This is a genomic window from Stenotrophomonas veracruzanensis (assembly GCF_032911525.1).
GTDB lineage: Bacteria > Pseudomonadota > Gammaproteobacteria > Xanthomonadales > Xanthomonadaceae > Stenotrophomonas > Stenotrophomonas africana.
In genome coordinates this window covers 1-57671 of the sequence record NZ_JAWJTI010000024.1, presented here as the reverse complement: position 1 = coordinate 57671, position 57671 = coordinate 1, and the positions used below count along the sequence as shown (strand labels likewise).

The 57671-nt window shown below is 66.2% G+C and carries 51 protein-coding genes and 1 tRNA gene (1 of these 52 running past the window's edge); 14 read left to right on the top strand and 38 right to left on the bottom strand.

What is annotated here, in order from left to right:
• Nucleotides 1–589 carry the 5' portion of a LysR family transcriptional regulator gene (locus tag R1H25_RS14465; RefSeq protein WP_317223920.1) on the bottom strand. The gene continues 332 nt to the left of window position 1, outside the view, so the window shows 589 of its 921 coding nt (coding positions 1–589); it begins with the start codon at nt 587–589; its stop codon lies beyond the left edge, outside the window.
• A 140-nt stretch (nt 590–729) separates the two neighbouring features.
• On the opposite strand from R1H25_RS14465, the gene R1H25_RS14460 reads away from it, so the two are divergent.
• Nucleotides 730–1431, top strand: coding sequence for a pirin family protein (locus R1H25_RS14460; protein ID WP_049434728.1), 702 nt, complete (start codon nt 730–732; stop codon nt 1429–1431).
• A 115-nt stretch (nt 1432–1546) separates the two neighbouring features.
• Here the strand turns inward: R1H25_RS14460 and R1H25_RS14455 are convergent, their stop codons facing one another.
• Nucleotides 1547–3751, bottom strand: coding sequence for a TonB-dependent siderophore receptor (locus R1H25_RS14455; RefSeq protein ID WP_317223919.1), 2205 nt, complete (start codon nt 3749–3751; stop codon nt 1547–1549).
• Nucleotides 3752–3884: 133 nt separating this feature from the next.
• A complete protein-coding gene (locus R1H25_RS14450) occupies nt 3885–4580 on the bottom strand; it encodes an alpha/beta hydrolase (RefSeq protein ID WP_049449601.1) in 696 nt (231 codons plus the stop codon).
• A gap of 184 nt (nt 4581–4764) precedes the next feature.
• On the opposite strand from R1H25_RS14450, the gene R1H25_RS14445 reads away from it, so the two are divergent.
• A complete protein-coding gene (locus tag R1H25_RS14445) occupies nt 4765–5904 on the top strand; it encodes an MFS transporter (protein ID WP_099485100.1) in 1140 nt (379 codons plus the stop codon).
• 80 nt (nt 5905–5984) lie between these two features.
• On the opposite strand, the gene R1H25_RS14440 is transcribed toward R1H25_RS14445, so the two are convergent.
• Entirely contained in the window at nt 5985–7103 is a 1119-nt protein-coding gene (locus R1H25_RS14440; RefSeq protein ID WP_057501253.1) for an alpha/beta fold hydrolase, read from the bottom strand.
• A 183-nt stretch (nt 7104–7286) separates the two neighbouring features.
• Between R1H25_RS14440 and R1H25_RS14435 the strand changes: the two genes are divergently transcribed.
• From R1H25_RS14435 to R1H25_RS14420, 4 genes are all read left to right on the top strand, one after another.
• Nucleotides 7287–8633, top strand: a complete 1347-nt coding sequence (locus R1H25_RS14435; RefSeq protein ID WP_317223922.1) for a cytochrome c — start codon at nt 7287–7289, stop codon at nt 8631–8633.
• Nucleotides 8630–9556 (top strand): c-type cytochrome, encoded by a 927-nt coding sequence (locus R1H25_RS14430; RefSeq protein WP_317223918.1) that lies wholly within the window; start codon nt 8630–8632, stop codon nt 9554–9556. Before R1H25_RS14435 ends, R1H25_RS14430 begins: the two co-directional genes overlap by 4 nt.
• 119 nt (nt 9557–9675) lie before the next feature.
• Nucleotides 9676–12054: a TonB-dependent receptor domain-containing protein gene (locus R1H25_RS14425; RefSeq protein ID WP_317223917.1), complete on the top strand. Its 2379-nt coding sequence runs from the start codon at nt 9676–9678 to the stop codon at nt 12052–12054.
• An 8-nt stretch (nt 12055–12062) separates the two neighbouring features.
• Nucleotides 12063–14171, top strand: a complete 2109-nt coding sequence (locus tag R1H25_RS14420) for a phosphocholine-specific phospholipase C (protein WP_317223916.1) — start codon at nt 12063–12065, stop codon at nt 14169–14171.
• A 114-nt stretch (nt 14172–14285) separates the two neighbouring features.
• On the opposite strand, the gene R1H25_RS14415 is transcribed toward R1H25_RS14420, so the two are convergent.
• The 4 genes from R1H25_RS14415 to R1H25_RS14400 form a co-directional block, all read right to left on the bottom strand.
• Nucleotides 14286–15881, bottom strand: coding sequence for an alkaline phosphatase D family protein (locus R1H25_RS14415; RefSeq protein ID WP_317223915.1), 1596 nt, complete (start codon nt 15879–15881; stop codon nt 14286–14288).
• 10 nt (nt 15882–15891) lie between these two features.
• Entirely contained in the window at nt 15892–18825 is a 2934-nt protein-coding gene (locus R1H25_RS14410) for a TonB-dependent receptor (RefSeq protein ID WP_317223914.1), read from the bottom strand.
• Between the two features lie 141 nt (nt 18826–18966).
• Nucleotides 18967–19989, bottom strand: coding sequence for a FecR domain-containing protein (locus R1H25_RS14405; RefSeq protein WP_317223913.1), 1023 nt, complete (start codon nt 19987–19989; stop codon nt 18967–18969).
• Entirely contained in the window at nt 19986–20501 is a 516-nt protein-coding gene (locus R1H25_RS14400; protein WP_317223912.1) for a sigma-70 family RNA polymerase sigma factor, read from the bottom strand. Before R1H25_RS14400 ends, R1H25_RS14405 begins: the two co-directional genes overlap by 4 nt.
• Before the next feature lie 91 nt (nt 20502–20592).
• On the opposite strand from R1H25_RS14400, the gene R1H25_RS14395 reads away from it, so the two are divergent.
• Together R1H25_RS14395 and aceE are read left to right on the top strand one after the other, a co-directional pair.
• A complete protein-coding gene (locus R1H25_RS14395; RefSeq protein WP_317223911.1) occupies nt 20593–20739 on the top strand; it encodes a hypothetical protein in 147 nt (48 codons plus the stop codon).
• A 245-nt stretch (nt 20740–20984) separates the two neighbouring features.
• A complete protein-coding gene (gene aceE, locus R1H25_RS14390; protein ID WP_317223910.1) occupies nt 20985–23657 on the top strand; it encodes a pyruvate dehydrogenase (acetyl-transferring), homodimeric type in 2673 nt (890 codons plus the stop codon).
• Nucleotides 23658–23714: 57 nt separating this feature from the next.
• Here the strand turns inward: aceE and R1H25_RS14385 are convergent, their stop codons facing one another.
• Nucleotides 23715–24197 (bottom strand): LuxR family transcriptional regulator, encoded by a 483-nt coding sequence (locus R1H25_RS14385; protein WP_317223909.1) that lies wholly within the window; start codon nt 24195–24197, stop codon nt 23715–23717.
• A gap of 220 nt (nt 24198–24417) precedes the next feature.
• On the opposite strand from R1H25_RS14385, the gene R1H25_RS14380 reads away from it, so the two are divergent.
• Both R1H25_RS14380 and R1H25_RS14375 read left to right on the top strand, forming a co-directional pair.
• Nucleotides 24418–26748, top strand: coding sequence for a TonB-dependent receptor domain-containing protein (locus R1H25_RS14380; protein ID WP_317223908.1), 2331 nt, complete (start codon nt 24418–24420; stop codon nt 26746–26748).
• A gap of 121 nt (nt 26749–26869) precedes the next feature.
• On the top strand, nt 26870–27331 hold the full coding sequence (locus tag R1H25_RS14375; protein WP_317223907.1) for a DUF4189 domain-containing protein: 462 nt from the start codon (nt 26870–26872) through the stop codon (nt 27329–27331).
• 74 nt (nt 27332–27405) lie between these two features.
• Here R1H25_RS14375 and R1H25_RS14370 read toward each other — a convergent pair.
• The 15 genes from R1H25_RS14370 to rlmE all read right to left on the bottom strand — a co-directional run bounded on the left by R1H25_RS14370 (nt 27406) and on the right by rlmE (nt 42756).
• Nucleotides 27406–27498, bottom strand: a tRNA-Ser gene (locus R1H25_RS14370).
• A gap of 78 nt (nt 27499–27576) precedes the next feature.
• Nucleotides 27577–27780: a carbon storage regulator CsrA gene (csrA, locus tag R1H25_RS14365; protein ID WP_004152909.1), complete on the bottom strand. Its 204-nt coding sequence runs from the start codon at nt 27778–27780 to the stop codon at nt 27577–27579.
• Nucleotides 27781–27927: 147 nt separating this feature from the next.
• Complete coding sequence (gene alaS / locus R1H25_RS14360; RefSeq protein WP_317223906.1) at nt 27928–30576, bottom strand: alanine--tRNA ligase; 2649 nt, start codon at nt 30574–30576, stop codon at nt 27928–27930.
• 109 nt (nt 30577–30685) lie between these two features.
• Nucleotides 30686–31177: a recombination regulator RecX gene (gene recX, locus R1H25_RS14355; RefSeq protein ID WP_317223905.1), complete on the bottom strand. Its 492-nt coding sequence runs from the start codon at nt 31175–31177 to the stop codon at nt 30686–30688.
• A gap of 110 nt (nt 31178–31287) precedes the next feature.
• Complete coding sequence (recA, locus tag R1H25_RS14350; RefSeq protein ID WP_049449560.1) at nt 31288–32325, bottom strand: recombinase RecA; 1038 nt, start codon at nt 32323–32325, stop codon at nt 31288–31290.
• Between the two features lie 204 nt (nt 32326–32529).
• Nucleotides 32530–33165, bottom strand: a complete 636-nt coding sequence (gene lexA / locus R1H25_RS14345; RefSeq protein ID WP_005412936.1) for a transcriptional repressor LexA — start codon at nt 33163–33165, stop codon at nt 32530–32532.
• Between the two features lie 214 nt (nt 33166–33379).
• Nucleotides 33380–35062, bottom strand: a complete 1683-nt coding sequence (gene ubiB, locus R1H25_RS14340) for a 2-polyprenylphenol 6-hydroxylase (RefSeq protein ID WP_317223921.1) — start codon at nt 35060–35062, stop codon at nt 33380–33382.
• A gap of 34 nt (nt 35063–35096) precedes the next feature.
• The gene (locus tag R1H25_RS14335) at nt 35097–35591 is read right to left on the bottom strand and encodes a CinA family protein (protein ID WP_010484249.1); all 495 of its coding nucleotides are present in this window, start codon (nt 35589–35591) and stop codon (nt 35097–35099) included.
• A 122-nt stretch (nt 35592–35713) separates the two neighbouring features.
• Nucleotides 35714–37024 (bottom strand): ribosome rescue GTPase HflX, encoded by a 1311-nt coding sequence (gene hflX / locus R1H25_RS14330; RefSeq protein WP_100442734.1) that lies wholly within the window; start codon nt 37022–37024, stop codon nt 35714–35716.
• A 14-nt stretch (nt 37025–37038) separates the two neighbouring features.
• Nucleotides 37039–37314: an RNA chaperone Hfq gene (hfq, locus tag R1H25_RS14325; RefSeq protein WP_004152891.1), complete on the bottom strand. Its 276-nt coding sequence runs from the start codon at nt 37312–37314 to the stop codon at nt 37039–37041.
• A 96-nt stretch (nt 37315–37410) separates the two neighbouring features.
• Nucleotides 37411–38364 carry a tRNA (adenosine(37)-N6)-dimethylallyltransferase MiaA gene (miaA, locus tag R1H25_RS14320; protein WP_154348829.1) on the bottom strand — a complete coding sequence of 318 codons (954 nt, stop codon included), beginning with the start codon at nt 38362–38364 and terminating at the stop codon, nt 37411–37413.
• On the bottom strand, nt 38364–39260 hold the full coding sequence (folP, locus tag R1H25_RS14315; RefSeq protein ID WP_049449556.1) for a dihydropteroate synthase: 897 nt from the start codon (nt 39258–39260) through the stop codon (nt 38364–38366). The genes miaA and folP overlap by 1 nt, the downstream gene beginning before the upstream one ends.
• Nucleotides 39261–39831: 571 nt before the next feature.
• Nucleotides 39832–40017: a hypothetical protein gene (locus R1H25_RS14310; protein ID WP_005409016.1), complete on the bottom strand. Its 186-nt coding sequence runs from the start codon at nt 40015–40017 to the stop codon at nt 39832–39834.
• Between the two features lie 102 nt (nt 40018–40119).
• Complete coding sequence (gene ftsH, locus R1H25_RS14305) at nt 40120–42054, bottom strand: ATP-dependent zinc metalloprotease FtsH (protein WP_010485966.1); 1935 nt, start codon at nt 42052–42054, stop codon at nt 40120–40122.
• A gap of 69 nt (nt 42055–42123) precedes the next feature.
• Nucleotides 42124–42756, bottom strand: a complete 633-nt coding sequence (rlmE, locus tag R1H25_RS14300; protein WP_005409014.1) for a 23S rRNA (uridine(2552)-2'-O)-methyltransferase RlmE — start codon at nt 42754–42756, stop codon at nt 42124–42126.
• Nucleotides 42757–42821: 65 nt separating this feature from the next.
• Between rlmE and yhbY the strand changes: the two genes are divergently transcribed.
• Both yhbY and R1H25_RS14290 read left to right on the top strand, forming a co-directional pair.
• Nucleotides 42822–43127 carry a ribosome assembly RNA-binding protein YhbY gene (yhbY, locus tag R1H25_RS14295; RefSeq protein WP_004152868.1) on the top strand — a complete coding sequence of 102 codons (306 nt, stop codon included), beginning with the start codon at nt 42822–42824 and terminating at the stop codon, nt 43125–43127.
• A 12-nt stretch (nt 43128–43139) separates the two neighbouring features.
• Nucleotides 43140–43514: an Mth938-like domain-containing protein gene (locus R1H25_RS14290; protein ID WP_005412930.1), complete on the top strand. Its 375-nt coding sequence runs from the start codon at nt 43140–43142 to the stop codon at nt 43512–43514.
• A 470-nt stretch (nt 43515–43984) separates the two neighbouring features.
• Here the strand turns inward: R1H25_RS14290 and R1H25_RS14285 are convergent, their stop codons facing one another.
• From R1H25_RS14285 to surE, 4 genes are read right to left on the bottom strand one after another with little or no spacing between them, the layout of a single operon-like run.
• A complete protein-coding gene (locus tag R1H25_RS14285) occupies nt 43985–44770 on the bottom strand; it encodes a peptidoglycan DD-metalloendopeptidase family protein (protein WP_317223904.1) in 786 nt (261 codons plus the stop codon).
• On the bottom strand, nt 44767–45381 hold the full coding sequence (locus R1H25_RS14280; RefSeq protein WP_005409010.1) for a YqaA family protein: 615 nt from the start codon (nt 45379–45381) through the stop codon (nt 44767–44769). The genes R1H25_RS14285 and R1H25_RS14280 overlap by 4 nt, the downstream gene beginning before the upstream one ends.
• A gap of 18 nt (nt 45382–45399) precedes the next feature.
• Nucleotides 45400–46077 (bottom strand): protein-L-isoaspartate(D-aspartate) O-methyltransferase, encoded by a 678-nt coding sequence (locus tag R1H25_RS14275; protein WP_010485977.1) that lies wholly within the window; start codon nt 46075–46077, stop codon nt 45400–45402.
• The gene (surE, locus tag R1H25_RS14270) at nt 46074–46853 is read right to left on the bottom strand and encodes a 5'/3'-nucleotidase SurE (protein WP_010485979.1); all 780 of its coding nucleotides are present in this window, start codon (nt 46851–46853) and stop codon (nt 46074–46076) included. The genes R1H25_RS14275 and surE overlap by 4 nt, the downstream gene beginning before the upstream one ends.
• A gap of 209 nt (nt 46854–47062) precedes the next feature.
• Between surE and R1H25_RS14265 the strand changes: the two genes are divergently transcribed.
• Nucleotides 47063–47602: a Smr/MutS family protein gene (locus tag R1H25_RS14265; RefSeq protein WP_088025603.1), complete on the top strand. Its 540-nt coding sequence runs from the start codon at nt 47063–47065 to the stop codon at nt 47600–47602.
• 69 nt (nt 47603–47671) lie between these two features.
• Here R1H25_RS14265 and truD read toward each other — a convergent pair whose 3' ends face one another.
• The 10 genes from truD to R1H25_RS14215 all read right to left on the bottom strand — a co-directional run bounded on the left by truD (nt 47672) and on the right by R1H25_RS14215 (nt 55565).
• On the bottom strand, nt 47672–48703 hold the full coding sequence (gene truD / locus R1H25_RS14260; protein WP_317223903.1) for a tRNA pseudouridine(13) synthase TruD: 1032 nt from the start codon (nt 48701–48703) through the stop codon (nt 47672–47674).
• On the bottom strand, nt 48700–49197 hold the full coding sequence (gene ispF, locus R1H25_RS14255) for a 2-C-methyl-D-erythritol 2,4-cyclodiphosphate synthase (RefSeq protein ID WP_005409005.1): 498 nt from the start codon (nt 49195–49197) through the stop codon (nt 48700–48702). The genes truD and ispF overlap by 4 nt, the downstream gene beginning before the upstream one ends.
• Nucleotides 49198–49231: 34 nt before the next feature.
• Nucleotides 49232–49930, bottom strand: a complete 699-nt coding sequence (gene ispD, locus R1H25_RS14250) for a 2-C-methyl-D-erythritol 4-phosphate cytidylyltransferase (protein WP_057499492.1) — start codon at nt 49928–49930, stop codon at nt 49232–49234.
• Nucleotides 49927–50280: a cell division protein FtsB gene (ftsB, locus tag R1H25_RS14245; RefSeq protein WP_049447762.1), complete on the bottom strand. Its 354-nt coding sequence runs from the start codon at nt 50278–50280 to the stop codon at nt 49927–49929. The genes ispD and ftsB overlap by 4 nt, the downstream gene beginning before the upstream one ends.
• A gap of 4 nt (nt 50281–50284) precedes the next feature.
• Nucleotides 50285–51577 carry a phosphopyruvate hydratase gene (eno, locus tag R1H25_RS14240; protein ID WP_053442798.1) on the bottom strand — a complete coding sequence of 431 codons (1293 nt, stop codon included), beginning with the start codon at nt 51575–51577 and terminating at the stop codon, nt 50285–50287.
• Between the two features lie 96 nt (nt 51578–51673).
• On the bottom strand, nt 51674–52003 hold the full coding sequence (locus tag R1H25_RS14235) for a hypothetical protein (protein ID WP_049447765.1): 330 nt from the start codon (nt 52001–52003) through the stop codon (nt 51674–51676).
• Nucleotides 52003–52350: a hypothetical protein gene (locus tag R1H25_RS14230; RefSeq protein ID WP_317223902.1), complete on the bottom strand. Its 348-nt coding sequence runs from the start codon at nt 52348–52350 to the stop codon at nt 52003–52005. Before R1H25_RS14230 ends, R1H25_RS14235 begins: the two co-directional genes overlap by 1 nt.
• Nucleotides 52347–53177 (bottom strand): 3-deoxy-8-phosphooctulonate synthase, encoded by an 831-nt coding sequence (kdsA, locus tag R1H25_RS14225; RefSeq protein WP_014036736.1) that lies wholly within the window; start codon nt 53175–53177, stop codon nt 52347–52349. Before kdsA ends, R1H25_RS14230 begins: the two co-directional genes overlap by 4 nt.
• Nucleotides 53178–53266: 89 nt before the next feature.
• Nucleotides 53267–54931, bottom strand: coding sequence for a CTP synthase (locus R1H25_RS14220; protein WP_014036735.1), 1665 nt, complete (start codon nt 54929–54931; stop codon nt 53267–53269).
• A gap of 400 nt (nt 54932–55331) precedes the next feature.
• Entirely contained in the window at nt 55332–55565 is a 234-nt protein-coding gene (locus R1H25_RS14215; RefSeq protein WP_014036734.1) for a hypothetical protein, read from the bottom strand.
• Nucleotides 55566–55737: 172 nt separating this feature from the next.
• Between R1H25_RS14215 and parE the strand changes: the two genes are divergently transcribed.
• The gene (parE, locus tag R1H25_RS14210) at nt 55738–57627 is read left to right on the top strand and encodes a DNA topoisomerase IV subunit B (protein WP_049447768.1); all 1890 of its coding nucleotides are present in this window, start codon (nt 55738–55740) and stop codon (nt 57625–57627) included.
• The last annotated feature ends 44 nt before the right edge of the window (nt 57628–57671 follow it).

The following is a 57671-nucleotide window of genomic DNA, read 5'->3' as shown; positions in this document are numbered from 1 at the left end:
CGCAGTGCTCGACCAGCTGCTCGCGACCCAGCACACCCGGCACTGCGGCCAACGGATGATGGGGTGCGACCGCGAATACGAACTCCACTGAGCCCAGCGGCTCGACCACGTAACCGCCGCCACTGGGCCCCTCGCCCGGCGCGCCGACCAGCAGGTCGGCACGGCGGTCCAGCAGGGCCTCCCAGGTGCCGGACAGGGCCTCCCCGATCAGCCGCAGCCGGGTCGGCGCCTCGGCCTCACGAAACGCGGCGATGTCCGGGCCGAGCAGCCAGGTCGGGAACACCGAGTCCACCGCCAGCGTCAGTTCGGTCTCCCAGCCCGACGCCACCCGGCGCACCCGCAGCTCCAGCTCGCGGGCGGCGCGCAGCAGGTGCCGTCCCTCGTCCAGCAGCGCGCGACCGGCCTCGGTCGGTTCGGCGCGCGGGCCGACCCGGTCGAACAGCTGAACGCCCAGGTCCTCCTCCAGCTTGGCCACGGTGTAGGAGATGGTCGAGGGCACCTTGTGCAGGGCCTTGCCGGCGCCGGCGAACGAGCCGCGGCGGTCGATGGCATCCAGGATCTGCAGGGCATCGAGGCTGAGTTTGAGCATTCGAATTTTTCGATGATGGCTGTCAAAACTATCCGTTTTTCAAACCCCGGGCGCAAGCGGATACTTCTCTCCAACGGGGAAACACAGCGGCTACCGGCCCACCCCGCCCCATCGAAACCATCGAACAAGGAGATTCCATCATGCTGCAGATCCGCAAGAGCGCTACCCGTGGCCTGGCCGAGCATGGCTGGCTGTCCTCGCGCCATACCTTCTCCTTCGCCAACTACTACGACCCGCGCTACGTCAGCTTCGGCCCGCTGCGGGTGATCAACGAAGACAAGGTGATCGGCGGCCAAGGCTTCGGTACCCACAGCCACAGCAACATGGAAATCATTTCCTACGTGCTGGGCGGCGCGCTGGAGCACAAGGACTCGATGGGCACCGGTTCGGTGCTGCGCTACGGCGACGTGCAGCGCATGAGCGCCGGCAGTGGCGTCAGCCACAGCGAGTTCAACCACTCGGCCGACGAGACCGTGCACTTCCTGCAGATCTGGATCTTCCCGGACACCGAGAACATCACGCCGTCGTACGAGGAGACCCATTTCGCGCCGGAGACCAAGCGCGGCCAGCTGCGCCTGATCGCCTCGCCGGACGGTGCCGACGGTTCGCTGCGCATCCACCAGGATGCCCGCATCTTCGCCACCATCCTCGATGGCGGCCAGAAGCTGCACCATGCGCTTGGCAACGGTCGTGGCGCCTATGTGCAGGTGGCGCGTGGCCAGCTGCAGGTCAACGGCATCACCCTGGAAGCCGGTGATGCGCTGCAGGTCAGCGACGAAGCGCAGTTGACCCTGGAAAACGGCAACGACGCTGAAGTGCTGGTGTTCGACCTGCCGCTGTAACGACAACGCCCGCGATGCTGCAGAGCATCGCGGGCGCTTTTCTGTAGAGCCGAGCCCATGCTCGGCTGCGGTGCGACAGCCAGCCGAGCGTGGGCTCGGCTCTACAGGACCAGCGTCAGAACCTGTAGTTCAAGGTGAGTCGTACATTGCGCGGCTCACCCCAGGTGTAGGTGCTGTACCAGTTGAAGATCGTGTAGTAACGCTTGTCGAGCAGGTTGTTGACGTTGACCGTGGCCGACAGGCGATCGTTGAACTGGTAGCGCGCCATCGCATCGAGCAACCAGTAAGGCTGCGTGCGATGCAGCACCTTGGCCTGCGTGGCCGGATTGGTGATCTCGCCGAAGGTCGAATCCTGCCAGCGCGCGCCACCACCCAGCGTCAGCGCCTGCCAGGCACCGCGCAGACGATAGCGGGTGTGCAGGCTGAACTGGTTCTCCGGTTCCAGCGTGGTCACCTTGGTCCCCGCCTGGCGGGCGATCTTGTGGGAGAACCCACCCTGCACCTGCCAGCCCTCGGCCAGCTGACCCGACATTTCAAGCTCGTAACCCTTGGTGCGCACGCCCATCAAGGCGCGGTAGGCGATGTCACCGGACGGCGTGCGACCACTGGTGGCTTGGGCGAAGTTGTCCTGATCAAGCTGGAACAGCGCCGCACTGGCATTGAGGCGTCCATCGAAGAACTCGGCCTTCAGCCCCATCTCGTAGCTGCGGCCTTCCAGCGGATCCAGTGCCTTGCCCTGCTCGTCACGCTCGCCCTGCGGCTTGAAGATGGTGCTGTAGCTGGCGTACACCGAGTAGTGCTCACCGAGGTCGTAGACCACGCCGGCATACGGCACATAGACGCCGGTCTCGCGTGTATCCGGCGAGCGGTAGCTGGCCAGGCGGCTGCCGACGATCAGCTTCAACGGATCGGCCACGTCGAAACGGCCGACCACGTACAGCCCGTTCTCACGGGTCACTTCATTGTTGTCATAGGTGCGCTGCCACTGCGGTTCGGCAATGTCGCCATTCCAGCTGCGGTAGTCCGGCACGGTATCCGGGAAACCCGCCTGAGGGCCGTAGCCGGTATTGGTCCAGCGCTTGCGCGAGGCACTGCCACCCACCACCAGCTCATGCTCGCGGCCGAACAGGCCGAAATGCCCACTCACATAGAAGTCGGCGGCATTGCTGACGGTCTTGCCGACGTACTTGCCGAGCCACAGGCTGACGCCCTCGCCGGTCAACGGATCCGGATTGCCGGCGGCGGCACCGGCCAGTGCGGCGTCATAGCCGTTGACCTGATGGTTGAGCTGCAGCTTGGCAATCCAATCGTTGGCGAACGTGTGCTCCAACGTGGCGAAACCGGTACGCACGTACTGGCGCCAGCCGGCCCATTGCGCACCATTGTTGAACGAGCGCGGCATGCGGTTGAAGTTGCCGGCGCTGTCCAGCAGCGGAATACCGCCCCACGTGGAGCCCTTCGGGTCGCTGTCCATCACGTCGCCACCGATCGACAACAGCGTGCGCTCGCCCAGATCGGCTTCCAGCACGGCATAGCCGACCTTGCTGGTGCGCTGGTAGTTGTCCAGGTTGGAGTGCTTGTCTTCCCAGGCCCCCACGGCACGGCCACGCAGGCGGCCATCGGCAGTCAGCGGACCACCGACATCGAGCTCGGCGCGGTAGTCGTCCCAGCGGCCGACACCCAGTGAGGCGCTGCCCGCGAAGTCCTTGCCCGGCTTCTTGCGCACCAGGTTGATGGTCGCACCCGGATCGCCCATGCCGGTCAACAGGCCGGTCGCGCCCTTGAGCACCTCGATGCGGTCGTAGATGGCGGTATCGCTGAGCGTGTTACCGGCGGAGTACGCCGAATTGCGCGACATCGGAATGCCGTCGTACTGGAAGTTCTGGATCGCGAAACCACGCGCGTAGTACTCGGTGCGTTCGCTGTCGTAGGTGACGATGCTGATGCCGGGGGTCACCCGCATCACGTCGTCGATGCCGTGCAGGCCGAAGTCATCCATCTGTGCGCGGGTGATCACGCTGATGGTCTGCGGGGTCTGCCGTGGCGTCAGCACCAAGCGGGTCGCGGTGGCAATGGTGCCGGGCGTATAGGCGCCGCTGCCCTCGGTGATGGTACCGAGCAGGTTGGCGGTGACCTGTACCGTCTGCAGGGTCTGCGATGCAGGCGCCTGGGAATCCTTGCCTGGATCCGTACTGGACTGCGCAGCAGCAATACTGCTGCTGGCCAGTGCAGCGATCAGCAGGCCCTGCGCGAGCGCCTGCGGCAACGCGCGGCGACGCGGCAAGGGAAACGGAGCATGGGCAACAGGCACGGACAGCACGGCAGGACCTCCACGATAGGGTGGGATCCTCTGGCGGCGGCTGGAGGGAAGAGAGGGACGCGGCCGGATAGCCGCAAGCGCAGGAGTGTACTCCCCTGCGCCCCGGCTGTCGTGCAACGCGCTGCCGCAGCTATCAGCCGCCGATGGCGGCGCACGCCTCCAGGATCAGCGCCGTCACTTCCTTCGGCTGCGAGGCCAATGAGGCATGGCTGGCATCCAGCTCCAGCAGGCGCTTGGGCTGCATCCTTGCGGCCATGGCCTTCTGGTTTTCCGGCGCGATCATGCGGTCGTGGCGGGACAGCTGGTACCAGCTCGGCGTGTGCTTCCACGCCGGATCGCTGACCGCATCACCGAAGGTACTGGCCAGCGGCGCCTTCTGGGTCACCGCCATCACCCGGCCCTCGTCCTCGCTCAGATCCTGGCAGAAGCTCTCATGGAACTTGTCCGCACGCAGCCACAGGTAGCCATCGCTGTCCGGTGCCAGGTTCGGCGCCGCCTCCGGCAGGTGCTGCTGGGTGATGCCACCGGGACTCTCGCCGGCATCAGGCGCGAACGCGGCGATGTAGACCAGGCCCTTCACGTTGGGCTCGTTGCCGGCCTGGCTGATCACAGCGCCGCCATAGGAGTGGCCGACCAGCAGTACCGGCCCGTCGATCTGCCGGATCATTTTCCGGGTTCGCCCTGCGTCGTCGGCCAGCGACGTCAGCGGCAGCTCCACCGCCTGCACACGGTCGTGGCCGTTGCGATGCAGTTCCAGGATCACCTTGGCCCAGTGTGCGGCCCCGCCCCAGAATCCATGGACGAGGAGGATGGTCGGTGTCGTGCTCATGTACGGATCTCCGGCAGCGGCCGGCGGGATGCCGACCGTGCAGCCACTGTCCGTGGGCCACGTTAATCGCCAGTGACGCGATCGGGTCACTGCAATCGTATGCGTCGCCCGATGTCACGCATGGCACTTGCCGAGTCGACCTGCAAACGTTTCCATAAACGTCCCCTGGAGCTTCGCACCGCGCATGACGCCTTCATCCCCACGTGCCCAGCAGCACGCCACCCGCGCCGCCTTCTTCATTCCCGGATTCGCCACCGCCGCGTGGGCGCCGATGGTGCCCTACGCCAAGGCCAAGGCCGGGCTGTCCGACGCCAGCCTCGGCGCCGTGCTGCTGTGCCTCGGGCTCGGCTCGCTGCTGGCGATGCCGTTGGCGGGTGCGCTGACCGGGCGACTGGGCTGCCGCCGGGTGATGGTGATCACCTGCGCGATGATGCTGTGCGCCCTGCCCCTGCTGGTGCTGGCGCCTTCGCCGGTGGCACTGGGCGCGGCACTGTTCGTGTTCGGCGCCGGCGTCGGTGCGCTGGATTGTGCGATGAACATGCAGGCGGTGGCGGTCGAGCGCGACGCCGGGCGCGCGATGATGTCCGGCTTCCATGCCTTCTACAGCATCGGGGGCTTCGTCGGCGCCGGCTGCATGACCGGCCTGCTGATCCTGGGTACACCGCTGTGGCTGGCCGCGCTGGTTTCGGTGGCGGCGCTGCTGCTGGTCGCAGTGCTGTCGGCGCCGCACTGGCGTCCGCAACGGATCCTGCACGAAGGACCGTTGCTGGCACTGCCGCACGGCGTCGTGCTGTTCATCGGCGTGCTGGCCTTCGTGGTGTTCCTTGCCGAGGGCTCGATGCTGGACTGGAGCGCGGTGTTCCTGGCCGAAGTGCGGCAGGTGCCGCGTGACCAGGCCGGCGCCGGCTTCGCGCTGTTCACCCTGGCGATGACCGCGATGCGCCTGTTCGGCGACGGCATCGTCGAGCGCCTCGGCCGCACCCGCACCCTGGTCTTCGGCGGCATCACCGCCGCAGCCGGTTTCACGTTGGCCACGCTGGTACCGTCGTTCCCGGTGGCGCTGGCGGGCTATGTGCTGGTCGGGCTGGGCTGCGCCAATATCGTGCCGGCACTGTTCTCGATGGCGGGCCAGCAGCGGGTGATGCCGGAGAGCATCGCCATCACCGCAGTGACCACGCTGGGTTACGCCGGCATTCTCGCCGGCCCCGCAGCGATCGGTGCGCTGGCACACGGCACCAGCCTCGGCTTCGCCTTCCTGTGCGTAGCCGCGCTGCTGCTGGGCGTCGCGGCGTCTGCCCGCTCGCTGGCACGACGGGTGGCCTGACAGAAAAAGGGGACGGAGGGGATTAAGTCGTTTATGGCCCAGGTGTGCGGGAAACGACTTAATCCCCTCCGTCCCTTTTCTCAGCTGCGCGTCAGCCACTCGGCCTGGGCCGGCAGCTGCGGTGCGGGGCACACGCTCTGCGGGTGGTGCTCGTCGCGCGCCATCCAGTCATCGACCACGCCGGCCAGCAGGTCCAGCCGCAGCGGCAGGGTGATGTGGTCCTCGCCGCGCATCTCGATGTAGTGCGCGCGCGGGTTGGCCTGGGCCAGTTCGCGCCCTTGGCTGACCGGAATGTGCTGGTCGCCCTGCCCGTGCAGCAGCAGCACGCAGGCGCGGGTATCGGCCAGCGCGCGCGCTACATCCACGCGGTCCAGATCGACGTCGATGCGGCGGCTGGCGGCGGCGATCACCTGGTTGATGTCCTGGCCGCCATAGCGCCAACGCGCGTACGACGCCACCGCCTGCGCCTTCAGGCCTTCCGGCTGCAGTCCCATCAGGTGCGGGATCATCGTGCGGATCGCTACGCCGGCATTGGCGAACGATTCCATCGCCACCACGCCTTCCACCTGGTCACCGAGCTTGTCGGCGGTGAACACCGCCGTGGCTGCACCATAGGACACGCCAAACAGGTACAGCGGGCCGGTCACTTCACCACGTGCACGCAGCTCGCCGATCACATCGACCACGTCATCCGATTCATAGGTGCCATAGCCCGACGGCCCGGTACCGGACTGTCCATGGTTGCGTAGGTCGAGCGTGACCACGCGGTAGCCGGATTCGGCCAGCTGCAGCGACCATGGCAGCATCGAATCACCGTTCATCATCCAGCCGTGCAGCAGCACCACGGTGCCGCGCGGTGCCTGCGCGCGGAACGGCTGCGGTACTGCCAGGCTCAGGCCGGTATCCAGCGGCAGGCCGTTCTCGTGGCGCTGCGGCAGGTAGTGGTAACGCGCGCCGTAATCGCCAGGATCGAACACACGCCAGAAGATCGGCACGCCATCGCGGCCGGGCGCAAAACCGTGGCGGTTGGGCAGCTCAGCGATGGCCGCAGCAATGCGCGGGCGATCGAGCAGGGTCGATACGCCACCCGGCGCGATCAGCCGATCGGCGAGCGAGGTGGACGAGGCATTGATCGAGGACGAGCATGCAGCCAGCCACAGGCCGGCGCACGCCAGCAACAACAGCAGCAGGCGCTTCATGGGCAATCAGGGAAAAGGTGCGACAGCGTGGCAGGTTAGCGACGCGGGCGTGGGCCATCTATCGCGCGCGGATGACGGCTTGATGACAACGCAGGAACGATTCAGCTTGGTGTGAACGCTGTATCCGTTCAGTCATTGATCCGGATCAATGAACGCGCGCGCGGCATTGCCCACAGTGCCGCCATGCGCACCTCGTTCAAGCTCGCCATTGCCCTGGCCGCCACGCTGGCCGCCGCCTACGGCATCGCCCGCACCACGCCCTACTGGTTCGCACCACGACAGACGGCGCAGGTCGACATCCACGATCCGGCGCTGATCGCGCAGGGGCAATACCTGTCGCGCGCCGCCGACTGCGCGGCCTGCCACACCGCGCCGGGCGGCAGGCCGTTCGCCGGTGGCCTCGGCATGCAGACGCCGATGGGCGCGATCTACTCGACCAACATCACGCCCGATCCGGACACCGGCATTGGTGCCTATGACTACGCCGATTTCGAACGCGCGGTGCGCCGCGGCATCCGCCACGACGGCCAGCCGCTGTATCCGGCCATGCCGTACGCCTCGTACGTGATCGCCAGCGATGCCGAGATCAAGGCGCTGTATGCCTATTTCATGGGCTCGGTGCAGCCGGTGAAGCAAAGCAACGCCGACAGCACGATTCCATGGCCGGCCAACATGCGCTGGCCCCTGGCCTGGTGGCAGCTGCTGTTCGCACGCCCGCGCACGTTCAACCCGGATCCGTCGCTGGATGCCGGCCAGCAGCGCGGCGCCGAACTGGTGGAAGGCCTGGCCCACTGCGGCGCCTGCCACACGCCACGCGGGCTGGCCTTCCAGGAAAAGGCGATGGCCGACGATGGCGGTCGCCAATTTCTGTCCGGCTCGGTACTGGAAGGCTGGTACGCGAAGAACCTGCGCAACGAATCGACCGGCCTGGCCAGCTGGAGCGAGGGTGAGATCGTCGATTTCCTGCGCACTGGCCGCACCGATCGCTCTGCGGCCTTCGGTGGCATGGCCGACGTGGTCGAGCACAGCACGCAGTACCTGTCCGACGCCGATCTGCTGGCCATGGCCCGTTACCTGAAACAGCTGCCGGCCCGCGAAGGACGTAGCGCACAGTGGTCCCCCGGTACCGACACCACCACCGCCGCACTGCGCAGCGGCGACTACCGTGTTGCCGGTTCGCTGGCCTATGCCGAGCACTGCCAGGCCTGCCACCGCGCCGACGGGCGCGGGATGCCCCGCGTCTATCCGGCGCTGGCCGGCAACTCGATCGTGTTCGCCGATGACCCCAGCTCGCTGGTGCAGGTAACCCTGATCGGTGGCCGCACGCCGCATACCCCGCACGACCGGATGGCCTTCACCATGCCCGGCTTCGAACAGCTGCCGAACGCGCAGCTGGCGCAGATCCTGACTTTCATCCGCAGCAGCTGGGGCAACCAGGCCAGCGCCGTGAGCGAGGTCGACGTGGCGCGCATGCGCCGGGTGGTGCGCGACAAGCCAGTGCACTACGTTCCGCAGGAGGCCGCACGATGAAGCGTTCGCGCACGCGTTCCCGCCTGCTGATCGGCAGTGCGATCACCCTCGTGCTGTTGGCCGGCGCCGGTACCCTCGCCTACCGCCATCTCCATCCGGACCTGGATGCCGCCGTGGCCAGCACAATCGATATGCTCGATGCGCAGGGCACGGTGGTCGGCTACTACCATGCGCCGAGTGCCGAGGAGATCGCCGGGCTCGGCAATGCCGAATCGGTAATGCTCGGCCGCCGCATCCTCAACGAGACCGCACGGTTGCTGCCGGACAATGTCGGCAACGATCTGAACTGCAACTCGTGCCACATGGCCGAGGGCAAGCGGCCTTTCGGCAATCACTACTTCAATACCGGCGGCGGCGCCTATCCGCGCTACATGCCGCGTCCGGGCAAGGTGATCGGGCTGACCGAGCGCATCAATGGTTGCCTGCAGCGTTCGATGAACGGCAAGCCGCTGCCGAAGGACTCGCCGCAGATGCGCGCCATGCTCGATTACATGGCGTGGTTGAGCAGTCCTGTGCCAGAGGGGGCAAAGGTGGCCGCCCCCAGTGAGGGGCCCATCGACAGCACGCTGACCCCGGACCCGGTCCGCGGCCAGGCGCTGTACGCCGTGCAGTGCGCCGCGTGCCATGGCGACAATGGCGAAGGACGGCGCGACGCCAGCGGTGACATCGCCTTCCCGCCGCTGTGGGGCGACCACAGCTTCAACATCGGCGCCGGCATGGCGCGGCTGTACAAGGCCGCCGGCTTCGTCAAGCACAACATGCCACCGGCGGTGACCCGCGAGCCGCCACTGGGCCAGCAGGTGATGCGCGACCAGGACGCGGTGGACATCGCCGGCTATTTCATCAACCAGCCGCGGCCGGACTTCGCCAACAAGGGCAAGGACTGGCCACGCGACCCGAAACCCAAGGACGCGCGGTACTGACAGCAGGCGGCCGGGGGCACCGGCCGTCACACAACACGGTTCCTGCATCTCTACGTCATGCCGATGTCATTGGCGCTGCCGACACTCCGGGGCTTCCCTCCTCTGAAGGTCCGGTCTCGATGCGAACGTCTGCGCGCTTTCCCCGTGTCTCGCTGCTTGCCCTGCTGATCGCCCCCGCACTGGACGCCCTGGCCGAAGCACCGCAGGGCGATGCCGCTGAAGCGCGCAGCAGTGAAGCCCGCACCCTCGACCAGGTGCAGGTGATCGGCCAGGCCACCAGCTACGCCAAGACCTCGGTGCGCGCGGAAACACTGAACCGCCAGACGGTGATGAGCAGCGTCAACGACGCGCTCAACGAGGTACCTGGCGTGGTGGTCAGCGAGGCCGATGCCACCGGCTCGTCGGTGTGGGGCACGCAGATCAGCATGCGCGGTTTCGTCACCAACCGCGACACCCAGCAGATCGGCACCACCATCGACGGCCTGCCCAATGGCGGCTCAGGTTACGGCGGCGGCTCGCTGGCCAACCGCTACATCGACACCCTCGACCTGGAAACGGTGGAAGTCAGCCAGGGCACCGCTGATATCTCCTCGCGCTCGAACGAGGCCCTCGGCGGCACTCTGAACTTCCTCACCAGCGATCCGCTGCAGGACAGCCGCCTGCGCTTCGTGGTCGGCGCCGGTGACAACGAGGCGCGCAAGTACTACGTGCGCTACGACACCGGCCTGCTCGGCGGCCACACCCGTGCCTGGGTCAGCGCCTCGTCGGCGCGCGTGCATGACTGGATCGATGGCAGCGGCAAGACCAGCAACGACCACATCGCCGGCAAGTTCATCACCGAACTGGACCGCTGGACGCTGACCGGCTACCTGTCCTACAACGATGCCGACGAGCCGGAATACACCAGCGTCTCACCGAAGGGCTTCGCCACCAATCCGGATCGTGACAACCTGGTGGGGACCCTCACCGGCATTCCCTATCTGGACCAGAACTACCGCTCCGGCTCGCGTGCACTGCGCGAGAACACCTTCGGGTACCTGCGCGCGGCCTTCGACGGCGGCAACGGCTTCAAGGCCTCGGTGGCCGCCTACGGGCACCGCATGCAAGGTCGTGGCGACTGGCTGCCCCCCTACCTGGCGCAGGTCAGCGATGAGGGTGCGGGCCGCCCCGAATCGGAATATCTTGGTGGCAAGACCGTATACGGCGGCAGCAACCGTGGCCAGATCTTCTTCGTCAATCCCGATGGCAGCGCCGCGCAGCGCCTGGCCAGCTGCACCCCGCGCCTGGGCTTCACCGCCGAGTACGATCCGAACTGCTACGCGGGCAACGTGCTGGGCGCGCAGTCCTACCGCCACACCCACTACGACAACGACCGCATGGGCGTGACCGCCGACGTCGAGTGGCGCCAGACCTTCGGCGCAGTCGACAACACGATCCGCGGCGGCCTGTGGGTGGAGAAGCTGGACCGCTCGGCGCGCCGCGACTGGCACCGCCTGCTCAACGTCGGCCAGGACATCGCCTTCGACCACCAGCCTTACTGGGTGCAGTTCGAGGACAAGTACAAGGTTGACGAGCAGATGTATTACGTCGAGGACGTGGCCCGCTTCGGGCCGTTCAGCGCGCGCCTGGGCGTGAAGCAGTTCTTCGTCGACCAGTCGCGCCGCCGCGTGATCGGTGCCAGCGAGCACGTCAAATCCGATTCCAGGTCCGATCCACTGCTCTCCACCGGCTTCACCTGGGCGCCGGGCGTGGAAGGCATGGAGCTGTTCGCGGGCTTCTCGCAGAACTTCGCCGCCATTCCCTCCGGCGTGCTTGGCGAGACTGATCCGCAACGCTTCCGCAACGTCGAGCCGGAGACCGCCGACAACATCGAAGTGGGCATGCGCATCAGCCGCTGGCCGCTGACCGCCTCGGTGACCCTTTACAACATCAAGTTCGACAACCGCATCGTCTACCTGCCTGCAGGTTTCGTCAGTGGCATCGACTATCTCGGCGAGACCGACGGCGTCTACGAGAATTTCGGCGGTGTGGAAAGCAACGGCCTGGAAGCCGCGTTCGGCTACGGCTGGGACAACGGCTGGCGCCTCAACGCCGCCTATACCTACAACCGCTCCAAGTACCTGGGCAGTGGCGATGCCGCGCGCGATACCCAGCTGGGCATCGTCGATGGCGCCAAGGTGATCGGCCAGCCCGAACAGACCCTGGTGCTGTCGGCCGACTGGCAGGGCGAGAACTGGAATTTCGGCCTGTCCGGCCGTTACCTGGGCACGCGTTATCTCGACGCCGCCAACGTCAACAAGCTGCCCTCGGCCACCGTGTTCAACGCCAACATCGGCTTCGACCTGCAGGGCCTGTCGCCGCGCCTGAAGGGCATGGGCGCCAACCTGGTGGTGAGCAACCTCACCGACAAGCGGTATCTTGCAGGGGTGGACGGCCGCGACAACGCCTTCATCGGCGCCCCGCGCACCGTCGGCATCTCCTTCCGCGTGGACCTGTGAGTGAGCCCGTGACCGATATCGGCCGACGCCGGTTGTTGCAGGCAGGCGTTGCCGCCGGCCTTTCACCGCTGCTGCCCAGCATCGCCCGGGCCGCAGCGATCGCCCCTGCGGCGCAGACGCGCAGTCTGGAAGACCTGCAGCACATCGTGGTGTTCATGCAGGAGAACCGCTCGTTCGACCACTACTTCGGCACGCTGCCGGGGGTACGTGGTTTCGGCGACCGCTTCGTGGCCCCGGCGCCGGCGCTGCAGGCCGGTGGCCGCACCCGCAGTCTGTGGCTGCAGCCTGATGCCAGCGGCACGCGCGCGATCGCACCGTTCCCGCTGGATACCGCCGCGCACTTCGGCTACATGCGCGTGGAAGGCACGCCGCACACCTGGCCCGACGCGCAGCGTGCCTGGGACCACGGCCGCATGGGGCACTGGCCGAAGGCCAAGCAGAACCACTCGATGGGCTACTTCCAGCGCAGCGACCTGCCCTTCCAGTTCGCCCTGGCCGATGCCTTCACGATCTGCGACGCCTACCACTGCGCGATGCAGGCAGGCACCAACCCGAACCGGGTGTTCCTGTGGACCGGCCACAACGATGCACAGGCCCGCGCCGGCGGCCCGGTGATCGCCAATTCGCATGACAACTTCCCCGAACACGGCGGGCATCCGGCGTCGTACCGCTGGACCAGCCATGTCGAGCGCCTGCAGAAGGCCGGCGTGTCCTGGCAGATCTACCAGGACATGGCCGACAACTTCACCGACAACCCGCTGGCCGGCTTCGAGGCGTTCCGTCGGGCGTACAGCGCTGCACCCGGGCATGATCCGCAGCTGCGCGCACGCGGTGTCAGCACGCGTGTCCTGGCACAGCTGCGCCAGGACGTACTCGACGGGCGCCTGCCGCAGGTCAGCTTCATCATCGCCGACGCGGCCGGCAGCGAGCACCCCGGGCCCTCCAGCCCGGCGCAGGGCGCGGCCTATACCGCGCGCGTGCTGGATGCGCTGACTGCCGATCCGGAAGTCTGGAGCCGCACCGCGCTGTTGCTGATGTTCGACGAGAACGACGGCTTCTTCGACCACATGCCTCCGCCGGCTCCTCCTTCACCAGTGGGCACTGGCTGGGCGGGTGCGTCTTCGGTCAGTACCGAAGGCGAGTACCACCGCTATCCTGCGCCGGGTGATGAGAAGTACGACCTCGCCGAACTGCGCGGCCGCCCGTATGGACTCGGCCCGCGCGTGCCGCTGTATGTGATCTCGCCGTGGAGCCGGGGTGGCTGGGTCGATTCGCAGGTGTACGACCACACCTCGGTCATGCGGCTGATCGAACGACGCTTTGGCGTGGCCGCACCGGACATCTCGCCGTGGCGCCGCGCGGTCTGCGGTGACCTGACGGGTGCCTTCGACTTCGCCCAGCGCGATACCCGCCCGTTCGTCCGCAGCCTGCCCGATGTGAGCGCGGTGGCCGCACGTGCCGCTGCCTTGCCAGGGCGTACCGTGCCGGCGCTGCCGGAGGGGCTGAAACCAGCAAAGCAGGAAATCGGCGTACGCCCGGCGCGCGCCCTGCCCTATCGACCACAGGCATCGATCGCTGCGGTGGACGCCTCGGGTGTGGATCTGGCGCTGGCCTGCGAAGGTGCAGCGGCGGTGCTGCATGTCTACGACCGGCTGCGGCTGGATGCGGTGCCACGCCGCTACACGCTGCTGCCGGGCATACCGCTGCGCGAGCGCTGGCCGCTCGATGCGCAGGGCCGCTATGACCTGTGGCTGCTGGGCCCAAACGGCTTCCACCGCCACTTCCAGGGGGCGGCCAAGGATCCTGCCCTGCAGGCTTCAATCGATCGCGCGGATGGCCAATTGCGGCTGCACCTGCGCAACCTGGATGACAGCGCACAGCAGGTGCGTGTGCAGGCGGGCGCCTATGCCGGCCACATGCCCGAGCAGACGGTGGCCCTGCCGGCGCGCTCGGAGACCACGTTGGCGTGGGACGCAACGCCCACCGCAGGCTGGTACGACCTGCACATCGGTGCGGGCGACAGTACCCTGCGCCTGGCCGGCCGCGCCGAGGATGGGCGCCCCGGCACCAGTGACCCGGCGATGGGCAGCGAGCCATTGCGGTTCGAACACGATTGAGCAACCCGGCCGTTGTAGAGTCGCGCCATGCTCGACTGCTTTTCAATCGTGCTTCGATCATTGATCGGAAAAAGCAGTCGAGCATGGCTCGACTCTACAAGGGGGCTGGCCTGATCAGGCCTCCTGCAGCCCCGGCCGGCCGTGTTCCACCGCATAGCGCTTCCAGCTCTGCACCGCGCCATTCGGCTGCATCACGGTGTCCATCGTCTTCATGTCGCCGATCCACGCGTCGCGGGTGACATCGCACAGCACGTAGCCACGCTTGTCGGTGGTCGCCTTCAGATAGGGGCTGTGCGCAAGCTGGTTCCTGGCATACGCGTCCACACCCTGGCCATCGGCGCCGGAGGTGATCGACGTGGCGAGGAACTCGCTGGAGACCACGCCCGAGTCACGGTAGTCCTGCACCAGATCGCTGGCATAGTGCCGATGCGCGTCGCCGCAGGCGGTCACCACGTTGCCGAAGCCCACCTTCTGGATGTGGTCAAGCAGGCGCCGGCGGCTGTCCAGGTAGCCCGACCACTGGTCATCGGACGACTGCACCACGCCGTCCTTCTCGCGCATGTAGTTGCCCAGCGCCACCTGGTGGGCGATGGTGTGCCAGCGCGGTGCGGCATCGGCCAGGCCGTCGAACAGCCAGCGCTCCTGCTTCGCCCCCACGATGCTGCGCTCCGGCGATTCCACCTCCTCACGCAGCGCCATGTTCACCTGCTTGCTGCGGTATTGGCGGGTATCGAGCAGGTGCAGATCCATCAGCGTGCCGTAGCGTGCGCGCCGGTACATCTGCATGTGGCCATTGCGAGGGAATGCCGAACGGCGCAGTGGCATGTTCTCGTAGTAGGCCTGGAACGCCTGTGCGCGGCGCAGCAGGAACACTTCGGTGGGAGTATCGTCCTGGTCTTCGGCACCAGCCCAGTTGTTGTCCACCTCATGGTCATCGAAGGTGACGAACCAGGGTGCCGACGCATGCGCGGCCTGCAGGTCGGCATCGCTCTTGTACTGGGCGTAGCGGCGGCGGTAATCGTCCAGCGTGTAGGTCTGCGGCCCGACATGATTCCGCAGGTTGGTGAACGGCTGGCCGTTCATCTTCCGCAGGCCCGGCTGGCTTTCGCCTTCGTAGATGTAATCACCGTAGTGGAAGACGAAATCCAGCGGCTCCTCGGCAATACGCCGCCACGCGGTGTAGTGGCCTTCTTCGTAGTGCTGGCAACCGGCCACCGCAAAACGCACGCGATCCACCACGGCCGTGGCTGCGGGCAGCGTGCGGGTGCAACCGACCGCACTGGCGTGGCCGCCGATGGTGAAGCGGTACCAGTAGGGCCGTCCAGGCGCCAACCCGTCCAGCTCCACGTGCACAGCGTGCCCAAGCTCGGGATGCGCCATTGCCGAGCCCTGGCGTACCACCTTGCGCATGCCATCGTCTGCTGCCAGTTGCCATTCGACCACCATCGGCCGGGTCGGCATGCCGCCGCCGAACACCAGTGGCTCAGTTGCCAGCCGTGTCCACAGCACCATGCCATCGGCCGAGGGATCACCCGAGGCCACGCCCAGGGTGAAGGGTGTGCTGGCGAAGCGCGGCTTGGCCAGCAGGTTGCGCGGGTTCAGCGCGGTGGCATCGGCCTGCGCGGCCAGCGCGTGTGCGGTGCCCATCCAGGCGCCGGCGGCAGAGAGGCCGGCCAGGGCCAGGAATCGCCTGCGATTGATCGTATCCACGGCTGTGCCCTCAGTTGTAGATGATGTGGAAGTAGAAGAAGCGGCCGTAGTCGTCGATCTCGGTACGGAAGCGCCCGTTCGGGCCGGTGCTGTAGGTCGGCTGGGTGTTGAACAGGTTCTTGGCCTCGTACTTCAGCGTCACGTGCCTGCTGACCTTGTGGCTGAAGCCCATGTTGAAGGTCATGTAAGGGTCGTAGTACGAATCCAGCCACCGGGTGTCGCCGAAGTCGACCAGCATGCGGCTGCGGTAGGTGCCGGACAGGCGCAGCTGCGCGCTCTTCCACGGCATGCGCCAGATCACCGAACCGTTGAGCGACCAGTCCGGCTGGTACAGCAGCCGGTCCAGGCGGCGCTCGGTGCCATCACTGATGCGGTAGTTGGTCTGGCCTTCCAGCCGCGTGGCGTTGAAGTACATGTCGAAACGCTGGCGGCCCCACTGCAGGTTGCGGTTGGCCACCGCGAACTCGACACCGCGCAGCGTGGACTCATCGGTGTTCATCGGCTGAGTCACCCGGTAGCGGGTATCACCCACGTTCTCGAAGGTGGTCAGGGTGTAGATGTCGTCCTTGATCACCTTGTCGAACAGCGCCACCGAGACCAGGCCGTTGTTGCCGTTGAAATACAGGTCCCACGCCAGGTCGATGTTGGTGGAACGGCGCGGCTGCAGGTTGGCATTGCCCTGCTTGATGCTGCAGAAGCCCCTGCCCTCCTCGTCATCGCCGCAACTGGTGCTGGTGGCCTGGGCGATGTTGCTCGGCGTCGGCCGGCCCAGCGTTCGGCTGGCGGAGAAGCGCAGGCGCTGGTTCTCGGTGAGCTTGAAGGTTGCATTCAAGGAGGGCAGCAGATTGTTGTAGCCACCGCTCGTGTTGCGGAAGGCGGAGGTATAGGTAGTGCCGCCATCATCGCTGAACGGGCTGTAGGCATCGAAGCGGGTGTGGTCGTAACGCAGGCCGCCGATCAGCAGCAGCCGGTCCCAGGCGTAGTGCGCGGATACATAGGCATTGGTGATGTCCTCCACGTACTTGTAGTCACTGGTGACGTTGGCATTCGGATACGCCGCATTGTTGTTGCCCAGTTTTGGCAGCAGTTCCTCGTTCCACTTGCGGTTGTCGATCAGCGGAAAGCCCGGCACGCTGCCCAGCAGCGTCGAACCCGGGTACAGGTAATCGTTGAGCGTGGCACTGCTCTTGAAATAGTCGAAGTCGATGTCCTGCCAGATCTTCAGATGGCGGTACTCGGCACCGGCGGCCAGGCCGAAACCTCTCGCATCGGCATCGATGTTGTAGCTGAAGTCGGCGCGCAGGTTGTCGATGCTCTCCTTGGCATCGCGCGGGGAGACGTAGGCCTGCGCCGGATTGAGCTTGAATGCGGAACTGGTCAGCAGGCTGGAATCGGAAACGGCCACCGCGTTGGGGAAGCCGTGGCTGTCATTCTCGTAATCGACGAACAGATTGCTTGGGTAGGCGCGCACCCCCCAGTAAACCTGGTTGTTGTGGAAGGTCTCTTCGGTATGGCCACCGCGCAGGGTCAGCTGCGATCGATCACCGATATCCCAGTTGAAGCTGGCGATGGCACCGCGGTTGTTGCGGTCCCAACGGTCGTGCCGGTTCTTGATGTAGATGCTGTTGATCTGGGTGGTGCCGCTGTCTTCGGTCTGGTTGCGGATCGGAAACTTGGCGTTGCCGTACAGATCGGTCTTGTTCATCGTCGAGTTCTCGTAGAACCGGTACGAGTACAGCAGCAGCGATGCGTAGAACGGATCATCCGAGGGCTTCCACTCAAGCTTGGCGGAGCCACCGAAGTTGGTGATGAAGTTGGTATAGGTGCCGGTGCTGAAGTTGCCAGGCGCACGCAACCCGTTCCAGCCCTTGGCCTCGTCCGGACCCGTGGTACCGTCGGTGAGGTATTTGCCAGCGTCGTTGTAGTAGTAGTTCGACTCCACCCAGCGCTTGACGCTGTTGCGCGAACGCTGCTCATAGCGTGCCACTGCAACGATGCCGAACGACTGGTCGACGCCGAACTGGTTGGAGAACACCATCTTGGCGCTCTTGCCGAAGTGGCCCAGGGTCTCGTGGTTGCCGCCAGCGCTGCGCTCGACGTTGGTCTCGGCAGTGGAATAGATGCCTGCCACATCGGCAAACACGTACTTGCCGGACCGATCGAAGGCGCTGCGGCTGATGATGTCGATCACGCCGCCGATCGCATCCGGGGCCTGCTCGGCACTGAAACTCTTGTAGATGTCGGTACGGGTGCCGATGTCGCTGGGAATCAGCTGCAGGTTGTTCATGCGCTCGCCGGAGCCACTGCCTCCCACGCTGGCAATCGCGATGCCATCGATGGTGGTGTAGTTGAGGTTGGCCTGTACGCCGCGCACGGTCACGTAACGTGGCTCACCGGCATCCTCCACCGCACTCAGGCCTGGCGCGGCCATCAGGCTTTCGGCCAGGGTCTCGTCGCCGTAGCTGTCCATCTCGTCATACACCACCGAATCCTTGATCACCGGCGACGACTTCTTCTGGTCGATGACCTCATGTGCGGCAATCACCTTCACCGTGTCCAGGGTCGGCGCCACCATCGCCTCGGCCTCGCGCGGCTTCGGCGGGGCCGGCTTCGGCGCGTTGCGTACGGGTGCCGGATCGATTGCGATGACATTGCCATCCACCACGGTGTAGCCAAGGCCGGTACCGGCCAGCAGTGCATCCAGCGCCTGCTTGACGGTGGCACCGCGCGGCACCGCACCGGCCATGCGGGCATTACCGCCGGCCGAGTACAGGAACTGCACCCCGGAACTGCGCGACAACTGCTCCAGCGCACGCGCCAACGGCTGCGCCTCGATCGGCGCCGAAACGCGGGCCTCGAGACCATCGGTAGTGGCCGCAGCCGCCGACGGCACGCTGCAGGGAGACAGGGCGAGGATGATCGACAGGTAGAGCGTGTTGCGCATCACGGGTCCTTGGAAGAGAGAAGGCAGCGGGTGCCGCTGCGCGGATCGGCAGCGGCTTCTCCCAAGTAAGAGCCCGCATCCACCGAAGTGGAGAACGCGGATTCGATGAATTTTTTCTGACAGTCCACGACCACACGGGCCTCAGCGGCTGCCAACCCGCACGGTGTCGCCTTCGCGCCTCACCACGAAGCGCGGGTCGCGTTCGAGGAAGGCCTGCAGCGCACCGATGCGATGCGCATCGAGGCTGCCCGACAACCGTGCCGATGCCGCACCTTCGTCCAGCACGCGCACCTGCACCTGGTTGTGCCGGTTGAAGGCAGCGGCCACCTCGTCCAGCCGCTCATCCAGGAAGGACACTTTGCGCCGCTGCCAGTCCAGCAGCATCGACAACGGTACATCCAGCGACTCCACCGCATGGCTGCGCGCGTCGACCTGCACCACCCGGCCTTCGCCCAGTTGCGCAAGGCGCCGGGCGTCCGCGCCCTGGCTCCATACCTCCACCTCGCCGGAAACCACGCCGATGCGCGTGCCCTGCAACCGTCGGGACACATCGAACACCGTGCCGATATCGCGGATCTGCAAGCCGTTCACCTGCACCTCGAACGGCCGTCGGTCACCGGCGATATCGAACGTGGCCTCACCCTGCAGCAACTCCACCTTGCGGCTGAACCAGCCCATGCTTACGCGCAGGCGGCTGTTCGCGTTCAGCCGCACCTGGGTCTGGTCGGACAGCACCAGGTCGCGAAGTTCACCATGATCGGCGCTGTACAGCTGCCCGGTAGGCATCAGCTGCGGAACCAGGCCTACGCCGAGCAGGGTGATACAGGCTGCGGCGGCCATCACCCACCAGCGTGCACGAACGCGACGAGGCACAACACACGGCGGCGCGTGCGCGCTACCGAACAGCGGCACCACCTTGGCGGCCGCCTGCCGTGGCGGTACCAGCGCCTCTTCAGGCAACGGTGATTGCAGCGCCTCACCCACCTGCCGGTGCAACGCAAGGGCGTGCATGTAGGCGCGCACGTGCTCCGGCGAGCGCTTCATCCAGTCCAGGAACGCAACCCGCTCGGCCTCGCCCAGTGTTCCGTCGCGATTGCGCAGGAACCAGTCCATGGCCTCGCAGGCGATCGTGTCGTCGGCCACGGGCGATGAGGTCCGGTTCATGTGAGCTCCCTGGCGCCCAGCGCGTTCCTGCAGGCCTCCAGCCCCTTGCCGATGTGCTTGCGCACCATATGCACCGACACCTGCAGCTGCTGACTGATGGCCGGGCAATCCAGCCCGTCGCGGTAGTGCAGCTCCATCACCCGACGCGTGGTCGCCGGCAGTCGTGCAATGGTGCTGCGGATATCGTTCCAGCGCTGCGCACGCTCGAATTCGCCTTCGATGTCTTCTTCGCTTTTCAGCACTTCGGCCAGCAGGTCGACGTCTTCCAGCGGCGGCAGCGACGACCGCGCGCGCGCATGCTCGCGCGCCAGGTTGGCCGCCACGGTGAACAGGTAGGCTTCCGGGTTCTCGACCGCATCGGCATCTTCGCCGGTGCTGCGCAGCAGGCGCAGGTAGACCTCCTGCGCCAGGTCTTCGGCATCCTCGCTGGCCGAACCGCGACGCAGGAAGAAGCCACGCAGCAGCCGGCGCCGCAGCGCGTAGCTCTTCTCCCAGATCCTCACGCTGTTCACGGCCGGCCAACCACCCCGAGGCTGGAAAGCCCCGCAGGGTGACCGCCATCGATGACAGTGGCGTTTCAACGACCGGCAGGCAGCCGCTGGAGTGCAGCCCCTGCAATGTTCCGGCGGCCGTGGTGTACCGGAACCCGCCCAACGCCTGGCGCGCTGGCTGCCCATCGTCGCCTGGTGCCTGCTGGGCGTCGGCGTGGCGATCATCCCGGTGTTCCTGCCGGGGCTGTCCCCGGCCTGATCAGCGGCCGCACCCAGCGCATCGGCCCATGATACGGCGCGCGGCACCAACCCTTGCTTGCCAGAGACCCAAGCCCCGCCCGCCTACCGAAGCCTGGGGGGCAGGCCTACGCTTGTCTTCTCGGTGGCCGCCACGGTCGCCCTTCGCGTCACGGCCCCCGCCGTTGCGACCCCGCTCCAGTGCTGTGCGCCCTGCCGGTGTTGTCGCCCAGGCAGACGTCCGACCGGCGCCCTCTGGAGAAAGCCATGAACCAAGCCCTGATCCCCTTCGATACCGACCCGCTGGAAACGCGGGAGTGGCGTGAATCGCTGAAGGCGGTGATGCAGGCCGGCGGCCGGCCGCGCGCGCACTACCTGATCGACCAGCTGAGCGATCTGGACGCCCAGCAGCACGGCGACCTGCATACCCGTGCCTGGACCGCCTACGTCAACACCATCCCGCCCGAGCGCCAGCCGGCCTACCCGGGTGACCTGGCCATCGAGCGCCGCCTGAACGCGATGATCCGCTGGAACGCGATGGTGATGGTGCTGCGTGCCGGCAAGCATTCCAACGTCGGCGGCCACATCGCCACCTACCAGTCTGCGGCGGTGCTGTACGACGTGGGCTTCGATCACTTCTTCCGTGGCCGCACCGACACCTTCGACGGCGACATGATCTACATCCAGGGCCACTCCGCGCCGGGCATCTACGGCCGCGCATACGTGGAAGGCCGCATCGATCCGGCACGGATGGACAACTTCCGCCGAGAAGCCGGCCGCGAAGGCCTGTCCTCGTATCCACACCCGCGCCTGATGCCGGAGTTCTGGCAGTTCCCCACCGTGTCGATGGGGCTGGGTCCGCTGACCGCCGCCTACCAGGCGCGCTACATGCGTTACCTGGAATACCGCGGCCTGAAACAACACCAGGGCCGCAAGGTCTGGGCCTTCCTCGGCGACGGCGAGATGGACCAGCCCGAATCGCTGGCGGCAATTTCCCTGGCCGGCCGCGAGCGGCTGGACAACATCGTGTTCGTGGTCAACTGCAACCTGCAGCGCCTCGATGGACCGGTACGCGGCAACGCCAAGGTCATCCAGGAACTGGAAGGCACCTTCCGCGCGGCCGGCTGGAACGTGATCAAGCTGATCTGGGGCAGTGGCTGGGACGACCTGTTGGCCCGCGACCACAGCGGCCTGCTGCGCCAGCGCATGATGGAATGCGTGGATGGCGACTACCAGACCTTCAAGTCGCAGAGCGGCGCCTACGTGCGCGAACACTTCTTCGGCCGTTACCCCGAGCTGCTGGCGCTGGTCGCGCACATGAGCGACGACGACATCTGGGCGCTGGCACGTGGTGGCCACGATCCGCAGAAGGTGTACGCCGCCTACCAGCAGGCGGTGAACACCCGCGGCCGGCCGACAGTGATCCTGGCCAAGACGGTCAAGGGCTTCGGCATGGGCGAGGCCGGCGAAGGCCAGAACATCAACCACCAGCTGAAGAAAATGAGCGCCGATGCGGTGCGCGCCTTCCGCGACCGCTTCAACCTGCCGGTCAGCGACGACCAGCTGGAGGAAATGCCCTATCTGCGCCCGGAACCCGGCAGCGCCGAGGCTGCCTACTTCGCCGAACGCCGCCGCATCCAGGGTGGGCGGCTGCCGGCGCGCCTGGCCAAGGTCGATCCGCTGCCGCTGCCGCCGCTGTCGATCTTCAACACCCAGCTGCAGGGCAGCGGTGATCGCGGCCAGTCCACCACCATGGGCTTCGTGCGCATCCTCACCAGCCTGCTGAAGGACCCGGAACTGGGCAAGCTGGTGATTCCGATCGTGCCCGATGAATCGCGCACCTTCGGCATGGAAGGCCTGTTCCGCCAGATCGGCATCCACTCCTACCTGGGCCAGCTGTACACCCCGCAGGACGCCGGCCAGCTGAGCTACTACAAGGAAGCCAAGGACGGCCAGATCCTGCAGGAAGGCATCAATGAATCCGGTGCCATCTGTTCGTGGATCGCCGCCGGCACCGCCTACAGCAACCACGGCCTGGCGACGATTCCGTTCTACATCTTCTATTCGATGTTCGGCCTGCAGCGCGTCGGTGACCTGGCCTGGGCCGCTGCCGATGCGCGTACCCGCGGCTTCCTGCTCGGTGCCACGTCGGGCCGCACCACGCTGATGGGCGAAGGCCTGCAGCACGACGATGGACACAGCCACGTGCTGTCGTCGGTGATTCCGAGCTGCGTGTCCTACGATCCGACCTACAACTACGAGCTGGCGGTAATCATCCATGACGGCCTGCGCCGCATGTATGTCGACCAGGAAGACATCTACTACTACATCACCGTGCTCAACGAGAACTACCCGCAGCCAGCACTGCCCGAAGGCGCCGAAGCCGGCATCCTGAAGGGCCTCTACCTGCTGCACCCGGCAGCCGCCGATGCCGCCTCGCAGCCACGCGTGCAGCTGATGGGCAGCGGCTCGATCCTGCGCGAAGTGGAAGCTGCGGCAGAACTGCTGCAGCAGGATTTCGGCGTCGCCAGCGATGTGTGGAGCGCCACCAGCCTGACCGAACTGCGCCGCGACGGCCTGGCCGCTGAGCGCTGGAACCTGCTGCATCCGGCCGAACAGCCGCGACTGCCCTACGTGCAGCAGTGCCTGCAGGGCCACGACGGCCCGGTGGTGGTGGCCACCGACTACATGAAGATCGTCGGCGACCAGATCCGTCCCTTCATCAACGACCGCCGCTTCATCGCACTCGGTACCGATGGCTTCGGCCGTTCCGACACGCGTGAGTCGCTGCGCACGTTCTTCGAAGTGGATCGCCACTTCATCGTGCTGGCAGCCCTGAAGTCGCTGGCCGACGAAGGCCGCATCGAGCGCTCGCGGATGCAGGAGGCCATCGACAGGTACGGCATCGACACCGGCAAGCGCGACCCGGCGGCAGTGTAAGGTGCCGGCGCCATGCCCGCGGATTCCCTCCCCGTGGGCATGGCGCAGGCGGCGCCACTACGGTATCCGCTTGAACAGGTTGGTCTGCAGGATCGGCGTACCGTCGTGGCCGTAGAACGCCTTGGTCTCGGTCATCGTCGCCTGGTCATCTGCCACGGTGTAGATGCGGGTGGAGGCCGGCGTACCGTGGTCCACCAGCTGCATCACCAGGGTGTTCGGCGCCGGCAGTTTCAGGTTGGCCTTGTCCGCGCCGTAGGTGCCGGACAAGGGCCCCGGCGTACCGTCGAGCGCCAACGTGCCGTCGGATTTCATGGTCTTGCCGTCGTGCAGGACGATGTCCACGTGTGAACTCCAACGGCCCGCACCGGCGTCCTTGAACTCGAGCACCACGTGCTTCGGGCGCTGCGCTTCGGGAAGCGCAGACGTGGCGATATCCAGCGACCAGCGCCCCAGCAGCGGTGAAGGCGAAGCTTCGACTGCCAGCGCCGGAACGGCGGTTAGCGAAAGCGCAGACAACAATACAGCGGACAACAGCTTCATACGTTGCTCCGTTCCAGTGAAGAAGGCGCTGCGTGACGCGATCGGGGGCAGCGCCCGAATCGTGCGCGGCATTGGCAGCCCAGCACAAGACCAAGCGTTGAACGGGCGGCGACCGCGTTCGCTCCACCGCGCGCGTTGCCCCTGCCGCAAGGCCCGTTCCACCCTTGTCGATACAAATAGTTACGTTATAACATTTCACGTCTTTTTCACGGATCGTGCCATGCGTCGCCACCTGCTTGCTGCTGCCATTCTGTTCGCCGTCCACACCGCTCAGGCCGCGGACGAACCTACCCTCCCCACCCTCCAGGTCCAGGCCTCCCAGCCCTCGCGCATCGACAGCCGGGCCACTGTCGACAATCCACAAGCCCAGAACCGCACCCTCGGCAACCTGCTCGAACATGTCTCCGGTGTGCAAAGCAGTGCCTTCGGGCCGAACGCGGGCGCTCCTGTCATCCGCAGCCTCAGCGGCAACCGCGTGCAGATCCTGCAGGACGGCCAGTCCATCCTCGGCATGAACGCGATCAGCGGCGATATCAGCATTCCGTTCGACCCGCTGTTCGTGCGCAGCGTCACCGTCAACAAGTCCTCCGACACCGTGCGCTACGGCGGCAATGCGATCGGCGGCAGCGTGGAGATCGATCCGGGCCTGATCTCGCGCAGCATGGAAGACAAGGACCAGTCGATGGAACTGGTCCTGCGCAAGGGCTTCAATGCCGCCGACGCGCAGGGCTTCCGCATGAACTTCAACAACCAGCGCAACGTCTCGACCAACCTGCAGGTCTCGCGCCAGCGCATCTCGCACTACGACATTCCCGGCAACAGCAAGGCCAGTGTCTGCAATACGCGCCTGTTCCCGCCGACCGGTGGCGTGAACTCTGCGCTGGCCGACAGCTGCCAGAAGGAAGCGCGCGTCCAGCAGATCTACAACAAGGCCTCGCAGCCCTACATCGACCAGTTCATGACCGAGAACCCGGACTGGGCCGATGGCGATTTCTCCTTCTACACCAACAACCCGACTTCGGTCTGGCAGCGCCGTACCTATATCAATCCGGTCAATCCGGCCTATGTCGCCGGCACGCCGTCATACGTACAGAAGCAGATCAACAATGACGTGACGCCCGATTACCATCACCGGTTGGGCAACAGCTACGCGAGAAATTCGCAGGTGGCGCTCGGGTCGACCCTGTTCTTCGACCGTGGCTACGTCGGCGTCAGCATCGATGCCAAGGACAGCGAATACGGCGTGCCGGGGTTCTCGATGCAGAACCTGTCGTTCGGTTCCAGCTACGCCAACGCGTTGCCGGTGGGCGTGGTGATCAAGCAGGAACGCTACGCACTGGAAGCCCTGTTGCGCGATCCGCTGCCGTGGTTCGAGCGCGCCGAACTGCGTGTTTCGAAGCTGGACAACACCTCGGGCGAACGGCTGGGCGCCACCCGGGCCAACGACTACGATTTCGAGAGCACCCAGGCCGAGCTGCTGCTCAGCCATCAGCGCGTCGGTCCGCTCAGCGGCCTGCTCGGTTTCAGCCACCAGTCGCGTGCTGTCACCGGCAGCGGCTCGCTGCGCTACCTGCCTGACGTCGACACCCGCAGCAACGCGGTGTTCCTGAAGGAGACGCTGGACGTCGGCTGGGCCAGCTTCGACGCTGGCGTGCGCCACGAGCGCGTTGACCATGACCTGCAACCAAGCCGCTTCAAGACCGCGCGCAATGCCGCCAACACGAAACTGCAGGACCGCGACTACCGGCTCAACAGCTACAGCCTGGGTTCGTATGTCGAGCTGGGTCCGTTGTTCGCCGCCAAGGTGCGCTACTCGTCCTCGCAGCGCGCACCGGAGATCAACGAGCTGTATGCGAGCAATGCTCACTATTCGGTGATGACCCAGGAAGAAGGCAACCAGAACCTCGAGCCGGAACGCGCGAAGAACCTGGAACTGACCGGCCTGTTCCACCTCGGTGGTTTCGAACTGTCGGCCACCGCGTACCGGATGAAGTACGAGAACTATCTGTACCTGGGTTACTCGGGCGTGCAGACCGCCAACCGCCTGCCGCTGAAGTACTGGAAGCAGACCGACACCACGGTGAAGGGCTTCGAGATCGATGCCTCGCAGGCATTGGACCTGGGCCGCTACGGCACGTTGAACGTGTCCGCCTTCGCCGACCTGGTGAAGAACAAGGCCGACCGCCCCGATTCGCTGCGTGCCCACAATGACGGCGAGTACCTGCCGAACATGCCGACCAACCGCTACGGCGCCACCCTGCAGTGGCAGCGCGAGGGCTGGAAGGCGCGGCTGTCCAGCACCTACTACGACACGCAGAAGTACCTCGGCCGCAACGTGAGCGAGGAAGTGCCGCTGGATGCATTCAACCTGGTCGACCTGCAGGTCAGCCGTGAGCTGCCGGTACGCAACAGCTACATCGCCGGCATGGAGGTGTTCGTCAACGGCAGCAACCTGCTCAATCAAGAAGCACGGCCGCACAACTCGCCGCTGAAGTACATCGCGCCGCTGCCCGGGCGCGGTTTCCAGGTGGGCGTGACGGTGAAGCTCTGAGGATCGAACGCATCGGTACGCGCCTGCGGGCAAATGGCCTGCAGGCGTTCTCCCCCGCCCCCCCTGCGTGGTTGCGCCACACGCACCGGTTGATTCACCATCGGCAAAAGAGGAGAGCGTGATGAACTGGAAGCATGCGGTTTCACTGGCGCTGTTGTTGTCCGTTTCATCAGCCGCAAGTGCTGCGTCTGCGATCACCTACGACAAGGATGGCCGCTACGGCTATTCGATGAACCAGTCTTCCCTCACCACTGCGATGCAGCAGTCGCTGCACTACTGCGGAGCGCGATCGCGCAATTGCGGTCAGTCCGCCAGCACCACCAGCGAAGGCTATTCGGCCATAGCGACCGGCACGATTGCGTTGGGCTTTGCACTGGGCGAGAAGACTGCGGACGCCGCGCAGCGGAAGGCCGAAAGAATGTGCAGGCAACGTGCCAATGACTGCACGCTCGCGTTGCTGTGGCGGGAAATTCCACCTCGCCACATTGAACCGCCACAGCTGCCGGGTACACCCGCTCCGGCACCGGCGATGACACCCACGCCCATGCCAACGCCTGCCTCCCGCACCGATCAGCCAGGATAGTCAGCTCCACGCTGCGAGTGTCGGATAAAGAAAAACGCCTGCAGATCGAGGATCTGCAGGCGCTTCTTTGTATCTGGCGGAGTGAGAGGGATTCGAACCCTCGATAGAGCTTTTGACCCTATACTCCCTTAGCAGGGGAGCCCCTTCGGCCACTCGGGCATCACTCCGGGGTTTTCTCCGCGTCTGGTGCGTTGCACCTCAGCGGGGCGTGAATCATAACGTTAATCGAGTGCGAAGGTAAAGCGTTATTCGGCAGAATTTTCGCTACCGGTGCCACCGGCTTCGTCACCGCGCTGGATGCGCTGATAGATCTCTTCGCGGTGCACAGCGACGTCCTTCGGCGCGGTGATGCCGATACGCACCTGGTTACCCTTGACGCCAAGCACGGTGACGCTCACCGAGTCTCCGATCATCAGGGTTTCGCCGACGCGGCGAGTCAGGATCAACATTTTTGTAAGTCTCCATGGAACCGTGTGGAAGGGTATCCCCCACCGGCTTGACGCTCCGTCAAGAAGCGCTACCACGACAAAGGGAAAAGATTCGCAATGGTACCGTCAGCCGTCCCGCTCCTACAAGGAGGGGGACGGCCAGGTTCATCACAGGCGGGGGCTGACCCATTCGACGACTGCAGCCAGCGCAGTGGCAAGGGCGGGCCCGTCCTCGCCACCACCCTGGGCGAGGTCCGGGCGTCCGCCGCCCTTGCCCCCGATCTGACTGGCGATATGGGACAACAGTTCCCCAGCCTTGACCTTGCCCATTGCGCTGCCGTTCACACCCGCGACCAGGGCGGCCTTGCCGTCCTGGGCGCCGGCCAGCACGATCACAGCGTCGCCCAGCTGCTGCTTGAGGCGGTCCATGGCGTCACGCAGGGCCTTGGCATCGAAGCCCTCCAGGCGGGCAGCCAGTACTTTCACGCCAGCAACCTCGACGGCCTGGCCGGACAGGTCGGCCGTGGCACCCGCGGCAACCTTGGCCTTCACGGCTTCCAGTTCGCGCTCCAGCTGCTTCTGGCGCTGGCCGAGGGCACGGATCTTCTCGACCACGTCGGCGGCGCTGCCGCCGAGCAGTTCAGCGGCCTCGACCAGGCGAGCCTCTTCGGCGTCCACGTAGTCCAGGGCGCCCTGGCCGGTAACGGCCTCGATGCGGCGCACGCCTGCGGAGACACCGCCCTCGGAGGTGATCTTGAACAGGCCGATGTCGCCGGTACGGTTGACGTGGGTGCCACCGCACAGCTCGGTGGAGTAGTCACCCATCTTCAGCACGCGCACATGCTCGCCGTACTTTTCGCCGAACAGGGCCATCGCGCCGAAGTCCAGAGCTTCCTGCATGCCCATGTTGTGCACTTCGGCGGCGTTGTTGGCGCGCACCTGCTGATTGACCTTGCGCTCGATCACGGCCAGTTCTTCCGCGCTGATCGGCTGGAAGTGCGAGAAGTCGAAACGCAGGCGGTCCGGAGCGACCAGCGAGCCCTTCTGCTGCACGTGGGTGCCGAGCACTTCGCGCAGGGCGGCGTGCAACAGGTGGGTGGCCGAGTGGTTGAGGATGGTGGCGCCACGGCGCTCGCCATCGACCTGGCCAGACAGCACATCACCGACCTTCAGGCCGCCTTCGGACAGGATACCGACATGGCCGTGGAACTGGCCGGCAAACTTCTGGGTGTCTTCCACCGCCAGGCGCACGCCGCTGCCGGTCAGCACGCCGGTGTCGCCGACCTGGCCGCCGGACTCGGCGTAGAACGGAGTCTGGTTGGTGATGACGATGACTGCGTCACCGGCTTCGACCGACTGCACCGGACGACCGTCCTTGAGCAGGGCCAGCACGGTCAGGCCGTCGGCCTGCAGGCGGTCGTAACCGAGGAACCGGGTCGGGCTCAGGGTCGCCACCAGCTCGGCCGGCAGGGTCACGCCACCACCGAACTTGCCGGCCGCACGCGCGGTCTCGCGCTGCTGCTCCATCGCGGCATCGAAGCCGGCAATGTCAACGGTCAGGTCGCGCTCGCGGGCGATGTCCTGGGTCAGGTCGAGCGGGAAGCCATAGGTGTCGTACAGGCGGAACGCGTCAACGCCCGGGATCACGCCGTTGCTGGCCTTCCCGGCCACGTCCTCGAAGATCTTCATGCCGGCATCGAGGGTCTCGGCGAAACGCTCTTCCTCGGCCTGCAGCGCACGGGTGACGGTGTCCACCGCAGCCGGCAGTTCCGGATAGGCCTCGCCCATCTGCTCGACCAGGGTCGGCACCAGCTTGCTGAAGAACGGCTGGCGCACGCCCAGCATCCAGCCATGGCGCAGGGCGCGACGAATGATACGGCGCAGCACGTAGCCGCGGCCTTCGTTGGACGGCAGCACGCCGTCGACGATCAGGAACGAGCAGGCACGGATGTGGTCGGCGATCACGCGCAGCGACTTGTTTTCCAGATCGGCGGTGCCGGTCAGTTCGCTGGCCTTGCGGATCAGGGCCTGGAACAGGTCGATCTCGTAGTTGGTGTGCACGTGCTGCAGGATCGCCGCCAGGCGCTCCAGGCCCATGCCGGTATCCACGCACGGTGCCGGCAGCGGCACCAGGGTGCCATCCGGCTGGCGGTCGAACTGCATGAACACCAGGTTCCAGATTTCGATGAAGCGGTCGCCGTCTTCATCCGGGGAGCCCGGGGGGCCGCCGGCGATATGGTCACCGTGGTCGTAGAAGATCTCGGTGCATGGGCCGCACGGGCCGGTGTCGGCCATCTGCCAGAAATTGTCCGAGGCGAACGGTGCGCCCTTGTTGTCGCCGATGCGCACGATGCGCTCTTCCGGGATGCCTACCATGTCGCGCCACAGCGCGTAGGCTTCGTCATCGGTCTGGTAGACGGTGACCAGCAGGCGCTCGGCCGGCAGCTTCCAGACCTGGGTCAGCAGTTCCCAGGCCCAGGTGATCGCGTCCTTCTTGAAGTAGTCGCCGAACGACCAGTTGCCCAGCATTTCGAAGAAAGTGTGGTGGCGCGCGGTGTAGCCGACCTGGTCGAGGTCGTTGTGCTTGCCGCCCGCGCGCAGGCAGCGCTGGACGTCGGCCGCGCGCACGTAGCTGCGCTTTTCCGCGCCAAGGAACACGTCCTTGAACTGCACCATGCCGGAGTTGGTGAACAGCAGGGTCGGATCATTGCCCGGCACCAGCGGCGCCGACGGCACGATGGTGTGGCCTTTACCCTTGAAGAACTCAAGGAAGTCGCTGCGGATCTGGGAAGTCGTGAATTTGGCGGATGCGTTCATTGGGGGCTGGCAGTCTGCGGGCCGGCGGACCCGGACCACCGGCCGCGCTGGCCAGGGTCGCGAGGGACCGCCGAAAACCTAAAGGGTATCAGGCCCGGCGCCGCCAGTCTCAGTCATCCGGGTCGTAGCGGGTCGCGCGGCGGATGCTGTCGCCGTCGAAGCCCCGTCGGGCCAGCAGATCGGCGGCCTTGCGCCGCTGTGTCAGGTCCTGCGGGCCGGCCTCGCCAAAGCGTCGGCGGACCAGATCACGGGCGTTTTCCTGCCAGTCGCCTTCGTAGCTGTCCATCGCTGCGGCAATCGCGGCACTGTCCAGGCCGTGGGTCCCCAGCTCGGCGCGGACATGGATCGGCCCATAACCGGTGTTGGCGCGCATCCGCACCAGGTTCTCGGCAAAACGGGTGTCGTCCTGCCAGCCGGCCTCGGTCAGCTTGGCGACAGCGGCCTGCGCGGCTTCATCTTCGATGCCACGGGCGGTCAGCTTGCGGGTGAGTTCCTTGCGCGAGTGCTCGCGGCGGACCAGCAGGCCCAGCGCCCGTTGCACGGGGGTCTGCTCACGCGGCCGGCGCTTGCGGCCGGCCGGAATGTCTTCGGCGTCGGACATGGGTACTCCAAGGGTGGCGCCATCCGTGGCGCCCAGCCCATCCCTGGGCGATTCGAACCTGCGGGACAGGGCGACGTCACTGACGGCGCCGCCCTGCCCCACAGCAAGCCTTACTCGTCGTCGCCTTCGTCGTCGCCTTCCTCACGGGTGGCTTCGGTCGGCTGGAACTTCTCGCGCAGCTCGGCTTCGAGCTTCGCGGCAACCGTCGGGTTGTCGCGCAGGTAACCGCGGGCGTTGTCCTTGCCCTGGCCGATGCGCTCCTCACCGTAGCTGTACCAGGCGCCGGCCTTCTCGACCAGCTTGGCATCCACACCCATGTCGATCAGCTCGCCCTCGCGGCTGATGCCTTCGCCGTACAGGATCTCGGTGATGACCTGCTTGAACGGAGGCGCCAGCTTGTTCTTGACGACCTTGATCTTGGTCTGGTTGCCGATGATCTCGTCGCCCTTCTTGATCGCGCCGATACGGCGGATGTCCAGGCGCACCGAGGCGTAGAACTTCAGCGCGTTACCGCCGGTGGTGGTTTCCGGGCTCTGGCCCGGCATCATCACACCGATCTTCATGCGCAGCTGGTTGATGAAGACCACCAGGGTATTGGAACGCTTGATGTTACCGGTCAGCTTGCGCAGCGCCTGGCTCATCAGGCGGGCCTGCAGGCCCGGCAGCTGATCGCCCATCTCGCCTTCGATTTCAGCCTTTGGGGTCAGCGCGGCGACCGAGTCGATCACCAGGATATCGACCGAACCCGAACGGACCAGCATGTCGGCGATTTCCAGCGCCTGCTCACCGGTATCCGGCTGCGACAGCAGCAGGTCGTCCACGTTCACGCCCAGCTTGGCGGCGTAGATCGGGTCCAGCGCGTGCTCGGCATCGATGAAGGCCGCAGTGCCGCCCATCTTCTGGCATTCGGCGATGGCCTGCAGGGTCAGCGTGGTCTTGCCCGAGGATTCCGGCCCGTAGATTTCAACGACACGGCCCTTCGGCAGACCACCAATGCCCAGTGCGATGTCGAGCATCAGCGAACCGGTCGGGATAGCCTCGACGGGCTCAACCACGCGGTCGCCCATGCGCATCACCGAGCCCTTGCCGAACTGCTTTTCGATCTGGCCCAGAGCTGCAGCGAGGGCGCGCTTCTTGTTCTCGTCCATCGGATTGGTCCTTGCAGAGGTCGTGTCGTTGGAAGTGCTGTCTTTGGGGGTCTTCTTTGCCATGGGCTCACTTTAAGTCGGATGTATCGCACAGGCTGAGATTCTGCCCGGCGCTCTGAAAAGAATTATCGGACATCCGTACCAACCTCAGTGGAACCAGAGAATCGCCACAAAAGACCGCGGGGTAATGCGCTATGGAACGGGTCAACGATTGGGTCGCAGCAGGCCGCAATAGAGGCCTTCGATCGCGAAATCCTGATCCGGCAGCACTTCGATCGGCTTGTAGTCGGGATTACGCGGCAGCAGGCGGATACGATCCTTGGCGATCTTCAGCAGCTTGACGGTGATCTCGTCATCGATGCGCGCCACCACGATCTGGCCGGAATGGGCGTCGCGGGTGCGATGGACGCCGATCAGGTCACCGTCGAAGATGCCCTCATCGATCATCGAATCGCCCTGCACCTTCAGCAGGTAGTCCGGCGCCGGCGAGAAGAACACCCGGTCCAGCACCACGAAATCGTCCGAGCCGATGTCGGCGCCGATCGGCAGGCCGGCCGCAACCCGGCCGAGAACCGGCAGGCGCAACACGCTGTCCGGCAGGCCCGGCTCGGCCAGCTTTTCGACGGGCGGCGCCTGCACCAGGCGGATACCGCGGGCCTGGCCAGGGATGCGACGGATCGCACCGGCCTGCTCCAGGGCTTCCAGGTGGTACTGGGCCGCGCGCACGCCCTTGAAGCCGAACGCACGTGCGATTTCAGTCTGCGACGGCGGTGCGCCTTCGCTCTCGATACGCTCGGCGATCAACTGCAGGATCGCCTGCTGGGTGTCGGTCAGGTCCATGGTTAGTAGTATTACTACTAACTGACGAGACTGCAAGTGCCGGGGACGACAGGGGTGATGCGGGCCCTGTTGGGCCGAGGCATGCTCGGCAAGCGCACTAACGCCCGGCCGGTCAGCAAAGCAAAAGCAAATGCAAATGCAACCGCAGCCGCAGCCGCAGCCGACCAACAGTCGGCTCTACAGGAATCGCTGCGCGATTCCGCGGTAAACGCATTCACGTGTGTTTGCCACTTCTCCATATCGAGAACAGGATCCACACGCCGCAGAAGCCGGCGCCGATGAAGCCGCAGACGCCCAGCGCCAGCAGCCAGCGGCTGGAGACGCCGCCGACGCTGTGCATCACGATCGAGGAACCGATGATCAGCGCAGCAGTGACGATGCCCATCACCAACCGGTTCGCTGCGCGGTTCACCTGTTCGCCAAAGCCCTGCAGCGCCGTGGTTTCCACCTTCAACTGCAGGCGTCCCCGGCGCGCCGCCTGCACCAGCTTGCGCAGGTCGCGGGGAAGCTCACCGGCGAAGTCGACCAGGCCCAGCAGGCTGCGGCGGCCGCGCTTGAGCAGCGCCTTGGGCGCATAGCGCTGCAGCACCACCCGCTCCAGGAACGGGCGCGCGGCACTGGCCATGTCGAAATCCGGGTCCAGCTGCCGGCCCATGCCTTCCAGGGTCAGGAACGCCTTGATCATCAGCGCCAGGTCAGCCGGCAGGGTCAGGCTGTAGCTGCGCAGCAGCTGGGTGATGTCGCCCAGCATCAGGCCGATGCGCAGGTCTTTCAGCGGCACGCCACGGTACTGGTCGACGAACTGGCTGATGTCGTGCTGCAGCCGGTTCTCGTCCACTTCCACGCCACCCGCCCAGTCCAGCAGCACGTCGGCCACGCCCTGCGGATCCTGCTCGACCAGCCCGTGCAGCAGCTGCGCCACCTGGAAACGCCGGACTTCCGACAAGGCGCCGACCATGCCGAAATCAATCACGCCGATGCGGCCATCACGTAGATAGATGATGTTGCCCGGGTGCGGATCGGCGTGGAAGCTGCCGTCCTCCAGCACCATCTTCAGCACGATGTCCGCACCGCGCCGCGCCAATTCGCGCCGGTCCAGCCCTGCCGCGTCGACGCCAGCCAGGTCACGCCCGGGAATGCCGTCGACGAAGTCCTGCACGTTCAGGCTTTCGCAGGTCCACTGCCAGTGCACCTTCGGAATCAGTATGTCGTCACGGCCGCTGAAGTTGCGCGCGATGCGCTCGGCATTGCGGCATTCGGCAGCGAAATCCAGCTCGCGGCGCAGCGACACGGTGAACTGCTGCACGACTTCGGCCGGGCGGTAACGACGCAGGTCCGGCAGTCGCGCTTCAACGATCTCGGCCAGGCGGGCCAGCAGACGCAGGTCGGACTCGACCACATCGCGGATGCCGGGGCGCCGCACCTTCAGCACCACCTCGCGACCATCATGCAGGCGCGCGCGATGGGCCTGCGCCAGCGAGGCGGCAGCCATCGGGGTTTCATCGAGGAACGCGAACACCTCTGCAGGCGATGCGCCAAGGTCGGCCTCAAGCTGCTCGCGGATATCCGCATACGGCAGCGCCGGCACCGCGTTCTGAAGTTCAGAAAGCTCGGCGATCCATTCCGGCGGCAACAGGTCGACACGCGTTGCCAGCACCTGCCCAAGCTTGACGAAGGTCGGGCCAAGATCCTGCATCGCGCTGCGCACACGCACCGGCGCGGTCATCCGCAGCAGTTCCTGCCGCTCCTCGTTCCAGTGCAGCAGGCGCCCTGCCCGCTCCAGCGTGCTGGCCAGGCCGATGCGCCGCACCACGTCACCGAAGCCGTAGCGGATCAGGACGACGGCAATTTCCTGCAGTCGGCCCAGGTCACGGACCGTGCCCAGCGTTTCCCACATCATGCGTGCTCCGGACGATTACCGGAGCAGCATGTCACAGCTGGGCGTCGATACCGCGCAATGCCGCTGCCACGGTTTGCCGGCGGATGGCTTCGCGGTCGCCATCGAACTGGAACAGCTCGGCGCGGGCGTAGCCGCCGCGCCGCTTCCAGCCGATCCAGACACTGCCGACCGGCTTGTCCGGGCTGCCACCGCCAGGACCGGCGATGCCGGTCACCGCCACGGCGATGCCGGCACCGGAATTGACCAGTGCGCCGGACACCATCTCCAGCACGGTTTCGCGGCTGACCGCACCGAACTGCTCCAGGGTCTGCGCGCGCACACCCAGCAGGCGCTGCTTGGCCTCGTAGCTGTACACCACCATGCCGCAGTCGAAGAACGCCGAGGAACCGGCGATATCGGTCATGCACTTGGCGATCCAGCCACCACTGCAGCTTTCAGCGGTCACCAGCTGCAGCGAGGCCTGCTGCAGGCGCTGCCCGAGCGCGGCGGACTGGGCATTGAGTTCAGCGTCGGTGGGAATGGACATCGGCATGACGGTGGGGTGAAGAACCTGCACGTTGTACCGCAGATGACAGGCGGATGTCGCGCCCCTCCGGCGCGGCTGCGTTGCCGGCCAGCGGCCGGCACTACCCGGTATCGGCCGCTACCTCACCACTCCGGCAGCCTCTCCGGCAGCAGCGCCCGGATCGGCGCACCGTCGGCACTGGCGGCCAGCTTTTCGGCTTCGGCGATCGGCAGATCGACCTGCAGCAGCCAGCCGTCTTCATCGGCCTGCTCGCTGCGGATCACTTCCAGCTGGTGCAGGCGCGCACGCAGGCGGCCGGCATCCGGCGGCAGGCGCAGTTCGCCGGTGACATGCTGCAGGCCCAGGCGCTTGCCCAGCACCGCCTGCAGCAGCTCCAGGCCCTGCCCGTCACGCGCGGAAATCCACACCCGCTCGCGACGCGACTCATCCGGGATACCGTCCTGGCCATCGTGGCGGACGTCGGCACCGTCGATGCGGTCGATCTTGTTGAACACCAGCAGCTGCGGCAGGTCACCGGCACCGACCGCGGTCAGTACCTCGTCCACCTGGGCGATGCGCTCCTCGCGGTGCGGATCAGCAGCGTCGACCACGTGCAGCAGGAAGTCAGCCTCGCGCGCCTCGGACAGGGTCGAGCGGAACGCGGCGACCAGGTCATGCGGCAGATCACGGACGAAGCCGACGGTATCGGCCAGCACCACGTTGCCCCCCGGCACCGCAATGCGTCGCACGGTCGGGTCCAGCGTTGCGAACAGCTGGTCGGCGGCATACGCCTCGGCCCCGGTCATGGCGTTGAACAGGGTCGACTTGCCGGCGTTGGTGTAGCCCACCAAGGCCACGCGCGGCAGTTCGCTGCGCACGCGCGCGCGCCGCATCTGGGTGCGCTGCACCTCGACCTTTTCCAGGCGCTTCTGCAGCTGCTCGACCCGCTTCTGCAGCAGGCGGCGGTCGGTTTCCAGCTGGGTTTCACCCGGGCCACGCAGGCCGATCGAACCACCGCGCTGGCGCTCCAGGTGGGTCCAGCCGCGCACCAGCCGCGTGGCCAGGTGGCGCAGCTGCGCCAGCTCGACCTGCAGCTTGCCTTCGTGGCTGTGCGCACGCTGGGCGAAGATGTCCAGGATCAGGCCGGTACGGTCGATCACCCGGCGCTCGAGGAAGCGTTCCAGGTTGCGTTCCTGGCCCGGGCTCAACGCATGGTTGACCAGGATCAGGTCGGCACCGCTGGCGTCGGCCGCAGCCTTGATCTCGTCCAGCTTGCCGCTGCCGATCAGGGTCGACGGATTCGGACGGTCCAGGCGTGCGGTGATCGTCGCGGCGATGCTGGCCCCAGCCGAGCGGGCCAGATCACCGAATTCTTCCAGCACATCGTCTTCCAGCTTGCCGAAATGGGGCTGGATCAACAGGGCGTGTTCGCCCTTCTTCGAGCGGTCAAACATTCACCGCTCCGGTCTTACTCGTCTGCTTCATCACCTGCCTGACCACCTTCACCCGACTGCACGTAACCACCGCCCGGACCGACCTTCACGTTGCGTGCCGGAACGACCGTGGAAATGGCGTGCTTGTAGACCATCTGACTGACCGTATTGCGCAGCAGGACCACGAACTGGTCGAACGACTCGATCGTGCCCTGCAGCTTGATGCCGTTGACCAGGTACACCGAAACCGGCACGCGCTCGCGCCGCAGTGCGTTCAAGAAAGGATCCTGCAGCGATTGCCCCTTGGACATTGCACACTCCTGATTATTGTTCTTATTGGGTTGCCGACGGTTGCCACGGCCCCCGAGCCGCCCGCCGACCGATGATGTTACACGGCTGGCGGGGGTTCAGCGTGCGACGAAGGTCGACACCGCGCCGGCAAGGCGCTCGTGGTCGATATGGGGGTCGAACCAGCGCGCATCAAGTTCGCCGCGCAGCCAGGTCAGCTGGCGCTTGGCCAGCTGCCGGGTGGCGAAGATCGCCTTGTCCCGGAAGCGGGCGGCATCGCCCTCCCCGCCCAGATACTCCCAGGCCTGGCGATAGCCGACCGCGCGCACTGCCGGCAGGTCCAGCGGCGCCTCCACGGCGGCCATTTCCGGCATCGCGCGCAATGCCCGCACCTCATCCAGAAAGCCCTGTGCCAGCATGGCGTCGAAGCGCGCCTCGATACGCTGGTGAAGCACCGCGCGGTCACGCGGCGCCAGGATCAGCTTGAGCGTGCGTACCGGCAACGGCGCCACGCCCGGCCGACGCTGCCATTCAGTGATGGGGGTACCGGTCAGGCGATAGACCTCCAGCGCCCGCTGGATGCGCTGGGGGTCGGTGGCATGGATGCGTGCGGCGGCGGCCGGGTCGACCTTGGCCAGCTCAGCGTGCAGTGCTGCCCAGCCGCGTTCGGCCGCCTCGGCGCTGAGCGCTTCGCGCGTCGCCGGATCGGCCTCCGGCATCGGCGACAGACCCTGCAGCAGCGCCCGGAAATAAAGACCCGTGCCGCCGGCCAGGATCGGCATCTTGCCGCGCGCCACGATGTCGGCAACGACCCGGCCGGCATCGGCGGCGAACTCGGCTGCCGAGTAGGTCTGCCACGGATCGCGCAGGTCCAGCAGATGGTGCGGCGCCTGCGCACGCTCGGCCGCATCCGGCTTGGCCGAGCCGATATCCAGGTGGCGGTATACCAGCGCCGAATCGACGCTGACGATTTCGCCATCCAGCTGCTGTGCCAGAGCGATCGCGGTGGCGGTCTTGCCACTGGCGGTCGGCCCCATCACGGCGATCGCCAGTGGCCGCCGGTCGATGCCCATCAGTCTTCGTCCGGCCAGCGGATCGTCGGCGTGGCATCGGCACGCGGCGTCGGCACGGCCTCGACCGCCTGCCAGATCTTCAGCGCATCGACGGTGGCGGCTACGTCATGCACGCGCACGATGCGTGCGCCGCGCTGCACCGCGATCAGATGCGCGGCCACCGACGCGGCGACGCGCTCGGACGGCGTGTCGCGACCGGTCAGTTCGCCCAGGCTGCGCTTGCGCGACAGGCCAGCCAGCATCGGCACGCCCAGCTCCAGGAAGCGCTCGGAGCGTGCCAGCAGGGTCATGTTGTGGGCAGTGGTTTTGCCGAAACCGAAACCGAGATCGATCAGCAGGTTCTTCTTCGCAATGCCCGCCATCTCGGCAGCGAACAGGCGCTGGACCAGGAAGCCGTGCACCTCGGCGACCACGTCGTCGTAATGTGGATCGGCCTGCATGTGGCCTGGCTCGCCCTGCATGTGCATCAGCACCACCGGCACGCCGGTTGCAGCGGCGGCGTCCAGCGCCCCTTCCTGACGCAGGCCGTAGATGTCATTGATCATGCCGGCGCCAGCCGCCACGGCCGCGCGCATCACTTCCGGCTTGAAGGTGTCGATGCTGATCGGCACCTGGGTACGGGCCGCCAGCTGCTCGATCACCGGAATCACCCGGCGCAGCTCCTCCTCCACCGATACCGGCGCAGCGCCCGGGCGGGTCGATTCGCCGCCGATATCCAGCAGATCGGCGCCTTCCTCGACCAGCTTGAGGCCATGAGCGACCGCGGCCTCGGTGGTGTCGTGCGCGCCACCATCGGAGAACGAGTCCGGAGTGACGTTGACGATGCCCATGACCCGGGCACGGTCGAGGCGCAGGATGCGACCGGCGCAATCGAGCTGGGGCGAGGTATCGAACATCGGTAATCCTGTTGGGACAACGGCGGGTAGTTTAGTTCGGCAGGGCGGCGCCCTGCACCCGCAGAGGCAACGGCCACGGCAAAAACCCAAGCAACAGCAGAAGCTGGTTTCCTGAGGGTAGGCGGGGCGGGTTCGGTTGCGGGGGCCGCTGCAAGTACATCCATGTAAGCTCGGTCGCCGCATCCATGCGGCTCACGCCCCCGCAACCGGACCCACCCCGCCTTCGACAGATTTCCGCGATCTGTCGGGCCTTGTTTTCTGTAGAGCCGAGCCATGCTCGGCTCAGATCTCCCGGATATCGAGATGTTCGATTTAGATGGAGATTCATCCATGCATGGCGTGGATCTACGTTTCGACCAAGGTCGACACCTACCAACAGCACCAGGAAACCGTCAAAGGTGGGCCGGTGTCGGAGGGCGGGGTGTCAGCCGCATGGATGCGGCTGCCAAGCTTACAGGGACGTACTTGCAGCGTCCCCACACTCCGACACCGCCCCGCCAAATCATGGAATACCGCTGTTGCTGTTGCTCTGGCTCGTAGCAGGTGCAGGGCGCAGCCCTGCCGACACCACTCAACGGCGGCGGCGCTTGCGGTCTACGTACAGGGTCTTGGCAATGCTCAGCACGATGCCGACACCGATACCCACCACGCAGCCCAGCAGCAGGTTGTCGGCCCCCAGGCCCACACCCACGCCGACCACGGTGGCGATGACCATTTCGGCAGTGTGGGAAATCGGTTCGGGCTTCGGGGCGGACATGCGGGCTCCAGCGTCAGTTCGGTTCTTCGGGATGGGCCAGTGGCCCGGAAACGACGAAGCCGGGTTGCCCCGGCCTCGTCTGGTGTCACGTGCAGCGGGCCGTCAGTGCGATTCGGCCGGGCCCGCGATCGGCGGCAGCGGACGGGCGTCGCCGCCCTTGTCGTTGCCACCATCCTTGTTCGACTTGTTCCAGCCGGCCGGCGGCGGCGGATCGCGGCCTTCCATGATGGCGTCGATCTGCGGCGCGTCGATGGTCTCGTACTGCAGCAGCAGCTGGGACATCGCGTGCAGCTTGTCCAGGTTGGCGGTCATCAGCTCGGTGGTGCGTGCGTATGCCTCGTCGAGGATGTTGCGCACTTCCTCGTCGATGCGGCGCGCAGTGTCGTTGGACACGCTCTTGTGCTGGGTGACCGAACGGCCCAGGAACACCTCGTCGTCCTCTTCGCCATACGCGATCGGGCCGAGCTGGTCGGACAGGCCCCACTTGGTGACCATGTTGCGGGCCATCTTGGTAGCGCGTTCGATGTCGTTGGAGGCACCGGTGGTGACCTTGTCGGCACCGAAGATCAGCTCCTCGGCCACGCGACCACCGTACAGCGAGCACAGCTGCGACTTGATCGCCACGCGGTTCATCGAGTACTTGTCGCCTTCCGGCAGGTACATGGTCACACCCAGCGCACGACCGCGCGGAATGATGGTGACCTTGTAGACCGGGTCATGCTCGGGCACCAGGCGGCCGACGATGGCGTGACCGGCTTCGTGGTAGGCGGTGAGGGTCTTCTCTTCTTCGCTCATGGCCATCGAGCGGCGCTCGGCACCCATCAGGATCTTGTCGCGGGCACGGTCGAAGTGGTCCATGCGGACTTCCTTCTCGTTGCCACGCGCAGCGAACAGGGCGGCCTCGTTGCAGAGGTTGGCCAGGTCGGCACCGGAGAAGCCCGGGGTACCACGCGCGATCACCATCGGCTCGACGTCATCGGCCAGCGGCAGCTTGCGCATGTGCACCTTCAGGATGTGCTCGCGGCCCTTCACGTCCGGCAGGCCGACCACCACCTGGCGGTCGAAACGACCCGGACGCAGCAGTGCCGGGTCCAGCACGTCAGGACGGTTGGTCGCCGCGATCACGATCACGCCTTCGCCACCTTCGAAACCGTCCATTTCGACCAGCAGCTGGTTCAAGGTCTGCTCGCGCTCGTCGTGACCGCCACCCAGGCCGGCACCACGGTGGCGACCGACAGCGTCGATTTCATCGATGAAGATGATGCACGGCGCGTGCTTCTTGGCCTGCTCGAACATGTCGCGCACGCGGCTGGCGCCGACGCCGACGAACATTTCCACGAAGTCCGAACCGGAGATCGAGAAGAACGGCACCTTGGCCTCGCCGGCGATGGCCTTGGCCAGCAGCGTCTTGCCGGTACCCGGCGGGCCCACCATCAGCACGCCGCGCGGAATCTTGCCGCCCAGCTTGGTGAACTTGGACGGGTCGCGCAGGAAGTCGACCAGTTCGCCCACTTCCTCCTTGGCCTCGTCGCAGCCGGCGACGTCGGCGAAGGTGACCTTGATCTGGTCTTCGCCCTGCAGCTTGGCCCGCGACTTGCCGAAGGACATCGCGCCCTTGGCACCGCCGCCACCGCCCTGCATCTGGCGCATGATGAACAACCAGAAGCCGATGATCAGGATGACCGGCAGGAAATTCATCAGGATCGCGCCGAGGGAAATGCCGCTGGACGGCTCCTCCTGCACGATCTCCACGTTCTTGGTACGCAGCACGTTGATCAGGTCACGATCGAACGGCGCGGTGATGGTGGACGACTGCCCACCGCGGGTGGTGTAGGTCAGCTGGCTGGTGCCGCCGCGCATGTCGCCGCCAAAGGCGACCTTCTGCACGTTGCCGCTGTCCACCTGGTCCAGGAACTGCGAGTACGACGCGCCCTGCGCGCCGGCCCCGGAGGACTTCGGCGAGAAGCTCTGGAAGACCACCATCAGCACGACGGCGACGACCACCCATAGCAGGAGGTTCTTGGTCAAGTCGTTCATCCTCATTGGCTCCGGTGTTCCTCTCAGTGCTGGCGTTGCGTTGGGGTCGAACTTGCGTACGTTGCGAGCTTACTTCATGTGGGCGCGTTTTCCCTGACCCAAGGCATACACCTCGGGAGAGCGCTTGCGCGACGCTTCCGGCTTGCGGATGGAGACCTTGTCGTACCGGCGGCGCATGTCACGCACGTAGTCGTCAAAGCCTTCGCCCTGGAACAGCTTGATCAGGAACGCCCCACCGGTCTTAAGGTGGTTGTCGGCAAAATCCAGGGCCAGCTCCGCCAGGTGCATCATCCGCGGCTGGTCGACCGCGCCTACACCACTCTTATTGGGGGCCATGTCCGACAGCACAAGGTCTACCGGCTGATCCCCGAGCATGGCTTCAAACTGTGATAGGACGGCTTCTTCCCTGAAGTCACCATGAAGGAACTCCACGCCGGCCAGCGGCGGCATGTCCAGGATGTCCAGGGCCAGCACGCGGCCGGTGTCGCCGATCTGTCTCCTAACCTGCTGAGACCAGCCGCCCGGGGCGGCGCCGAGGTCCACGACCACCATGTGCGGCTTCAGCAACCGGTCACGTTCCAGCAGCTCTTCGAGCTTGTAGGCGGCGCGCGAGCGCATGCCTTCGGCCTGGGCCTTCTTCACGAAGGGGTCGGAGAAGTGTTCCTTGAGCCAGCGCTGGCTGCTTTTGCTGCGGGTAGCCATTGAAAATAGGGGCTGATGGGGTCCTCATGATACCCTGATCGCCCCATTCAACCGTGTTTTCCTGCATGTCCATCGCCCTGACCGCCTCCCAGACCCGTTTCCTGCGCGGCCAAGCCCACGACCTGAAGGCCCTGCTGCAGACCGGCGGCAAGGGTGTGACCCCGGCCTTCATTGCTGAGCTGAACGAAGTGCTGGAGCGCCACGAGCTGGTCAAGGTGAAGGTGGCTGCCGAAGACCGCGACGCCCGTGACGTGATGATCGGCGAGATCGTCGAAGCCACCGAAAGCGCGCTGGTGCAGCGCATCGGCCACGTCGCCGTGCTGTACCGCCCGAGCAAGGAACAGCGCCAGATCGTGCTGCCGCGCGGCTGATCGCCTACTGCCATGCAGCTGAACCACGAACCGCCGGATTACGCCTATAGCCTGCGTGCCGCCGATGGCCGCTCGGCCAAGGTGAATGACCAGGCGCTGGGCAGCAGCTTCTTCCTGACCCCGGACCAGCTGGTCACGCAATGGCCGGTGGTGAGCGCCACTGCGCTGCAGCTGGCTGACCTGGAGCCGATCCTGGCGCTGAACCCGGCGCTGATCGTGCTTGGCACCGGTGATCGCCAGGTGTTTCCGCCGGCGGTGGTGATGGCCGCCTGCCTGTCACGCGGCATCGGCCTGGAAGTGATGAACAATCCGGCCGCCGCGCGCACCTTCAACATCCTGGCCGGCGAAGGCCGCAAGGTTGCCGCCGCCTTCATTCTGGAAGGTTGAGGGCTGGAGCCGCCGGGCATGGCCCGGCGCTACCCTGGATCACACACCGCCTGTAGCGCCCGAGCTCATGCTCGGGCGTCGTCGTTTATCGGTGAAGAGCAGCCGAGCGTGGGCTCGGCTGTACAGGTGAAGCACGCCGGGCATGGCCCGTCGCTCCCCGATCCAACGGCGATCAGCGTGCCGGCAGGTACTGCTGCGGGTCGATCGGCTTGCCGTTGTAGCGGGTGAGCCGGCGGTGTTTGCGGCCCATGGGCCGCACCGTCGGCGAACGCCCGGCGCGCTGCGCCGGGCCGGGGATCCGCCCGGATTATGAATCGACGATCAGCGCGCCGGCAGGTACTGCTGCGGGTCGACCGGCTTGCCGTTGTAGCGGGTGAGCCGGCGGTGTTTGCGGCCCATGGGCCGCACCGTCGGCGAACGCCCGGCGCGCTGCGCCGGGCCGGGGATCCGCCCGGATTATGAATCGACGATCAGCGCGCCGGCAGGTACTGCTGCGGGTCGACCGGCTTGCCGTTGTAGCGGATCTCGAAGTGCACCATGTCGCGGTTCGCACCGGTACGGCCCATTTCGGCGATCTGCTCGCCGGCCTTCACGCTCTGCCCTTCATTCACCAGGCGCTTGCGGTTGTGGCCATAGGCCGACAGCCATTGGTCGCTGTGCTTGATGATGATCAGCTCGCCGTAGCCGACCAGACCGGCACCGGAATACACCACCACGCCATTGGCGGTGGCCTTGACCGCCTGGCCGCTGGTGCCGGCGATGTCCACGCCCTGCTTGGTCGCGTCACCGGCCACGTAGCGACCAACGATGGCGCCGTCAGCCGGCCACCGCCAGGCGATGTTGCTCTTCACCGGTCCCACCGGCGCCGGGGCCGGTGTGGTGCTGCCGCCACTGCTGCCACCGGAACGCGGCGGGGTCACCACCGTGGTCGGCGCGCGGCCGGCGCCGGCACCGGCCGGATACAGCCGGATCACCTGCCCCGGATGGATGGTCGAGGGGTTGTCCAGGCTGTTCCAGGCAATCAGGTCGGCCGGGGTGATGTCATGGATGCGGGCCAGCGCATAGATGGTGTCGCCCTTGCGCACCACCACGGTCTGCCCGGGCTTGGGCACCGAGGTCTTCGGCGTGGTCACACCACCCGCGGTGCTGCCACCACCAGGACGAACCACAGTCGCGGTACCGCAGGCGGCCAGGGTGGAAACCAGCAACGCCAGCGCGCCGATGCGCACTCCTTTGCTCAGACGATCAGGACTCATGCGAACTTCGACCTCCATACAAGCCAGGCGATCAGCACCACCACCAACGCGGTGGCGATCCAGCCCAGCGGTTCAATCCAGCGACGCAGTGCCGCTTCAGCACGCGCACCACCGATACGGATGACCGCAGCCAGCACGAATACGCGCTTGCCGCGACCGATCAGCATGCTCAGCAGGTACTGCGGCATCGGTACGCCGACGATACCCGATGCCCACGTGAAGACCTTCATCGGGATGGGCATGAATCCGCCCAGCACCAGGAAGGTGAACACCGCCCACGGCGACTCGGCCATCTTCGCCTGCACGGTGGTGATGCCCTGCTCGATGGCCGGCAGCATGCCCAGTGCTTCGAACAACGGCTTGATCGCTTCGAAGGCGTAATGACCCAGTGCATAGCCAATCAGCGCGCCGACCATCGAGCCGGCCAGGCTGAGGGTGGCGAACCACCAGCCGCGCTTGGGCTGGGCCACGCACATCGGTGCCAGCATCACCTCCGGCATCACCGGGAAGATGATCGCCTCGAAGAAGCTCAACACCGTCAGGTAGGTCGGCGCGCGTTCGTGCGCCGCCCACTTCATCGCCCGCTCGTACAGCGGCCCGAAAATCTTCATGCAACCCTGCTCCGTGGATTAGTCGAGCATGCCAGACAGCAGCGGCACGAACGTGACCGGCGCCAACACGTGTTGTTCGATGCTGCCGTCGGCCTTGCGGTCCAGCTGTACCAGCGACTGCGCCCCTGGGCCACCGACCGGCGCCACCAGGCGGCCGCCCTCGGCGAGCTGCTCGATCAGGGCGTCGACCAGTGCCGGCGCCGCCGCAGTGACCACGATGGCATCGAACGGACCGTGCTCGGCCCAACCGACGCGGCCGTCGTCATGCTTGGTGCGGATGTTCATGCCCAGCGCACGGAAGCGCTTGCGCGCCTGGCGCAGCAGGTCACCGATGCGCTCCACGGTGTAGACCTCCAGGCCCAGCGCACCGAGGATGGCGGCCTGGTAACCGGATCCGGTGCCGACTTCCAGCACCCGCTTCGGCGCGACCTGGAGCACCGCCTCGGTCATCCGCGCGACCACCCAGGGTTGCGAGATGGTCTGGCCGTGACCGATCGGCAGCGCGGTGTCTTCATACGCACGCGAGGCCAGTGCCTCGTCGATGAACAGATGGCGCGGCACCACCCGGATCGCGTTCAAGGTCGGCTCGTCGACAATCCCGGCTTCGCGAAGGCGGTCGACCAGGCGGTCACGCACGCGCTGCGAGGTCATGCCGATACCGACGGCTTCCGGTTGCAGGCGCAGGCGTGGGCTCATGCTGGCTGGTCCAGCGCGGCACTGAGGCCGCCGACCCAGCTGGCCACCTTCTCCAGTGCCTGGTAACGGGTCAGGTCGACCTGGATCGGGGTGATCGAAATGTGGCCGGTGCGCACCGCATGGAAATCGGTGCCGGGGCCGGAGTCCTGCTCACGACCGGCCGGGCCGATCCAGTACACCTCGTTGCCGCGCGGATCCTTCTGCGCGATGCAGCCTTCGGCGCGATGGCGGTTGCCCAGGCGGGTGACCTCGAAGCCCTTGACTTCGCTCCACGGCAGGTCAGGCACGTTGACGTTGAGGATGGTGTCAGCCGGCAACGGATCGGCCTTGAGCCGGGCGACGATCTCCACCGCGGCGCGCGCGGCGGTCTCGAAGTGCTTCGGATCATGGTTGCGGGTAACCAGCGAGACCGCCACCGCCGGCAGGCCGAGGAAGCGACCTTCCATCGCCGCCGAGACGGTGCCGGAATAGATCACGTCATCGCCGAGGTTGGCGGCATTGTTGATGCCGGACACGACAATATCGGGTTCGAACTCGAGCAGCCCGGTCAGCGCCAGGTGCACGCAGTCGGTCGGGGTGCCGGCCACCGAGACGGTGTAATGGTCGATGCGCTTGAGGCGGATCGGCAGGTCGAGGGTCAGCGAATTGCTGGCGCCGGAACGATCGCGGTCGGGCGCGACCACCGTGACTTCGTGACCGGCCTCACGCAACACCGAAGCAAGCATCCGGATGCCTGCGGCGTCGACGCCATCGTCGTTACTGACCAGGATTCGCATCTTCGATTTAACCGCTTGATTTTCCAAGAATTCGATTCCATCACCGTGCAATGTGGGCGGGACCGTCGTACTTCCCTGCGGAAGCCGTCGACCCTGCAAGGGCATCGTCTATTGTGCCGCATGCGAGCCGCCGGTCCTACCCTGCCGGCGGTCACGACCGACATCGAACCGTCATAGGCAGACCTGCGCCGGCGGTTTACCCTGTGCGCATGTCGCACCCTGAAGACGAAGATCCAGCCGCATTGTTCCGTGCGGCCATCGGCGAAGTGACGCCGCTGCGCAAGGATGCCGAGCCGGCACCGGCTGCGCCCCGGCCGAAGCCGCGCGCGCGCATGGCCGAACGTGACGAGGCCGAAGCCGCCGGCGAGTTCGCACGGCTGCTGCGCGACAGCACGCCACTGGAAGCCGGCGACGTGGCCAGCTATCGCCGCGACAACCTGCCACCTCGCCTGTTCCAGCGGCTGAAGCGTGGCCAGTACTCGGTGCAGGACGAACTGGACCTGCACGGCGCCACCGCGTCGCAGGCGGAGACACTGCTGCGCCAGTTCCTGCTGGAAGCGCATGCACACGACTATGGCTGCGTGCGCATCATCCACGGCAAGGGATTGCAGTCCGATGGCGGTGCGCCGGTACTGAAGAACCTGGTCGACCGCCTGCTGCGGCTGCGCAATGATGTGCTGGCGTTCCACTCGGCGCCAACCGGGCAAGGCGGTACCGGTGCGATGCTGGTGCTGCTGGCGCGCAGATGAAAAAGGGGACGGAGGGAATTAAGTCGTTTGTGCCACAAACGACTCAATTCCCTCCGTCCCCTTTTTCTGTCAGGCCTGCGAGGCGTCTTCGACCGGGCCGAACTCGTGCAGCACGGCGGTGGCGTAGCAGCCCGGCGGCAGCGCGAACGACAGCTCCAGCACGTCATCGGCCAGCCATTGGTGCTGCAGCAGCGCCGGGCGCAGGCGCAGCGCGCGGCGCTCCTGCTTCAGGCGCGCGTCTTCCAGGCCGGCCCGCAGTGCCTTCGACTCTTCGTCGTCCAGCGCGGCCAGCTCCAGCTCGCGTGCCGCATCGGTGCTGCGCAGCTCGCCTTCGCCCCACAGCGGCGCGCTGGGATGGATGTCGAAACGCGCCAGGCGCTCGGCCAGGACATCGGTGTACGGCTCGGGTCCGAACACGCTGCGGCTGCCATCGAGCATCCACACTTCACCTTCAAGCGGCTGGTCCCAGTTGCCCTGCTCCACACGCGCGGCCAGCACCCGATTGAACAGCGCCGAACGAGCAGCTGACAGCAGCAGCGAACGCTGGTCCTTGCGCATGCGGCGGCCACCGAACATCGCCAGTGCCGCCGGCACATTGCCGCCGTCGCGGCCAAAGCGCTGCTCGCCGAACCAGTTCGGCAAGCCGCGCTCGGCAATCTGCTGCAGGCGTTCGCTGATTGCTGCGGCATCGCCCTGCACTTCGCGCAGCACCAGCTTGAAGCGGTTGCCGGCCAGTGCGCCACGCTGCAGCTTGCGGTTGTGCCAGGTGGCTTCGAGCACTTCGATCTCGTCACTGGCCAGCTCGGCCAGGTCCGGCGCGACGCGCTTGGGCAGGTGCACGCTGAAACGCTGGGTGGTGACCGCATGGCGATCCTTCATCCCGGCGTAGCTCACCGCCATTTCCGGCAGGCCCGCCCACTTGGCCAGCACCTTGGCCACATGCACGGTGTTGGCGCCGCGCTTGCGGATGTGCAGCAGCAGGTGCTCGCCTTCACCGGTGGCCTCGAAGGCCGGCAGCTCGTCAACCTGGAAATCGTCCGGCGTGGTGCGGATGCGCGCCGTCAACAACGGCGCACCAAACGCCAACGGCAGCGGAATCATGCCGCCACCAGCAGCACAACGGCCTGTGCAGCGATGCCTTCGCCACGGCCGGTGAAGCCCAGCTTCTCCGAGGTGGTGGCCTTGACGCTGACCGCATCCAGCGGCAGCTGCAGCAACCCACCGATGCGCTCCCGCATCGCCAGCGCATGCGGGCCGACCTTCGGACGCTCGCAGATCACGGTGATGTCGGTGTTGCCGACGCGCCAGCCGCGCTCGCGCAGCAGGCTGTCGCAGTGGCGCACGAAATCGCTGCTGTCGGCGCCCTTCCAGCGGTCGTCACTCGGCGGGAAGTGCTGGCCGATGTCACCCAGCGCCAGCGCGCCGAGCATCGCATCGCAGAGGGCGTGCAGGATCACGTCGCCATCGCTGTGCGCGAGCACGCCGCAGCTGTGCGGCACGTTCACGCCGCCGAGCATGATGTGATCGCCTTCACCGAAGGCATGGACGTCGTAGCCCTGGCCGATGCGGACGGGCGGGAACGGTGCGGTGCTCATGGATGCAACCCTTGCAGCAGGGCCGCGCGGACGGTCAGCCGGCGCGGCGGGAAAGTACGAATTCGAACCGGTCCAGATCGGCCGGGGTGGTGACCTTGAAGTTGTCCTCGCTGCCTTCCACCAGCAGCGGGCGTTGGCCCTGGCGCTCCATGGCCATGGCCTCGTCGGTGACTTCAACACCGGCGGCCGCGGCGTCGGACAGCGCGCGGCTGAGCTGGTGGCGGCGGAACAGCTGTGGGGTCAGTGCACGCCACAGGCGCTCGCGCGGCTCGGTGCCATCGATGCCACCGTCATCGCCAGCGCGCTTGAGCGTGTCACGCACCGGTGCGGCCAGGATCGCCCCGACCGGGTCGGTACGACCGACTTCAAGCAGGCGGCCGAGATCGGCCAGCGACAGGTTCGGCCGCGCCGCATCGTGGACCAGCACGAACTCATCGGCGCGCACCGAGTCCGGCAGCGCCTGCAGACCAGCCAGCACCGAAGCGGCACGGGTCGCGCCACCGATGCAGGTCAGCACCGGCTTGCCCGCCCACTCGTTCCAGCCTGGCCAGTCGGCGTCGTCCTGGCCGATCACCACCATCGCACCGGCCACGGCCGGGTGCGCCAGCAGTGCATCCAGGGTATGGGCAAGCAGGATCTGCCCACCTGCCTGCAGGTACTGCTTGGGCAGCGGCGCACCGAAGCGGGCACCACGGCCGGCGGCCGGAACCACCACCCAGATTGCCGCGCTCATGGCACGTCTGCCGGGTGTTCGCCGGCCTGGGCACTGACGCCAGCGGCAGGCTGCACCGGTTGGACCGGCGCATCCTCGACCACGCGGTAGAACTTCTCGCCGGGCTTGATCATGCCCAGCTCGCTGCGTGCGCGTTCCTCGATGGCGGACTGGCCTTCCTTGAGGTCCTTCACTTCGGCAGCGAGCGCATCGTTGCGCTGCTGCAGACCCTCATTGTCCCGCTCCTGGTTGGCGACCTGGGCTTCGAGCATCATCACTTCGCCCGAATTGCCCGGACCGAACCAGAAGCGGTACTGCAGCCAGCCCAGCAGCAGGGCCAGCACCAGCAGCATCCAGCGCCAGTCGCGCATCGGCTCAGCGCTTCAGCGAAACGAACGCGTCACGACCGGCGTAACGCGCGCCGGCGCCGAGGGCTTCCTCGATGCGCAGCAGCTGGTTGTACTTGGCCACGCGATCGCTGCGGCACAGCGAGCCGGTCTTGATCTGGGTGGCGGTGGTGGCCACTGCGATGTCGGCAATGGTGGTGTCTTCGGTTTCGCCCGAACGGTGCGAGACCACGGCGGCGTAGCCAGCGCGGTCGGCCATGGCGATCGCTTCGAGGGTTTCGCTCAGGGTGCCGATCTGGTTGACCTTGATCAGGATCGCGTTGGCGGTGCCCGAGTCGATGCCTTCCTGGAAGATCTTCGGGTTGGTCACGAACAGGTCGTCACCGACCAGCTGCACCTTCTTGCCGATGCGGTCGGTCAGCAGCTTCCAGCCAGCCCAGTCGTTCTCGGCCAGGCCGTCTTCAATCGTGATGATCGGGTACTGCGCGGCCCAGTCGGCGAGGAAGTCGACGAACTGCTCGGAGGTCAGGCGCTTGTTCTCGCCGACCAGGTTGTACTTGCCGTTCTCGAAGAATTCGCTGGAGGCCACGTCCAGGCCCAGCAGCACGTCTTCACCGGCGGTGTAGCCGGCCTTGCCGATCGCCTCGAGGATGGTGTCCAGCGCTTCAACGTTGCTGCGGAAGTCCGGCGCGAAGCCACCTTCGTCGCCCACCGCCGTGCTCAGGCCGTGGCCCTTCAGCACCGACTTCAGCGAATGGAAGATTTCGGTACCGGCACGCAGCGCTTCAGAGAACGAGGTGAAGCCGACCGGCAGCACCATGAACTCCTGGAAGTCCACGTTGTTGTCGGCATGCGCACCGCCGTTGATGATGTTCATCATCGGCACCGGCAGCGACGGGGTAACGCCGGTCTTGGCGGCCAGGTACTGCCACAGCGCCTGCTTGTTCGATGCGGCGGCGGCGTGCGCAGCGGCCATCGAAACACCCAGCAGTGCGTTGGCGCCCAGGCGGCCCTTGTTCTCGGTGCCATCAAGATCGATCAGGCGACGGTCGAGGCCGGCCTGGTCGGTGGCTTCAAAACCCTTCAGCGCGGCGGCAATCGTGGTGTTGACGTTATCGACGGCCTTGCGCACGCCCTTGCCCAGATAACGGGTCTTGTCGCCATCACGCAGCTCGACCGCTTCCTTGGTGCCGGTCGAGGCGCCGGAGGGAACCGCGGCACGACCGAACGAACCGTCCTCCAGGATGACTTCGGCTTCCAGCGTGGGGTTGCCACGGCTGTCGAGGATTTCACGGGCGTGGATGCTGCGGATCGTACTCATGGTCGGGCCGGTTACCTGTCTGGAGAGGGGGCGACAAAACGAATGCCGCGTGATTATCCCCGGCTGCCCGCCACTTGCCAAATGGCGTGGGCAACCTCAGCCCCAGCTGGACCCGATCACGATCAGGGCCAGCGACACCAGCATCACCAGCAACACACCGGCCAACGCCGCCGCGACGGGACCACGGCTGCGTCGCCAGGCCAGCACCATTGCCATCAGGCTGCCGACGAAAGACAGACCCAGCGTAACCAGTGCGGCCAGAATCCAGTACTGCATGGCCTGTATGCCATGGTTGCCGTCACCCGGCGAGCCGAAGCTTGCAGCAAAGGCCAGCACACCCATCAGCACCGATGCCCAGGCAAGCACGGACAGCCCCAGCGCGACCAGACCCCACGGCCAGCCACGCGCTGATGAGGTCGTATTCATCAAAGAAATCCGTAGAACAGGGCGCCCAGCCACAGCGAGAGCAGGATGATCGCCAGGCCCGCGGCCACCTTGCCGCGATTCAGCCGCCAGGCCAGCACTGCGGCAGCGACGCATCCCACGGCACCGAGCAGCTCTGCCACCAGCAGCGCAATGAAGTACGCCTGCAGATCGAGTGCGCTGCTGCCATCACCGGGTGGCCGCACGGACGCGGCGCCGATCAGCACCAGGCCGAACATGCCCACGGTGAACAGCACGGCCAGGCCCAGCGCGATCGGGCCCCACGACCACTGACTCCAGTGGCGGCGGTGGCGCTGGGTTTCCAGCGCCAGCCACGGGTCACGACTCACGCGAAGCGCGAGAAGCCGTGCTTCTTTGTCACCGCGTCGAGCTCCATCAGGGTCTCGAGCAGCGCTTCCATCTGGTCCAGCGGCCACGCGTTGGGTCCATCGGACAGGGCCTTGGACGGATCCGGATGGGTCTCGGCGAACAGGCCGGAGATGCCCACCGCCACCGCGGCACGGGCCAGCACCGGCACGTGCTCGCGCTGGCCACCGGAACTGGTGCCCTGCCCGCCCGGCAGCTGCACCGAATGGGTGGCGTCGAACACCACCGGGCAACCGGTATCGCGCATCACCGCCAGCGAACGCATGTCGCTGACCAGGTTGTTGTAGCCGAAGCTGGCACCACGCTCGCAGACCATGATCTGCTCGTTGCCGGTGGCCTTGGCCTTCTCCACGACCGGCTTCATGTCCCACGGCGCCAGGAACTGGCCCTTCTTGATGTTGACCGGCTTGCCGGCCGAGCACACCTTGCGGATGAAGTCGGTCTGGCGGACCAGGAATGCCGGGGTCTGCAGCACATCCACCACCGAGGCCACTTCGTCCATCGGGGTGTATTCGTGGACGTCGGTCAGCACCGGCACGCCGATCTGCTTCTTGACCTCGGCCAGGACCTTCAGGCCCTCCTCCATGCCAGGGCCACGGAACGCGGTGCCCGAGGTGCGGTTGGCCTTGTCGAAGCTGGACTTGAAGATGAAGTTGACGCCGAGCTTGTCGGTGACTTCCTTCAGCTTGCCGGCGGTATCGAGCTGCAGCTGCATCGACTCGATCACGCAGGGGCCGGCGATCAGGAACAGGGGCTGGTCCAGCCCGACCTCGAATCCACACAGTTTCATGGCGTTTCCTTGTTGTCCGCGGCACCGGCCGGGCCGGTGCGCTGGGGGTTGAAGCGTGCAAGATGGGGGCCGACGGCCCCCATCACAAGTCAGGCGCGGGCTTCCTGCAGCAGCTTGCCGCCGGCCTTGCGCTCGCGTGCGGCGCGAATGAAACCGATGAACAGCGGATGGCCGTCACGCGGCGTGGACAGGAATTCCGGATGCGCCTGGCAGGCCAGGAACCACGGGTGCGCATCGCGCGGCAGTTCCACCACTTCCACCAGGGTGTCGTCCATCGACTTGCCGGCGATCACCAGGCCCGCATCTTCCAGCTGGGTGCGGTAGCGGTTGTTGAACTCGTAACGGTGGCGGTGGCGCTCGGCGACCACATCCTTGCCGTACAGCTCGCGGGCCAGCGTGCCCGGCTTCAGGCGCTGTTCCTGCAGGCCCAGGCGCATGGTGCCACCCAGGTCGCTCTTGTCGTCACGCTTCTCGACATCGCCGGTGGCGGTACGCCATTCGGTGATCAGGCCGATCACCGGGTTCGGCGACTGGCGGTCGTTCTCGGTGCTGTTGGCGCCTTCCAGGCCGACCACGTTGCGCGCGTAGTCGACGACGGCCGCCTGCATGCCGTAGCAGATGCCGAAGTACGGTACGTGCTGCTCGCGGGCGAACTTCGAAGTCAGCACCTTGCCTTCGAAACCACGGTCACCGAAGCCACCCGGCACCAGGATGCCGTCGACATCGGCCAGCGCGGCCATGTCGGTGCCTTCCAGGTCCTGTGCTTCCAGCCACTTCAGGTTGACCTTCGTGCGCTGGCGCAGGCCGCCATGCTTGAGTGCTTCACCGACCGACTTGTAGGCATCCTGGTGATCGACGTACTTGCCGACCACGGCGATGGTCACTTCGTCCAGCGGATGCAGGGTCGCGTCGACCGCGTCCTCCCACATCGACAGATCGACCGGACCGGCCTTGTCAGCCAGCTTCAGCTGGTTGACCACGATCTCGTCCAGGCCCTGTGCGTGCAGGCCCGACGGGATGCGGTACAGCACGTCGACGTCCGGCACGCTGATCACCGCGCGCTCGGAAACGTTGGTGAACTGGGCGATCTTGCGGCGCTCCGAATCCGGCACGGCCTGTTCCGAACGGCACAGCAGCACGTCCGGCTGGATGCCGATCGAGCGCAGTTCCTTCACCGAATGCTGGGTCGGCTTGGTCTTCAGCTCACCAGCGGCGCCGATATACGGCACCAGGGTGAGGTGCATGAACAGCGCCTTCTCCGGGCCACGCTCGGTGCGCACCTGGCGGATCGCTTCCAGGAACGGCAGCGACTCGATGTCGCCGACGGTGCCGCCGATCTCGACCAGCGCCACGTCGTAGCCTTCGGTGGCTTCGTCGATGCAGCGACGGATCTCGTCGGTGATGTGCGGAATGACCTGCACGGTCGCGCCCAGGTAGTCGCCGCGACGCTCCTTGCGGATCACGTTCTCGTAGATGCGGCCGGTGGTGACCGAGTTCTTGCGGCTCAGGCGGGTGCGCACGAAGCGCTCGTAGTGGCCCAGGTCGAGGTCGGTCTCGGCGCCGTCGTCGGTGACGTAGACCTCACCGTGCTGGAACGGGCTCATGGTGCCCGGGTCGACGTTGATGTACGGGTCGAGCTTCATCATCGTGACCTTCAGGCCACGGGCTTCAAGAATGGCGGCCAGCGACGCGGCGGCAATGCCTTTGCCGAGCGAGGACACCACGCCGCCGGTTACGAAAATCAAGGGAGTCATGGCTGCAAGCATCCTGTCTGGAAATGGAAAACGGCAGCACCACGCGCGCCCGTAGGGCGGGCATGGTGCTCAGAGGGGGTTTTCCGGTTCGCTGGGACAGCGAGGGAGGTGCGGATCCGTGCGGCGACAGGCGCCGTACAAGGACCCCCGTGCGAGGTCGGGGCGACCGTGCCGGTCAAATCGACCGTCACCTGCGACCCGCCATGCTGGAAGCCACGCTTGGCCGCTCCAGCCCATTCGCAAAGGGTGGACACGCACTTACTCCCGGAAAGCCATAGTTTACAGATTGATGGCCGCCAACCCAAGGGGCAGACGCCACGTTCCTAAAAAGAAACGCCCCGCAAAGCGGGGCGTTCCGGAGCGCAACCCTTGTCGCAAGGGCGCCTGGCAGGTCGCGGGATCAGCGCTTCTTGCGCGCTTCTTCCTCTTCTTCCTTCTGCGGGGCCGGCTGGCCCTGCGCCTTCATTTCGGCATTGGCCTGGGCACGGCGCTTGGCCTTGGCGTCCGCCTCGGCCTGCGCCTTGTCGGCCTGGTCGCCCTGCTGCGGGGCCGGCTGGCCGGCGTTCTGCGCCACCACCAGCGGCACTGCAACAGCGGCAGCGGCCAGGATCGCAATGGTCAGCAACTTCTTCATGAGGTCCTCCTCGCGGTATGGCTTGGATGTTTCGACCCAACGGGGGTCGCCGGCGTTCAGATTCCAGCGGCTGCCATTTTACCCCCTCTGCGTCGCCGAGACTGAACCGCAGGCGTGCAAAATCCCGTGCCAGACCCCACACTTGCCCGTCGCTCCAAGCTTTCGAAGACAGATGAACGCCCGTTATAACGCCGCCGATATTGAAGTCCTGTCCGGCCTTGACCCGGTCAAGCGCCGTCCCGGCATGTATACCGACACCGCGCGCCCGAACCACCTGGCGCAGGAAGTGATCGACAACTCGGTGGACGAGGCCCTCGCCGGCCACGCCCGCTCGATCGAGATCACCCTGTACAAGGACGGCAGCGTGGAGGTCAGCGATGACGGCCGCGGCATGCCGGTGGACATCCATCCGGAAGAGAAGATCCCGGGTGTCGAGCTGATCCTGACCCGCCTGCATGCCGGCGGCAAGTTCAGCAACAACAACTACACCTTCTCCGGCGGCCTGCACGGCGTCGGCGTCAGCGTGGTCAACGCGCTGTCGACCCTGGTGGAGGTGCACATCAAGCGCGAAGGCGCCGAACACCGCATCACCTTCCGCAATGGCGACCGCGCCACGCCGCTGGAAGTGGTCGGCAGCGTCGGCAAGAAGAACACCGGCACCCGCGTGCGCTTCTGGCCCGACCCGAAGTACTTCGACACGCCCAAGTTCGCGGTGCGCGCGCTCAAGCACCTGCTGCGCGCCAAGGCTGTGCTGTGCCCGGGCCTGACCGTGAAGCTGACGGATGAAGCCACCGGTGAAGTCGATACCTGGTACTACGAAGACGGTCTGCGCGATTACCTGAAGCTGGAACTGGGCGATCGCGAGATGCTGCCGGCCGAGCTGTTCGTCGGCAACCTGAAGAAGGACACCGAAATTGTTGACTGGGCCGTGGCCTGGCTGCCGGAAGGCGAGCTGGTGCAGGAAAGCTATGTCAACCTGATCCCCACTGCCCAGCACGGCACCCACGTCAACGGCCTGCGTACCGGCCTGACCGAGGCGCTGCGCGAGTTCTGCGACTTCCGCAACCTGCTGCCGCGCGGCGTCAAGCTGGCGCCGGAAGACGTGTGGGACCGGGTGTCGTTCGTGCTGTCGCTGAAGATGACCGATCCGCAGTTCAGCGGCCAGACCAAGGAGCGCCTGTCCTCGCGCCAGGCCGCCGGCTTCGTTGAAGGCGCCGCCCACGATGCCTTCAGCCTGCTGCTGAACCAGAACGTGGACCTGGGCGAGAAAATCGCGCAGATCGCCATCGAACGCGCCAGCGCGCGCCTGAAGACCGAAAAGCTGGTCGTCCGCAAGAAGGTCACCCAGGGCCCGGCCCTGCCTGGCAAGCTGGCCGACTGCATCAGCCAGGACCTGTCGCGTACCGAGCTGTTCCTGGTGGAAGGTGACTCGGCAGGTGGCAGCGCCAAGCAGGCACGCGACAAGGATTTCCAGGCCATCATGCCGTTGCGCGGCAAGATCCTGAACACCTGGGAAGTCTCGTCCAACAGCGTGCTGGCCTCGGAGGAAGTGCACAACCTGGCCATCGCCATCGGTTGTGATCCCGGCAAGGACGACATCAGCGGCCTGCGCTACGGCAAGGTCATCATCCTGGCCGACGCGGACTCCGACGGCCTGCACATCGCCACCCTGCTCACCGCTCTGTTCCTCAAGCACTTCCCGGCGCTGGTCGATGCCGGCCACGTGTTCGTGGCGATGCCGCCGCTGTTCCGCATCGACGTGGGCAAGCAGGTGTTCTACGCCCTGGACGAGGAAGAAAAGCGCTCGATGCTGGACAAGATCGAACGCGAGAAGATCAAGGGCGCGATCAACGTCACCCGCTTCAAGGGCCTGGGCGAGATGAATCCGCCACAGCTGCGCGAGTCGACCATCCACCCCGACACCCGCCGCCTGGTGCAGCTGACCGTGGACGATCGCGAGCAGACGAGCTCGCTGATGGACATGCTGCTGGCCAAGAAGCGTGCGTCCGACCGCAAGGGCTGGCTGGAGTCGAAGGGCGACCTGGCTTCGCTGGAAGTCTGATCCAGCCCCATCACCCGGTAGTGGGGGGGGGGGGGGGGGGGGGG

Coding starts and splice junctions, on each gene's coding strand:
- kdsA (WP_014036736.1), bottom strand. CDS start 53,177: ATGAAACTGTGTGGATTCGAGGTCGGGCTGGACCAGCCCCTGTTCCTG.
- R1H25_RS14220 (WP_014036735.1), bottom strand. CDS start 54,931: ATGACTCCCTTGATTTTCGTAACCGGCGGCGTGGTGTCCTCGCTCGGC.
- R1H25_RS14380 (WP_317223908.1), top strand. CDS start 24,418: ATGCGTCGCCACCTGCTTGCTGCTGCCATTCTGTTCGCCGTCCACACC.
- R1H25_RS14285 (WP_317223904.1), bottom strand. CDS start 44,770: ATGAGTCCTGATCGTCTGAGCAAAGGAGTGCGCATCGGCGCGCTGGCG.
- R1H25_RS14385 (WP_317223909.1), bottom strand. CDS start 24,197: ATGAAGCTGTTGTCCGCTGTATTGTTGTCTGCGCTTTCGCTAACCGCC.
- R1H25_RS14290 (WP_005412930.1), top strand. CDS start 43,140: ATGCAGCTGAACCACGAACCGCCGGATTACGCCTATAGCCTGCGTGCC.
- rlmE (WP_005409014.1), bottom strand. CDS start 42,756: ATGGCTACCCGCAGCAAAAGCAGCCAGCGCTGGCTCAAGGAACACTTC.
- R1H25_RS14435 (WP_317223922.1), top strand. CDS start 7,287: ATGCGCACCTCGTTCAAGCTCGCCATTGCCCTGGCCGCCACGCTGGCC.
- ftsH (WP_010485966.1), bottom strand. CDS start 42,054: ATGAACGACTTGACCAAGAACCTCCTGCTATGGGTGGTCGTCGCCGTC.
- csrA (WP_004152909.1), bottom strand. CDS start 27,780: ATGTTGATCCTGACTCGCCGCGTCGGCGAAACCCTGATGATCGGAGAC.
- recX (WP_317223905.1), bottom strand. CDS start 31,177: ATGTCCGACGCCGAAGACATTCCGGCCGGCCGCAAGCGCCGGCCGCGT.
- surE (WP_010485979.1), bottom strand. CDS start 46,853: ATGCGAATCCTGGTCAGTAACGACGATGGCGTCGACGCCGCAGGCATC.
- R1H25_RS14405 (WP_317223913.1), bottom strand. CDS start 19,989: ATGAACCGGACCTCATCGCCCGTGGCCGACGACACGATCGCCTGCGAG.
- R1H25_RS14265 (WP_088025603.1), top strand. CDS start 47,063: ATGTCGCACCCTGAAGACGAAGATCCAGCCGCATTGTTCCGTGCGGCC.
- R1H25_RS14450 (WP_049449601.1), bottom strand. CDS start 4,580: ATGAGCACGACACCGACCATCCTCCTCGTCCATGGATTCTGGGGCGGG.
- folP (WP_049449556.1), bottom strand. CDS start 39,260: ATGTTCGATACCTCGCCCCAGCTCGATTGCGCCGGTCGCATCCTGCGC.
- R1H25_RS14445 (WP_099485100.1), top strand. CDS start 4,765: ATGACGCCTTCATCCCCACGTGCCCAGCAGCACGCCACCCGCGCCGCC.
- R1H25_RS14375 (WP_317223907.1), top strand. CDS start 26,870: ATGAACTGGAAGCATGCGGTTTCACTGGCGCTGTTGTTGTCCGTTTCA.
- ubiB (WP_317223921.1), bottom strand. CDS start 35,062: ATGTGGGAAACGCTGGGCACGGTCCGTGACCTGGGCCGACTGCAGGAA.
- R1H25_RS14430 (WP_317223918.1), top strand. CDS start 8,630: ATGAAGCGTTCGCGCACGCGTTCCCGCCTGCTGATCGGCAGTGCGATC.
- parE (WP_049447768.1), top strand. CDS start 55,738: ATGAACGCCCGTTATAACGCCGCCGATATTGAAGTCCTGTCCGGCCTT.
- R1H25_RS14410 (WP_317223914.1), bottom strand. CDS start 18,825: ATGCGCAACACGCTCTACCTGTCGATCATCCTCGCCCTGTCTCCCTGC.
- R1H25_RS14440 (WP_057501253.1), bottom strand. CDS start 7,103: ATGAAGCGCCTGCTGCTGTTGTTGCTGGCGTGCGCCGGCCTGTGGCTG.
- miaA (WP_154348829.1), bottom strand. CDS start 38,364: ATGGGCATCGACCGGCGGCCACTGGCGATCGCCGTGATGGGGCCGACC.
- R1H25_RS14310 (WP_005409016.1), bottom strand. CDS start 40,017: ATGTCCGCCCCGAAGCCCGAACCGATTTCCCACACTGCCGAAATGGTC.
- recA (WP_049449560.1), bottom strand. CDS start 32,325: ATGGACGAGAACAAGAAGCGCGCCCTCGCTGCAGCTCTGGGCCAGATC.
- R1H25_RS14460 (WP_049434728.1), top strand. CDS start 730: ATGCTGCAGATCCGCAAGAGCGCTACCCGTGGCCTGGCCGAGCATGGC.
- lexA (WP_005412936.1), bottom strand. CDS start 33,165: ATGGACCTGACCGACACCCAGCAGGCGATCCTGCAGTTGATCGCCGAG.
- R1H25_RS14275 (WP_010485977.1), bottom strand. CDS start 46,077: ATGAGCCCACGCCTGCGCCTGCAACCGGAAGCCGTCGGTATCGGCATG.
- R1H25_RS14425 (WP_317223917.1), top strand. CDS start 9,676: ATGCGAACGTCTGCGCGCTTTCCCCGTGTCTCGCTGCTTGCCCTGCTG.
- ispD (WP_057499492.1), bottom strand. CDS start 49,930: ATGAGCGCGGCAATCTGGGTGGTGGTTCCGGCCGCCGGCCGTGGTGCC.
- ispF (WP_005409005.1), bottom strand. CDS start 49,197: ATGAGCACCGCACCGTTCCCGCCCGTCCGCATCGGCCAGGGCTACGAC.
- truD (WP_317223903.1), bottom strand. CDS start 48,703: ATGATTCCGCTGCCGTTGGCGTTTGGTGCGCCGTTGTTGACGGCGCGC.
- ftsB (WP_049447762.1), bottom strand. CDS start 50,280: ATGCGCGACTGGCGCTGGATGCTGCTGGTGCTGGCCCTGCTGCTGGGC.
- eno (WP_053442798.1), bottom strand. CDS start 51,577: ATGAGTACGATCCGCAGCATCCACGCCCGTGAAATCCTCGACAGCCGT.
- R1H25_RS14280 (WP_005409010.1), bottom strand. CDS start 45,381: ATGAAGATTTTCGGGCCGCTGTACGAGCGGGCGATGAAGTGGGCGGCG.
- hfq (WP_004152891.1), bottom strand. CDS start 37,314: ATGTCCAAGGGGCAATCGCTGCAGGATCCTTTCTTGAACGCACTGCGG.
- hflX (WP_100442734.1), bottom strand. CDS start 37,024: ATGTTTGACCGCTCGAAGAAGGGCGAACACGCCCTGTTGATCCAGCCC.
- aceE (WP_317223910.1), top strand. CDS start 20,985: ATGAACCAAGCCCTGATCCCCTTCGATACCGACCCGCTGGAAACGCGG.
- R1H25_RS14235 (WP_049447765.1), bottom strand. CDS start 52,003: ATGAATACGACCTCATCAGCGCGTGGCTGGCCGTGGGGTCTGGTCGCG.
- R1H25_RS14335 (WP_010484249.1), bottom strand. CDS start 35,591: ATGTCCATTCCCACCGACGCTGAACTCAATGCCCAGTCCGCCGCGCTC.
- yhbY (WP_004152868.1), top strand. CDS start 42,822: ATGTCCATCGCCCTGACCGCCTCCCAGACCCGTTTCCTGCGCGGCCAA.
- R1H25_RS14215 (WP_014036734.1), bottom strand. CDS start 55,565: ATGAAGAAGTTGCTGACCATTGCGATCCTGGCCGCTGCCGCTGTTGCA.
- alaS (WP_317223906.1), bottom strand. CDS start 30,576: ATGAACGCATCCGCCAAATTCACGACTTCCCAGATCCGCAGCGACTTC.